Raw genomic sequence first — 56589 nt, forward strand, 5'->3', positions numbered from 1 at the left:
GGGTGGCGGGGCCCCGCCACCCGCCGCGGGCGCCATCGGTGCGGATGCCATCGGGGCGGGGGCGGGGGCGGGGGCGGGCACGGCGAAGCCTCCGCCGCCACCCGGCCTGCCTGCGGCCCGCGATCGGGCGGCCGGTGGCGCGGGGGAGGGTACGGCGGCGCCGAAGCCCTGGAGCGCGACGCCGTCGACGCCGCCGGGGACCGGGAGCGCGGCGGGCGGCGCGCCGTAACCCTGAGGTGCCGGCGGCGGTGCCGAGACCGGTACGGGTACGGGGGGCGGCGGTGGCGGCTGCGGCAGGGAACCGGGCGCGGAGCCGGCCCCGACGGCCGGACGCGCGCCGGCCGTGGGTACGGAGGCCGGGGCCGGCCGGGGGCCGGCCGCCTCGTAGCCGGCGAACAGGTCGGCGAGCCCTGCCGGGGGCTCGCGCCAGCCGGACGGTGCGGGGGCGGGCTGACGGCGTCCGATCCGGAGCGAGCGCAGCTTCGGCAGGTCGGTGCGGCGCCGGAGGTCGGCGGTGGCCAGGGCGATGCGCACGCCGGTCCAGTCCTCGCCGGTGCGCTGGGCGACTGAGGCGCGCAGGAGGAGACGGCCGGAGCCCTCGCCCCGCCGGTGCGTGAGACGGTAGGCCGGCGCCCAGACGGCCCCGGGCACCGCGTACTCCAGCTCCAGCTCCAGCTCCCATTCCAGTTCCGGCTCCCGCTCCGATTCCGGTGTCTCCGGATCAGCGGCGCGGTCGAGCGTCAGCACCGCGCACACCGTGGTCTCCACGTGCGCCGCAGGCGCATCGGTGGAGGCGCGGGCCAGCCTGTCCGCGGCGACGGAAAGCTCGTGCTCGACGAGGCGGCGGGCCTCCTCCAGTTCGGCGAGACGCGCGTGCAGTCGTGTCAGCCGGGCGTCGACGAACTCGGCGAGCTCCAGCCACGCGTCGACGGGCGTACGGCGGTGAGGGTCCCCGCGCCTGCGCTCCGGCGGCACCGGACGCAGACCCCTGACCTCCTCGATCAGAGCGAGTTGGCGCTCCAGGCGGCCCTGCGCCGCGGCGCACTCCTCGCGCAACCGCACGACCTCGCGGCGCAACGCGTCGGGTACGCCCGCGCCGAGGGGCTCGGCCTCGACCTCCACCCGGGCCTCCGTGACGCGCACTCCGGGAGCGTTCAGGACACGGGCCCGCAGGGAATCCGGGTCCAGGGAGCGGGGCAGTCCGCTCACCCGCAGCCGGGTGTCCAGTGGCACGGTGCCGCGAGCCAGGCGGCGGCAGACCGCCCCCTGCGCGTACACCACGACCGAGTCGAGGGTCGAAGCCCACGTCCGTGCCGTCTTGTTCGTCTGTGTCATGTGCTCCGCCCCCGTCGCGCCCGTGCTCGGCGAAGCCTACGCCCGCGGGCGCGCGGGTCGCTCCCCGGCCGTTCACGAGGGCGGTGTGGGGAGCCCCTTGCCGTCGAGCGCCACCAGGGTGAGCACGGTGATCGAGCCCGTCCATGCCAGCGGCGCCACCGATGACGGCCTGCCCGTCGCGTCCACCTTCTCGGGCAGTTCACCGAGCGGGTTCCTCTTGGAGAGGACCCAGTCCAGGACCTGCCGCGCCTTCGCCGGCCTGCCCGTACCGGCCCACGCGAGGGCGAAGAACGAGGTACTGGGCGTCCAGGCGTTCCCACCCCAGGGCGCGGTGCGGTCGTTCCCGGGCGTGAGACCCCCGTTGGGCAGCAGAAGTGCCTGGTAGGTGGCGACGAGCGCCCGGGGCAGGTCGGCCGGAGCCGTGTTGAACGGAGGCGCCATGAAGGCGGCCGCGCTGTCGCGGCCGTGCTGTCCGTCGACCGTGCGCTGATAGCCGAGGGGGGCGAACTTCTCGGCTATGCCCGCGGAGAGCCGCCGCGCGGCAGCGGCCCAGCGTGCCGCGTCGCCCGGCCGGTTCAGTTCCCGGGCCAGGTCCGCGGAGGAGTTGAGCCCCGCGAGCAGGGGCGCGGCCGTACCGATGTTCGTCGTGGCGGTCATCAGCTCCCAGTAGTCCGGGGAGGCCGGAGGCAGCCCGTCCGCCCGCAGGGAGGCCGCCGCGTGGTCGGCCGCCTTGCGGATCATCGGGTACAGGCCGGCCAGCCGCGCCCGGCGCGTGGTCCGCGGGGCCGTCTGGTACCACTGCCAGGCGGACCAGGGGACCCAGCCGTTGGCGTCGAGCTGCCAGCGCCTGCCGTCCGGCGGCCCCGAGCCGTCGAGCCTCGTGCGCGCCTCCCAGGTACCGTCCGCGCGCTGGGTCGCGGCGCTGTAGCGCAGGATCCGGTACGCCTCGGCCTCGTGGCCCGTGTGCGCGAACGCGGCGCAGGCGAAGCTGGAGTCGCGGGGCCAGGAGTACATCCAGCCGGGGGACCAGCCCGCCGCCATGGCGCCGTTCGGCCGGAGCAGGGCGCGCATGGTCAGCAGGGCCCGCTCGGCCGCCGCGCGCTGCGCGGGCGAGCCGCCCGGCACCCGGCCCGCGGCCAGCCAGGCACCGCTCTGCGCGATCTGCTGCCGGGCCGCCGGATCACCGGCGGCCACCACGACCGACGCCGTCCTGCCGTGGGGTACGTACTTCCACCGGCCGGACGCCAGTCGCAGTACGTTGCTCCGCCCCATGTACCCCGCGCCCTGGGCGGTGGCCGGTGTGATGCCCTCGGTGGCGGCCGTGTTGGAGAGGAGCCCGACGGTGGGGGCGCCGAGCACCGACAGGGGCGCGTAGCTGCCCACGGCGTCGACCGGACTCCGGTGGCCCACGGGCCTGACGAGGAACACCGGCCGCCGTGCGTCGGTGTGCCCGGCACCGGCGGGTCCCGCGGCCGACAAGGGGAAGGCGACGCACGCGGCGGCCGTCGTGACGGCCGCCCAGCGAACGAGCCGGACAGCAGGCATCACCGCTCCCTCCGTCCGGCTTCCGCGCGTGCGGAAGCCCGGAGTCCCCATCGTGGTCGAGGCTTGCGGGGCCCGCACGGCACGCCCGCCACCCGGGTGACCCCGGATGCCGGTCGGCGACACACCATGCACATTGGTGTGACCGGACCCGGCGAAGGAATGGTGAATGAGTACTGCGTCGAGCGAGGGCGAAGGCGAAGGCGAAGGCGAGGGAGAGGGCGAGGACAAGGGCGAAGGTGCGGGCGCGGGGCGGGCGAGCGGCCGCCGTCCGCTCGTCCGCCGTCCGCTCGTCCGCCGGCTCCTGCTGGGCGCGGGCGCGACCCTGGTGGCGGCTGCGGGAGCCCTCATCGCCGTCGGGTGCTTCCTGGGGCTCTACGTACGGCCCACGTCGGACGACTGGTGCGCCGCGTGGAAGTCCCGTGACCTCGGAGTCCTCGGGATCACGTCCGACTTCTACACGACCCAGAACGGGCGGATCACCAACGCCTTCCTGAGCGGCATCGTCTACGGCGACGGGCTCGCCGGAGTCAAGGTCCTGCCCACCGTCATCGCCGTCACCTTCACGGTCGGTCTCGTCCTGCTCGGCCGCGAGTTCCTCCGGCTCCTCGGCACGAGACCGGGGGTGGTGACGGTGATGGCGCTGACCGCCTGCTCCCTGGCCGTCCAGGCACTCGTCTACTACGCCGGCACCCGCAGCTACCAAGTACTGCTGTGGGCACCGGCCACCATTTCCCACACCATCCCCAGTGTCATCGGGGTGTGGGCGATCCTGCTGGCGGTCTGGACCGTGCGCCGGCCCCGGGCCCCCGCACGCGCCGCCGGATTCGCCGCCGCGTTCGTCATCGCGTTCGCGCTCGGCACCCTGAGCGAGCCGTTCGCCCTCGTCAGCGGCCTGCTCGCGGTCTGCGTCGGCCTGCTGGCCCTGCCCCGGGCGGGGCTCGCGCGGACCTGGCGCACCTTCACCTGGTGCGTGCTCTGGTGCGCGGGACTCCTGTGCGGTCTGATCGTGCTCTACACGTCCCCCGGCGCCCGGTGGCGCCGCGCCCAGCAGCCGGACCGGGAGTCGATGCTCTCCGCCGGCGAACTATCGGACACCTTCCAGGACTGGCTGCGCATGTGGGACGCCGTCACGGGCCAGTGGGCCTACCTCGGCGCCGTCGCCGTCGGCGTCCTCCTCGGCCTGGGGGCGGGGCTGCGCACCCCCGCGCTCGCGGCGTGGAGGAGGCACCGGTCCGTGTCGCGGCCGATGCTCGCCGCCGTGTTGCTGCTGCCCGTACCGGTGGTGGTGCTCGGCTCGTTCGCGGTGGTGCTGGGCCTGCGCAGCGGGTACGGGCCGACCGGATGGACGTACGCCCGTACGTGGACGAACTACCTCGTGCCGATGGAACTGGCGCTGTGCGGCTACGGCGCCCTGCTGGGGGAGCGGGCCGGACGGTCCCTCGCAGGCCGGCGGAACGCGCCGGCGGTCGTGTCGGCGGCCGTCACGGCCGCGGGTGCCCTGGCGCTCGCCGCGCTGGCCGCGCTCGTCCCGAACGTCCAGCAGCTCACCACCGCCACGGTCACCCGCGCGGTGGCCTGGGACGCCCAGAACGCCCGCATGCGCAGCGCGGCGGCGCAGGGCGCCACCGACCTCGGGTACCGGCCCCTGTACATCGGAAGCCTGGCCGAGCCCTTCTTCACCTCCGACTACGAGCGGGACTGGGTCGCCGGCTGTCTCTCGAAGTGGTACGGCATCGACCGCATCCACCGCCTCTGAGGGGTGCGGGCGACGGCGGCGCCCCGGCCGGGGCACCGCCGTCAGAGCGCCGGACTGCCGAACCAGCGGCCCGCGGCCCGTTCGAACCCTGCACGATCGGGGTGGCGTTCACCGGCCCAGGCGACCACGCCGTCGGGCCGGACCAGCACGGCACCCAGCCCGAGGTCGTCGGCGGCCGGACCGGCGGCATACCGTATCCGGCCCTCCCAGCGACGGGCCGAAGCGTGCAGGGGCCGGGCAGTGCCGAAATCGAGCGCGACGCCCCGTCCGTCCTGCATCAGCTCGCCGAGGCGAGTGCCGGCCTCCAGAAGGAAGTCCGGCGCGTCGCGGCCGACGAGCGGATGTTCGCCGCCGAGGTCGTGGCGGATCCACGATCCCGACAACTTCCCGAACACGTAGGTCGTCCCCTCAGTGGTCCCGATCAGATCGCGGACCACACCCTGGAGGGCCCGGCCGTGCGCGTCCGGCCGCATGATCGCCACCTGGGCGCGCGACCAGTCGAGCACCGCCGCGCCGATCGGATGGCGCTCGCCGGCATACGTGTCGAGAAGCCCGTCGGGCGCGTGCCCGTGGACGGTCGCCGCCAGCTTCCAGCCCAGGTTCACCGCATCGCCGATGCCGGTGTTGAGCCCCTGCCCGCCGAGGGGGGAGTGGATGTGAGCGGCATCGCCCGCGAGCAGGACGCGCCCTTGCCGGTACGTCGTCGACTGCATCGCCCGGTCGGTGAAGCTCGAGGCGGTGTGGACCTCGGTCAGCGTCACGTCGGTGCCGGACACACGGCGCAGTACGGCCTGGAGGTGCTCGCGCGTCGGCTGCTGCGAGCGGTCGAACGCGCCGCCGTCGAAGTCCATGACGCCGATGTGCCCGTCGATGGGCATCCGGATGTACATGCCGGTCGGCGTCAGGTTGAACCCGTGGCGCAGCTCCTGGAGGCCGGCGATCGTGGCATGCATGGTGTAGCCGGTGAACTGCGGCTCGGTGCCGACGAATTCGAAGCCCGCGAGCCTGCGCACCGTACTGCGTCCGCCGTCGCAGCCGACGAGCCAGCGCGCCTCGTACGCCTCCGCGCCGGCCTGCGCGACCACGCCCTCATCGTGCCGGGTGACGGCCGAGACCGTGACGCCGCGCCTGACGTCCACCCCGAGCTTGGCCGCCCGCTTGGACAGGACCGCCTCGACCTCCGCGAGGTTGGTCATCACGAGTCCCGGTGCCGGGCTCGGCAGCCGGTACGGCAGGGCGGCGCCGTCGAGCTTGGCCGGGTCGAGCATGATGCCGGCGAAATGGCCACCGCGGCGCGGGACGGACGGCCCGTTCGCGCCTTCCGTGAAGCCCGGAGCGATCGGCAGGGAGTCGAGCATCCCGCGCCGGTAGAACGCCTCGACCGATGCGGCGGACAGGCCCCGCATCCCGAGGGGGGCCGCCCTCATCGCGGAGCCGGGCTCCGGCTCCCGCTCGAGGACCAGGACGGAACAGCCCGCGAGTCCGAGCTCGCAGGCGAGGGTCAGACCCACCGGCCCGGCCCCCACGATCACTACGTCGTGCATGACGGATCCCCTTCCCGAAATCGCGGCCGGGGCGGACGCCCGGCCGGACCTCTCGAAAGGTGTCAGCCCCCACCGACGCGGGACCGACAGCCCCCGACACACCACCGACACCACGGAATCCCGTCGGACCCCGGGCGCAGGACAGCCCTTTACCCGGCGGGGTCCGACCCGGACCGGGCGCGGGTCCGGTCGTGGAACCAGGCGGCCGCCCCCCCACCAGCACCGCGACCCCCACCCCGTACAGGGGCAGCCACAGGGTCGTCGTGGCCGCCAGGCATTCGGCGACGGCCTTGCGGGCCTGGTCCTGCCGTACGAACTCCAGGGCCGCGGGGTCGTTGCCGGACAGGTTCCCCACAGCGGCCTCCACCTGAAGGGCCTCGTACCGGCCCTGGAGCGCGCACCGGCTGCGCGTCCCCGGCATCGGGAACACCCCCGGGGCGCCGTGCCGTGCGGACGCCGGCGCCCCGCCCGGATGGCCGCGCCCTGGGCTGGTGGCCGCGCTTCCCGGGCTGATGGCCGAGCGCCCCGGGACGTCCGTGCCTCGCGGTCACGCCGGTGTCCGCGCACGCTGGGGGGGGAAGGACCTTCCGGGCGCCGTCCGGCACCCCCCTTCCACCCGGCCCGGGCACAGCCGTGGCCGGGCCGGGTCACCATCCCGGAAAGCAGGTGCGTCCCATGCGTACGTCCACCCGCGTTGCCGGTGTCCTCGCCGGCCTCGCCCTGACCCTCACCCTCGGCGGCGCACTCGCCGCCCCCGCCGCCCAGGCGGACATCCCGGCCTGTGTGCAGATGGCAGGCCAGGCGAGTGCCGGTGGCAGCGCCGGCGACGCCGTCACAGCGGCGTGCACCCGAGGGGTGAGCGGGGACCTCCAGGGCTGCGTGAGCGGCCTGACCGCGGCCGGGGTGCCGGGCGGAGCTGCGAACGGCGCCTGCCGGCTGGCCGCCCAAGAACCCCGATGAGGGCCGGGCCGTCGACTACCAGGGCCTCCTCGATGGCCCCCCGAAGGGGTACGACCGATGACGTTCGGTGAGATCCGGGTGCCCCGGGGGTGACCCGCCCCATAGGGCCCACATCACATACGAATGGCGATAGTAGATTTCCGGGGGCCGGGTACCGCGTCCTCGTACCCGCTCCCACCTGGACGGATGCCTCGGTGCGCCCCCGCGGACGGCAGGGCCGCCACTGCGAAGGCCGCTAGTAGGGCGGGTCGTTGCCAGGGGGTCGGGGCGTCTGTAGAACTGGATGAGTCGCCGGGCGGCACGGGTGCTTCACCCCGCCGCCGACGAACCCCTCTCCACCGCGTGAGTGGCTCACGCATGCCTCAGGCATGCCGCGACCCCCTTGTCCCCTGTGGAAGGCTCATCCGTGTCGAACTCCGTCATCCGCCGCATCGCCGCTTCGAAGAAGACCCTCGCGGGCACCGTCGTCGCCCTGGGCGTCGCCGGTTCCATGCTCGCCACGGTCCCCGCCCAGGCGGCCCCGACGAGCGCCAAGGCGATCGCCCAGCAGATGATCAAGGACCCGGCGCAGTTCGCGGCCTTCGGCCGCGGCGGATCCGCGCGAGGAGCCGCTAACGCGCTGCCCGTCCCTCCTGGCAGCAACAACATCAGCGCTGCGATGGCACCTATCCAGGGGCCGCTCATCGCGGGGCGGCGGCCAGCCGGGCCGCCGCCGCGGCGATCTCCGCCGGGTTGATGCCGGCCAGCTCCAGCAACTGCCGCTCGTCGGCGACGTGGTCGAAGAACCGGTCCGGCACACCGATCCGGTGCACCCGGCACGGCGCCTCCTGCGTCACCACCTCGCAGACCGCGGCCCCCAGGCCCCCGGCCACCAGGTGGTCCTCCACCGTGACGATCCCGCCGGTCTCCCGCGCCGCCGCGAGCACGGCCTCCCGGTCCAGCGGCTTGATCGTGTGCATGTTGAGCACCCGGGCCGAGACTCCCCGCGCGGCCAGTTCCCGCGCCGCCTCCAGCGCCATCGACACCGGGTACGGGCCCGTCGCCACGATCGTGACGTCCGTACCCGCCCGCAGCTCGCGCGCCTTGCCGACCGTGAACTCGTACGGCTCCTCGTGCACCAGCGGCGTCGCCGCCCGGCCCAGCCGCAGGAAGAGCGGCCCCGGCAGGTCCGCCGTGGCGCGCACCGCGTACTCGGTCTCCACCGCGTCCGCCGGCACCACCACGGTCAGGTTCGGCAGCGTCCGCAGGATCGCCAGGTCCTCCACCGCGTGGTGCGTGGGCCCGTAGTGCCCGGCCGACAGCCCGGCGTGGGTCGCCACGATGCGCACCGGCAGGTTGTTCCCGGCGACGTCGATCTTCACCTGCTCGCAGGCGCGGGCCGCCGCGAACCCCGACAGGGTGTTCGCGTACGGCAGCAGCCCGGTCGCCGCCAGCCCCGCCGAGACCCCCATCAGGTTGGCCTCGGCGATGCCGACGTTGACGTACTGCGACGGCAGCTCCTCGCCGAACAGCGTCTCCAGGCCGCCCATGTCGGAGTCCACGCAGATGATCCGCGGGTCCGTCCGGGCCAGCTCCAGCAGCGTGCGGCGGTACACCTCGCGCGCGGCGACTCCGTACCGCTCCTGCCAGGTCGGCTCGGCGGCCTGAGCGGCTCCGGCGGCCCCGGGCAGCTGCGCGGCCGTCTCCGGCATCGTGGCGGTCATCGTGCCCTCCTCGCGTTCAGGCCGGTCAGGGCCCGCTGGAACAGCCGAGGCGTCAGCTGCACCGAATGGGACTTCTTCTTGCCCTCGAACAACGGCACCCCGCGGCCCTTGACCGTCCGCGCCAGCACCACGGTCGGCCGCCCGGCGCTGTCCGGCAGGGCCGCGAACACCTCGCGCAGCGCGCCCAGGTCGTGGCCGTCCACCTCCGCCACCGCCCAGCCGAAGCTGCGCCAGCGGTCGCCCAGCGGCTCCAGGCTCACGCACTCCTCGGTCGAGCCCGAGATCTGCAGCCCGTTGCGGTCGACCACCGCGACCAGGTTGTCGAGCCCGTGGTGGCCCGCGTTCATCGCGGCCTCCCACACCGAGCCCTCCTGGAGCTCGCCGTCGCCCAGCAGGGCGAAGGCCCGCCCCGGCCGGCCCGTGCGGCGCAGGCCCAGCGCGACCCCCGAGGCCAGCGACAGGCCGTGTCCGAGCGAGCCGGTGGGGAACTCCACTCCGGGCAGCCGGCGCAGCGGGTGCCCGGCGAGCCTGCTCCCCGGTGCGCCGTACGTGGCCAGCTCGGTCCGGTCGATGAACCCGCGCTGGGCCAGCACCGCGTACAGGGCGGCGCTCGCGTGTCCCTTGCTGAGCACGAACCAGTCGCGGTCGGCCCAGTCGGGCTGCTCCGGCCGCAGCCGCAGCACCTCGTGGTACAGGACGGTCAGGACGTCGGCCGCGGACAGGCTGCCGCCGACGTGGGTGCCGTGCGCGGTGGTGCCCATCCGCAGGACGAGCTCGCGCACCTCGTGCGCCAGGTCCGCCAGGTCCGCGGGACCGGCCGCCCCCGCCGGAGCGGCCCCCGCCGGAGCGGCCGTCGTCGGAGCGGCCGTCGTCGGAGCGGCCACCGTCGGAGCGGCCGTCGTCGCGGGCGGTTCGAGCAGGGTGCTCACGCGCTCTCCTCAGGGGTGTTGACCGCGGCGTGCCACGGCGGGCGGTACTCCATGGCCCGCGCCAGCGGCAGCAGGTCCTCGATCCGGTCCCAGACCTTCTCGAAGGCCTCCGCGCACCGGTCGAGGACCGGGCCCGCCGCCGGGTTGAGGTGGATCCGCTGGATCGTCAGCGAGTCCTCGATCACGGCCAGCGAGACCGGGAACTCGTGGATGTCGTGGCGCGGCCGCGCCGCGCCCTCGATCCGCCACGGGTAGCCGCCGAAGCCGGACAGCTCCCGGAAGGCCCGCTGCCCCGGCAGCGGCACCACCTGGTACGGGGCCACCGGCACGCCCTCCGCCTTCAGCGCCCGCTGCAGCACCGCGCGCAGCGCCCCGTCGCAGACCTCGGGGTGGCCGAGGCCCGCCGCGGAGAACCGCAGCCTCAGGATGTGCCAGGCGTGCGTACGGTCGGCGGGGACCTGCGGGGCGAGCAGCCCCGGCAGCCGGCCGATGCGGTCCAGGAAGGACTCCACGTTCTTGGCGCGCAGCGCGTGGTACTCGTCGAGGCGGGCCAACTGGCGCCGGGTGAAGGCGGCCTGCACCGCGCTGAGCTTCTCGTTGCCGGCCAGCACCCGCGAGATGTAGTCGCGGTCCTTGCCGGCCCGCAGGTCCTCGCCGAACTGGCGGCGCAGCACGATCCGCTCGTACAGCTCCTCGTCGTCGGTGGTGATCAGACCGCCCTCGCCGCAGGTCGGCAGGTTCTTGACCACGTTGAGGCTGGTGGCGTTCACATCGCCGATCGAGCCGGCCCGGCGGCCCTGGTACTCGGCGCCCTGGGCCTGCGCGGCGTCCTCGATCAGCTTCAGCCCGCGGCTGTCCGCGAGGGCCCGCAGCGCCGTCATGTCGGCGGGCAGGCCGTGCAGGTGCACCACGATGATCGCCCGGGTCCGCTCGGTGACCGCCGCGGCGGCCGCCTGCGGGTCCATCGTGAAGGTGACCGGGTCCACGTCGACGAAGACGGGCACCAGCAGCCGCTGCACCACCGGGATCGCGGTCCCGATGAAGGTCAGCGCGGGCACCAGCACCTCGGAGCCGGGCTCCAGGTCGAGCGCGGCCAGCGCCAGCTCCAGCGCCGCCGTCCCGTTGGAGACGGCCGCGCAGTAGCGGGTCCCGGTGTACGCGGCCCAGTCGCGCTGGAGCGCGGACACCTCGCCGCGTCCGGCGTCGTTGGAGGTGAACAGTCCACCGTCCAGCACGCCGCGGACCGCGGCGTGCTCCTCCTCGGTGATCACCGGCCAGCCGGTGAGCTCCTTGCCCATGTCCTGCCGGCGCAGCGTCTTGGCGCCGCCGAACATCGCCAGTGTGCCGCTCATGTCGTCACCAGACCGCTCTCGTGGGGATCGGGCAGACCGGCCGGAGCCGGTGCCACGGTGGTCAGCGCGAGGAGTACGAGCCCCTCCCGCTCGGGCAGCCGCACGCGCTCCAGCTCGTCGCGTCGGGTCACCGGCACGCGCAGCCGTACGGACGCACCCGCCGGGATCGCGGCGGTCTCGGGGTCGGTTCCCCCGGCGAAGTGCAGCCACAGCGTCACCTCGGCGGGCGCGGCGGCGCGCACCTCCAGGTGCAGCCAGTCGTAGCGGCCGCGGGGCAGTTCCAGCATCCGGCCGTCGAAGGGCACCGGGCCGGCCAGCGGGAGGGGGGCCAGCCGGCCGGTCGCGGGGCTCACTGCGCGTCCCAGACGGCGAGCCGGGCCATGACGTAGTCCACGTACGCGCCGACCAGGTCGGTGCCCAGCACCTCGATCGCCCCGTGGAACTCGGGCGTGTGGTTGACCTCGTTGACGACCATCCGGCCGTCCTTGTGCTCGATGACGTCGACGCCGAGGACGCCCTCGCCGATCGCCTCGGCGGTCGCGGTCAGCAGCTTGACCAGGTCGTCGGTGAGCGGGCACACCTCGGTACGGCCGCCGAGCGCCGTGTTGGTCCGCCAGTTCTCGGAGATCTTGTAGATCGCGCCGACCACCTCGCCGCCGAAGACGTACGCCTTGATGTCGCGGCCCGGCTTGTCGATGTACTCCTGGACGTACGTGATCTGGTGGTGCGGGCCGGGCAGGGCCGCCCGGTGCTCGAAGATCGCCTCGGCACCCTCGTGGTCGTGCAGCCGGGCGCCCATCCGGCCCCAGGAGCCGGTCAGCGGCTTGACCACGGCCGGGTAGCCGAAGTCGTCCAGGGCGTCCAGCGCCGCGTCCGGGACCAGCCCGACCATCGCGCGCGGGGTGGGCAGTCCGCCCTCCCGCAGGGCGAGGGTGGTCAGCAGCTTGTCCCCGCAGAGGTTGATGATCCGCGAGCTGTTGAGCACCGGCACGCCCAGGTGCTCCAGCAGCCGGCTCGCGTACGCGTTGCGGGTGTGCGAGATCTCCCGGCTGAGCGCGCCCCGGTAGGGCAGTGCGCCCGGTCCGTCGAGCTGGAACGTCAGGCGCCGGGTGTCGAGCTGTTCGAACTCGATGTCCCGCTTGCGCAGTTCGGCCAGGAGCAGGCGCTCCTCCAGCCGTACGCGCGAGGTCAGTACCGCCAGCGGTCGTCGTGTGTTCACGGCGTGCCGCCTCCCATTCCGTTGAGGGCACCGGTCGTGGTGCGCAGGGCCACCGACTGCGCCAGCCGCGGCAGCGCCGCCGTCAGGACGTCGATGGCAGTGAGGTATTCCGGCAGAGCGATGTGCTCGTCCTCGGTGTGGCAGTAGCGGGAGTCCCCGGGGCCGTACGCGGCCGTCGGCACCCCCCAGACCGGGCCCACCACGTTCCAGTCGGCGGTGCCCAGCTTCAGCTTCGCCGCGGGTCGGGCGCCGCTCTCGCGGATCGCGGCCGAAAGGGCCTTGACCACCGGGTCGGTGCGCGAGGACCGCACCGCCTCCACGTGTTCGACGACGGTGATCCGCCGCCCGCCCGCCAGCTCGTCGAGCGCGGCCCGGAAGGCGGCGGCGTCGAAGTGCACCGGCACCCGGCACGACACCTCGATCCAGGCCTCCTCCAGGCCGCCGCCCATGGCGACGACCGAGGGCAGCGCCTGGTCGAACAGGGCGCTCGCGGTCCCGGGCCCGTACCGCTGCAGCAGCCACTCCCGTACGCCGAACCAGAAGTCCGCGACGATCTCCGCGGCCGTCGCCTCGGGCGAACTGGTGTGCGCGGCCGGCTGCTCTGCGGTCATCCGGAACCGGAAGACGCCCTTGTAGCCGATGCCCACGCAGGTGGCCCCGCTCGGCTCGCCGATGACCACGGCGTCCGGGCGCATCAGGCCGGCCAGGTGGCGGGCGCCGACCGAGGTGCGCTCCTCGTCGACCGCGCCGACGACGGTGATCCGCGCGTCGGTACGGTCGGCGAGGCGGGCCGCAGCACAGACCATCGCGGCGAGCGGCCCCTTCGCGTCGACCGCGCCCCGCCCGTACAGGACGTCGCCCGACAGCCGGACCGGGACCTCGCCCGGCACGGTGTCCATGTGGCCCAGCAGCAGCAGGTGCGGCCCGTCCGCGGGGCCGACCGAGCCGTGCACGTTGCCCACGGCGTCGACGTGCGTGTCGAAGCCGAGCCGGTCCATCGACGCGGCGAGGAAGGCCCCGACCGCGGCCTCGGTGCCCGAGACGGACGGGACGTCGACGAGCGAGCGCAGCAGCGCGGTCTCGCCGGTACGGTCCATGGCGCTCACGCCCGCGTCACCCGCCGGCCGCGACGGCCGGGTTGAGGTCCACCAGCAGCATGTCGCGCACCGCCGTGCCGTCCAGCGGGCTGATCGGGGACACCTCGTGCGTCACCCGGGCGTCGTCGACGAACATCGAGTCCAGCGGGTCGAGCAGCGTCAGCCGGACCGGCTCGCCGCCCTCCGGGTGCACCGTCGAGAGCCCGCCGCCGCACCGGTCCCGGCGCAGCAGGTGCATCCCGACGTACGCGTGCCCGTCGCGGTGGCGGCCCTCCGGAGTCGGCTCGCCCTCGCCGCCCGGCTCGGCCAGGATGCGGATCAGGTGGACGCCGACCTCCCAGGAGGTGGTGCCGCTCAGCCGCGCGGCCGCCCGGGCGTCCAGCCCGACCAGCGCCAGCATGCCCTCGTGCAGGAGCACTTCGGGGGCGATCGGCGCGAACACCCGGTCCTGCCCCCGCCACATGTGGATCACGTCCTGGCGGAACGAGGCGTGCGGCAGCGGCGTGAACGAGGCCGTGCCGTCCGCCTCCACCTCCACCCGCAGCCGCCCGTAGCGGCGCAGCCGGAACAGCTTCCCGCCGGGGATGCCGGTGTCCAGCTCCAGGTCCTCCCAGGCCGCGCGGAAATCCTCCAGGGCGTCCGCCGCCAGCAGGTGCCGGATCCGGTCGCGGCGCAGGCAGGTGAAGCCGGCCCGGGCCGTCTCCCGGGCCAGGCCGTCGGCGCAGTCGCCGGCCGGCGGTCGGGTCCGGACTGCCTTGTCCGGCGCGGTCACTCCCGTACTTGTCACGATCGCCCCTTCAGAAATGATGCGTATGACCGGCGATCACGCTGCCGGTCCGGGCCGCGCCGAAGGAGTCCGGATTTCCCCCGACTCCACCGGCGCGCCCGTCCCGGGGAGGCTTCGGGCCAGACACACACGTCGACGAGGAGCCCCGGCATGCCGCGAAACGTCAACGACCGACTGGCACAGCTCACCCCGCAGCAGCGCGCCGCGCTGTTGGGGGAGCTGCGCGCCAACCGTGAGCCGCGGCAGGACAGCGACCGCATCGCCGCCGCCGGCCGCGAGGAGCCCCTGCCGCTGTCCTCCGTACAGCAGAGCCTGTGGTTCCTCGACCAGTGGTCCGACGGGCTGGCCTTCTACAACACCCCGCTCGCGCTGCGCCTGCGCGGCCCCCTCGACGTGCCCCTGCTGCGTTCCGCCCTGAGCACCGTCGTCGCCCGGCACGAGACCCTGCGCACGCGCTACCTCGCCACCCCCGACGGCCCCCGCCAGATCGTCGACGCGCCCGCGCCCGCCGCCCTGGAGCTGCTCGACCTCTCCGGCCTGCCCGCGGCCGAACGCGAGGCGCGCACCCGCGAGACCGCCTCCCGCGAGGCCCGCCGCCGCATCGACCTGTCGGCCGGCCCGATGCTGCGCGCCACCCTCGCCAAGCAGGGCCCCGACGAGCACGTCCTGGTGCTGTCCATGCACCACATCGCCACCGACGGCTGGTCCACCACCCGCATGGTGCAGGAGCTCACCGAGTGCTACCTGGCCGGGCGGGCCGGCCGCGCCCCCGTCCTGCCCGAACTGCCCATCCAGTACGCCGACTACGCCGTATGGCAGCGGGAGCGGCTGGCCGGCGAGGCCGGGGCCCGCTCGCTGGCGTACTGGCGCGAGCGCCTGGAGGGGCTGCCCGCCCTGCAGTTCCCCTCCGACCGGCCGCGCCCCGCCGACCCGAAGTGGACCGGCGCCGAGGTCGGCGCGTACCTGGAACCGGCGCTCCACCGCGACCTGGAGGCCCTCGCCCGCAGCGAGCGGACCCGGCTGCTGCCGGTGGCCGTCGCCGGACTCGCCGCCCTGATGTCCCGCTACACCGGCCAGGACGACATCGCGCTCGGCTCCGTCTTCTCCGGCCGCACCCGCACCGAGTTCGAGCCGCTCATCGGCTACTTCGCCAACACCGTCGTGCTGCGCACCTCGACCGCGGGCGACCCCACCTTCCGCGAGCTGCTGGCCCGTACGGGCGACGCCGTCTCCGACGCGCACAAGCACCAGGAACTCCCCTTCGACCAGCTCGTCGGCGAGCTGCGGCCCGAGCGCGACCAGAGCCGCAACCCGCTCTTCCAGCACGCGGTCTACCAGCTGGGCACCCCCGTGGAGACCGTCCGCATGGGGGACATCGAACTCACCGGCCTGCCCCTGCACATGGGCACCACCAAGTTCGACTGGACGATCGGCCTCTCCGAGCGCTCCACCGGCGGCGTCGACCTGATGACCGAGTACGCCACCGAACTCCACGACGGCGACCGCATCGAGCGGATGCTCGGCCACTACCGCCGGGTCCTGGAGAGCGCCGTCTCCCGCCCCGACGCGCGCCTGTCCGAGCTCGCCGTGCTCACCCCAGCCGAGCACGAGCGGATCCTGGTCCACTGGAACGACACCGCCGTCCCCGTCGAGACCGCCGGCGGAGTCCCCGCGGCCTTCGCCGCCCAGGTCGCCCGCACCCCCGCGGCCACCGCGGTCGTCCACCGGGGCGCCACCCTCGACTACGCGGCCCTGGACCGGCGCGCCAACCGGATCGCCCACCGCCTGCGCGCCCTCGGCGCCGGACCCGGCACCCTCGTGGGCGTCTGCCTCTCCCGCGGCCTCGACATGCCCGCCGGCCTCCTGGGCGTCCTCAAGTCCGGAGCCGCCTTCGTCCCCCTCGACCCCGACTACCCGGCGGCCCGCCTCGGCCACGTCCTCGGCGACGCCCGCCCCGCCGCCGTCCTCGTCGACGCGGACAGCACCGCCCGGCTGACCGCCGCGGCCGCCCTCGCCGAGGGCGCAGGTCCCGTCCTGCTCGACCTGTCGGCCGACGCCCTCGATGACGTCCCCGACACCGACCCGGGCGTCACCGTCGGCGCGCACGACCTCGCGTACGTCACGTACACCTCCGGCTCCACCGGAAAGCCCAAGGGCGTCATGGTCGAGCACGCCCAGCTCCTCAACCTCTTCCGCGGTCTCGACGACCGGGTCGGCGAGCACTCGCCGGGCACCTGGCTCGCGATCAGCAGCATCTCCTTCGACATGTCCGAGGTCGAGATGTTCTGGACGCTGACCCGCGGCTTCAAGGTGGTCGTGGCCTCCGGCCGCCCGCACGAGCTGCTGCGCTCCGCCCCCGCCCCGCGCACCCGCCCCATGGAGTTCGGCCTCTTCTACTTCGCCAGCGACGCAGGTGACGACGCCCCCGGCGGCAACCGCTACCGGCTGCTGCTGGAGGGCGCCAAGTTCGCCGACCGGCACGGCTTCTCCGCCGTGTGGACCCCCGAACGCCACTTCCACGCCTTCGGCGGCCTCTACCCGGCCCCCTCGGTGACCGCCGCCGCCCTGGCCATGGTCACGGAGAACATCGCGATCCGCTCCGGCAGCGTGGTCATGCCGCTGCACCACCCGGTGCGGGTGGCCGAGGAGTGGTCCGTCGTCGACAACCTCTCCGGCGGCCGCGTCGGCATGGCCTTCGCCTCCGGCTGGCTCCACGACGACTTCGTCTTCGCCCCCGAGAACTACGAGGACCGCAAGCAGGTCATGATCGACGGCGTGCAGACCGTACGGTCGCTGTGGCGCGGCGAGTCGGCCACGCTGACCGCCGGCAACGGCAAGGACGTCGAGGTCCGCATCCGGCCCCGCCCCGTCCAGGCCGAACTGCCCGTCTGGCTCTCCTCCGGCGGCACCCCCGCGACCTTCCAGGCCGCCGCCGAACAGGGCGCCAACATCCTCACCCACCTGCTGGGCCAGGACCTCGACCAGCTCGCCGCATCCATCCGGCTCTACCACGACACCTGGCGCGAGAAGTTCGGCACCGAGGGCGGCAAGGTCACCCTGATGCTGCACACCTTCCTCGACGAGGACCGCGACCGGGCCCTGGCCCTGGTCCGCGAGCCGTTCATCGACTACCTGCGCACCTCCCTGGACCTGGTCCGGGTGCTCGGCCAGCGCATGGGCGTGGACGTCGACCCCCGCAACATCGGCGAGGACGACCTCGACGCCCTCCTCGGTCACGCCTTCGACCGGTACGTGCACACCAGCGGCCTGTTCGGCACCCCCGAGGACTGCCTGGAGCTGATCGACAAGCTCTCCGCCATCGGCGTCGACGAACTCGCCTGCCTCGTCGACTTCGGCATCGACGCCGACGACGTACTGGGCGGCCTGGAACACCTCGACCGGCTGCGCGTCCTCGCCAATGCCCCGCTGGGGCAGGCCCGGCAGGCGACCGGGCCGTCCACGAGGTCCGGCCACAACGCCTCCCTCGCCGAGCTGATCGCCGAGCACGGGGTCACCCACCTGCAGTGCACGCCCTCCCTCGCCCAGCTGATGCTCGACGACCCCTCCGGCGCGGCCCGCGAGGCCCTCGGCGGCCTCGACGTCCTGCTCGTCGGCGGCGAGGCCGTGCCCACCGCGCTGGCCCTGCGGCTGCGCGAGGCCACCGGCGCCAGCTTCCACAACATGTACGGGCCGACCGAGACCACCGTCTGGTCCACCTCGTCACCCATCGACGGCGCCGACACCGAGGCCCCCACCGTCCCCGTCGGCACCCCCATCGCCAACACCGCCGTCTACGTCCTCGACGCGCACGGGGCCCCGCTGCCCGTCGGCGTGCCCGGCGAGCTCCACATCGGCGGCGACGGCGTCTCCCGCGGCTACCACAACCTGCCGGAGCTGACCCGCGAGCGGTTCCTGCCCGACCCGTTCCGCCAGGACCGGGCACCCGGCGCCCGCATGTACCGCACCGGCGACCTCGCCAAATGGCTGCCCGACGGCCGTCTGGAGTTCCTCGGCCGGGGCGACGACCAGGTCAAGGTCCGCGGCTACCGCGTCGAACTCGGCGAGGTCGAGACCGCCCTGCGCGACCACCCCGGCATCGGCTCCTGCGTGGTCGCCGCCCGCGGCCCGGCCGGCGCCCAGTACCTGGCCGCCTACCTGGTGGCCGCTCCCGGCCGAGGAGCCCCCGTCGCCGACGAACTCCGCGCCCACCTGCGCGAGCGGCTGCCCGAGTTCATGGTGCCCGCCCGCTACACCGTGCTGGACGCGCTCCCGCTCAACGCCAACGGGAAGGTGGACCGCTTCAAGCTGCCCGACCCGTCCGCCGCGGCCGCGGACGGCCCCGGCCAGGCGCCGGTCACGCCCACCCAGCAGATCCTCGCCGAGGTGTGGCAGCAGCTCCTGGAGGTCCCCTCGGTCGGCATCCACGACAACTTCTTCGACCTCGGCGGACACTCCATCACCGTCATCCGGGCCGTCGACTTCGCCACCAAGCGCGGCGTGCGCATCACCGCCCGCCAGCTCTTCCAGCACCAGACCGTGGCCGAACTGGCCGCCGTCGCCGACCAGGAGGCCGCCTCGGCGTCCACGGCGGGCGCCGTGCCCGCACCGGGCGGCACCCTGACCCTCCTCAAGTCCGGCTCCGGCTCCGCGCAGCTGCCCCCGCTGTTCTGCGTCCACTCCAGCACCGGAACCTCCGCCTCCTACTTCCCGCTGGCCCAGCACCTCGAAGAGGACCGGACCGTCTACGGGATCGACGCCGCGCCCATCGTCCCCGGTGCCCCCGAGGACTCCCTCGACGAGCTCGCGCACCGCTACCGCGACGCGATCCGCGAGGTGCAGCCGGAAGGCCCGTACCACCTGCTCGGCTGGTCGCTGGGCGGCGGCATCGCCTGGGCGCTGGCCTCGCTGCTCCAGGCCGAGGGCGCCGAGGTGGCCCTGCTGGCCCTGGTGGACACCCAGCCCCCGGCCCAGCTGCCGCAGCCGCTCGGCCACGCCGAGTCGGTGTGCGCCTTCGCCGACAGCTTCGCCCTCTCCATGGGCCGGCCTCCGCTGCACACCGACCCGGAGACGGTTCGCGCCCTGCCGCGGGAGGCCGCCTACGAGGCCGTCCTCGGCCGGCTCGCCGAGGCGGGCCTGGTCCGCGACGGGGAGGACGCGGAGATCCTGGCCCGGGCCCGCATGTTCACCGCCATGACCCGGGCGGCCTCCACCTGGCGGGCCACCCCCTACCGCGGGCCCGTGGAACTGCTCGTCGCCGACGACCCGGGCGACCTGGACTGGTTCCGCGAGGGCTGGGAGCGGCACGCCGACGGCCCGGTCCGCACCCGGCTCGTCCCCGGCACCCACTTCACCGTCATGCAGGGCACCGGCGCCAAGGACATCGCCGCCGCGCTCGGCGAACTGCTCCCGGAAAGCCGCCTCGGATGACCGTCATGGAGACCCCGCGGGCCACGCGGCCCGCACTCGACACCCTGCTGCGGTCGGTCTTCCGCCAGCACGCCGCCGGGGTCGCGGTGATCACCGCCCGCGGGGCGGACGGCCGCCCCCACGGGTTCACCGCCACCTCGCTGATCTCGGTCTCGGCCGACCCGCCCGCCCTGGCGTTCGCCGTCTCGAACGGGGCCTCCAGCTGGCCGGCGCTGGCCGCCGCCGAGCACGTCGCGGTGCACCTGCTGGGCGAGGACCAGGCCGCGCTGGCCTCCGTCTTCGCCCGCAGCGGCGCCGACCGGTTCGCCGCGGCCGACTGGTCCACCGGTCCCTGCGGGACCCCGGTGCTCTCCGGGGTCCTCGCCTGGCTGGTCTGCCGGGTGACCGCCCGCGTGCCGGCGGGCGACCACCGCATCGTGGTGGCCGAACTGGTCACGGGGGACCCGGGCCCGGCGGACCGGCTCCCCCTCCTCTACCGCGCGGGCGCCTTCACCTCGCTGCGCGAGCCCCGGGCGTAATCCGGGCGCCCCGGCTCCCGTACGGCCTACTCGTAGGGGAGCCAGCCGCAGCGGACCGCGCGGACGCCGGCCTCGAACCGGCTCCGCGCGCCGAGGCGTTCCATCAGGACCGTCGCGATCCGGCGGGCGGTACGGTGCGAGACCCCCAGCCGCTTGGCGATCCCCTCGTCGGTGTGCCCCTCGGCCAGCAGTCGCAGCGCGGCCTGCTCCTGCCGGCTGAGGCCGTCCTCGCTCCCCCGGGGCTGGACGGCCTCGCCGAAGGGCTGGGCCTGGTCCCACACGCCCTCGAAGAGCGTGCACAGCGCGGTCAGCGTCCCGTGGCCGGTCAGCACCACGGCCCCGGCCAGGCTGTCCTCGCTGTTGAGCGGGATGATCGCGGTCTTGCGGTCCAGGATCGTCATCCGGGTCGGGAGGGTGGCCACCGTACGCACCTGGCCGCCCTGGCCGGTCAGCCAGTTCGCGTGCTCCACCGTCGGCGGGCTGTTGCGGACCGCGTCGACGTAGATGGTGCGCATCACCACGCCGCGCTTGAGCAGGCGCTCGTTCAACGGCCTGGCGGCGGCCATGTTCTCCTCGCTCTGGCCCCCGTCGGGCACGAAGGCCATCACCTCCTGTTCCACCTCGTTGGTGAAACGGGCCAGCCGGGCCCGTATCTCCTCCACCCCGTTGAGGTGCTCCACCCCCGTCTGCGACGCGGCCGGCTGGAGGCCCGCGTACTCCGAGATGAGCTGGGACGCGGCCGCCCGGGAGGCGGCGATGCGCTGGCGGTGCGCCGCGAACTCCGCCTGCTGGCGGGCCAGCAGGTGCTCCAGCCCCAGCTCGGGGCTGACCGCGCGCGGGTGGTCCGGGAAGTCCGCCCGGTCCTGCACCACCAGACACAGCTCGGCCAGCCGCCCCCAGGCACGGCGGATGTCCTCTTCGGTCCAGCCCAGCCGTTTCGCCAACGCGGTCGCGTCGTCCCCCGGATGGGCCAGCATCGTGCGGTAGACGGATTCTGTGGGGCCGTCCAACCCCAATGACTCAAGCACTGGATCCCCCTGCTGAACAGAGCGGACTGGTCGCTCCGCCCTGATCATGCCAAACGACAACCTGCCGATCGAGGGGATGAAACCACCCAGCGAGGCCCCGCGCCACCGTCATGTCGCCCGGTGGACTGAAAGGGCCAGGGCCCAATCAGGCCACCCGGTTTCCCTTCACCTGCACCCACCGCTCGAAGGATGCTTGAGCCACGGCGGAAAACAGCCGCCGCCCAACTCGGCAGAAACCCCCCGAACCACGTCAACCGCGGGACGTGCGAGGGGAGTTCGAGTACCTCACCCCGACTCCTGGATGGGACCGCTCATGCTCCGCGCCCGCTTCGCCCCGATCGCCGCCACCGTCGCCCTCGCCGCCCTGTGCCTCCTGCCCGTCGGCGGCGCCGTGACCACCACGGTCCTCGCCGACGCCCCCGTCCCGACGGGGGTCACCCAGCCGGCCCCCGGCACGGGCACCGGCGGCACCGGCAGCGGCACGGGCGACGACATGGGCTGGGGCTGACCGGGCCGGACACCGAGGCAGCCGGCTCCGAACCCGCGGGAGACCACGTGGACATCCGACAGCTGACGACCTTCCACCGGGTGGCGACACTGCTCAGCTTCACGCGGGCCGCCACCGAGCTCAAGTACGCCCAGTCCAGCGTCACCGCGCAGATCAAGGGACTGGAGATCTCCCTCGGCGTCGAGCTCTTCGAACGCCTCCGCGGCAAGATCCAGCTCACCCCGGCCGGTGAGCGCCTGATGCCGTACGCGGAGCAGATCCTCTCCCTCGCCGACGAGGCGCGGGGCGTGACCGCCGGTCTGGGAGACCCCTCCGGGGTCCTGACCATCGGCACCATGGAGAGCCTGATCTCCTACCGGATGCCCCCGGTCCTGGAGTACTTCCACCACCGCTACCCGCTGCTGCAGCTGGTGCTCCGCCCCAGCCTGTGCGCCGAGACCTGCCACTCGCTGCGCCAGGGCTCCTTCGACCTGGGCTTCCTGATGGAGGCCGAGACGGAGCACTCCGGGGTGCAGACCGCCGTCCTGGGCTCCGAGCCGCTGTCCGTGGTGGCCGCTCCCGGCCACCCCCTCGCCCTGGCCCGTTCCCTCACGACGCAGGACCTGCGCACGGCCGCCGTCCTCGCCCCCGAGGCCGGCTGCGCCTACCGCGAGCTGTTCGAGGCCGAGCTGAACGACGGCTCGGGCGAGCCGGTGTCCTTCCTGGAGTTCGGCAACATCGAGTCCATCAAACGGGGCGTGGCCGCGGGCCTCGGCATCAGCCTGCTGCCGTCGATGACCGTCGCCGAGGCCGTGGAGAGCGGCCAGCTCGCCGTCCTCGACTGGGAGCCGCCCTTCGAGGTGTTCACCCAGCTCGCCTGGCGGCGCGGCAAGCAGCTGTCGCGGGAGATGCGCCTGTTCGTCGAGCAGACCGTCGCCTTCATGTCCGAGTACTACCGGCCGGCGGCCGCGGCCGCCGCGGCGGCCGCCTGAGGGGGCTCACAGGTGGACGCGGCGGGCGGTCGGCGAGGCGCGGTGGCGGATGGTCCACAGACTGCGCCGTACGTAGGTGCGCTGGACCCAGCGGTCCAGCCCGTCGTAGCGGGGCGTGAACACCGAACGGGCGTGCACCCCCTTGCGGTTGTTGACCAGCAGGGCCTGCCCGGGCCGCAGCCGCACCGGCTGCGCCACCGAACGGCAGACCTCCTGGAGCCGCAGCAGCGCCGTGCCGGCCGCTGTGGTCATCGGGCGGACCCCGTTGGCCGCCACGGTGATCTCCGGGAAGGCCGCCGCGCCGCCGATCAGCGGCACCGGATCGGAGAGCACCTCGCGGCCGCCGGCGTGGGCCCGGGTGTAGCCGCCCGGGGCGTTCAGCCGGAACAGCGGGCTCCGCAGCGTCGTCAGCAGGTCGTCGCCGAGGGAGGCCGCGATGTCGCGGGCGTCCGCGTAGTACGTCACGGCCTCGCCGTCGTGGTCGGCGCGCAGGCAGTTCAGCACCAGGAAGTCGGGATTGGCGAGGTCGTAGCGGCCCGCCGGGTCGTGGACGATGTCGCTGTGGAAGTTCAGGAAGGCGCGCGAGCCCTGGTTGGTCTGGGTGTGCTCCCCTCCCGGGACCGGCACCACGTCGTGGACGATCCGGCCGTCCTTCTCGGTGAGCATCCCCACCGGCTCGCCCAGCAGTCCGCTCAGCCCCAGCAGCACCCCCTCGGCGACGAACGTCCCCTTGGCGGGGCTCGGTCCGCCGTCGAGCGGGGTGGGCGGCAGCAGGGCGTCCTGCGGCAGGTTCCCGACCAGCGCCACCCCCGGCGTGTCGGGATGCCGGCCGAAGTCCAGCAGCCGGCGCAGCAGCTCGGTCGGCAACTGGGCGAAGACCTGGTGGCAGCGGGCCGTGGCCCAGTCGAGGTCCGCGGCCGGGTCGGACAGCCGCGCCAGATCCCGGCCCACCGCCTCGCGCACGGAATCGGGCAGGTCCCAGACGGCGAGCGTGGAGCCGCTGTCCGGCCGTGTGCCGAGGATGTCGGCGACGGTCATGGTCATGTGCGTCATCGGATTTCTCCCGGGAAGTCCCGGCCTTCGGGCCGGGGAGGAATGGGTTTCGGACCGGAGCTGCGCAGCAGCGGAGTTCTTCGCGGAAGCCGCTCTGACCTTGCCCACCCGCCGTTGTCAGTGGGGCCGGATGGTTTGATCGAAAGCACGATGGGAGTGATGGCATGAACGGGGCGGGGCACGTCCGGTACACATACCGGCTTCGCGTGTCGTCCACCGGGCTCTCCTGGCTCGGCGCTGAGTGGGCGCGGTGCCGATGGGTGTGGAACGAGTGCGTCGCGGTGTCCCGAAAGCTCAATGGCCTGAACCGGCCCGACGGGCAGAAGGCGGCGTGCGGTCCGGCGGAGCCGGACGAGATGCTGACCCAAGCCCGGCAGTCGATGGCCTGGCTGCGTGAAGGCGCGTCCGTGCCACAGCAGCAGACCATCCGGGATGTCGCGAAGTCCCGTGCGAAGGCGCTGAAGGACATCGGGGCGGGGCTGCCGATGCGGCAGCGGGCCGGTATGCCCCGCACCAAGCGGAAGCGGGAGGCGCTGCCCACGCTGAACTACACGCGGCGCGGGTTCCGCCTGAAAGACGGGCGTCTCCACCTGGCGGGCGGGCTGGTGCTGACAGTGGTGTGGTCCCGCGATCTGCCGTCCGCACCCACGAGTGTGCGGGCGTACCGAGACAGCCTCGGCCACTGGTATGCCTCCTTCGTCGTTGAAGCCGCGACCGAGCCCCTGCCGGCCACGGGCGCGGTGATCGGCATCGACTGGGGCGTTCGCGAGACGGCGACCACCACGTCCGACGAGCACGACCTCCCCCACGCCGAGCACGGGAGGACTGCCGCGAGCAAGCTGGCCCGTTACCACCGGATGATGGCCCGCCGGCGCACCCCGAAGTACACGCCCGACAGCGCCGGATACAAGAGGGCCGGCAGGGCCGCGGCCAAGGTGTCGAAGAAGATCGTCCGGCAGCGGCAGGACACCGCCCGGAAGTGGGCCAAGAGCATCGTCCGCGACTTCGACCACCTCGCGGTCGAGGACTTCCGCCCCCGCTTCCTGGCACGATCGACCATGGCCCGCAAGGCGGCCGACGCCGCGATCGCGGCCGCCAAGACGGCGCTGATCGAGATGGCCCGAAAGCACGGCCGGGCCGTCCACCTGGTCCATCCCGCGCACACCACCATGGACTGTGCACAGTGCGGAGCGAGAGCCAAGCACCGCATCCCCCTCTCCGAGCGAACGTATACGTGCACCGCATGCGGAACGGTGTCCCCCCGGGACAGGAATTCCGCGCGCGTGATGCTCGTCCGGGCTGGTCTCAACCCGGCTGGTGCTGATCTTGTAAGTCCCGGTGTCTGCTAGGCGCCAGGCGAAGTGAGCCAGAAATCCTCTCCCTCCAGGGCGGGGAGGACGTCAAACTCCTGCGAGTCTCAGGGGCCGGGCACGGGGGGCCGGGCCGTTCTCGAACGTGCCGTGCAGCCGCCGCGCGAGGGCCACGGCCCCGTCCGCGTCGGCCGCCAGATGCGTGGTCGCCACCGGGCCGCGCAGCACCGTCACCGGTACGCCCGCGCCCGATCCGGGGGCCAGGCCCCGGCGGCGGTGGAACTCCGCGAGGTCCAGGAACCCGCCGACGGCCACGACCAGCGGGCCCCCGCCCAGCCGGACGGCGTCCGCGTTCGCCGCGCGCAGCGCCGCGTACGCCCGGTCGGCCTCGGCCTCGCCGGAGTACCGCAGGGCGACGGAGCGCCGGTTCAGGACCACGGCGCGTACCGGTTCGCCCGCCGCGCCCACCCGGGTGCCGTGCGCGAACGGCGGCCGCCCGTGCCGCAGTACGAGCTCCACACCGCACTTGCGGGCCATCTCCACCGCCCGCCGGTGGATCACCTTCGCGCCGTGCAGCGACAGCAGCGAGGCCGTGTCGTAGGAGACCAGCGGCAGCAGCCGCGCCCCCGGCACCAGGTGCGGGTCCGCGCTGTAGATGCCGTCCACGTCCGAGTGGATCTCGCACGCGGGCGCGCCGACGGCCGCGGCCACCGCCACCGCCGACAGGTCCGAGCTGTTCTTGCCGAGCCAGGTCGGCCGGCCCTGCGCGTCCACGGCCTGCCCGCCCGGTACGACGACCACCTCGTGCCGGGCCAGGGCCGCGGTCAGCGCCCCCGGATCCGTGTGCACCAGCCGGGCCCGCGCGAACACCGAGTCCGAGACCAGGCCCAGCTGCTGCCCGGCCAGTACCGCCGACCCGACGCCCGCCCGGTGCAGGGCCGCGGCCAGCAGCTGCGCGCCCGCCGTGTCGGCCAGCGTCAGCAGCCCGGCCAGGGTCTCGTCCTCGGGGTGCGGGTCGATGCCCAGCAGCCGCTCCCGCAGGGCCTCCGTCTCGCCCGGACCCGCGCTCACCACCACGGCCAGCGGGCCGCGCCCCTCCCGCAGCCGGCGGCCGACCGCGTCCGCGACGCGCTCGTACCCGTCCGGCCCGGCGAAGCTCGACCCGCCGAACTTGAGGACCCGCGCCGCGCTCACAGCGTGCCCCGGGCGAGGAGTTCCTCCGCGATCTGCACCGCGTTCAGCGCCGCGCCCACCCGCAGGTTGTCGGCGACCAGCCACAGCCAGAAACCCCGCGGGTCGTTCGGCGAGACGCGGATGCGGCCCACGTGCACCCGGTCCGGGTCCTCCAGGGAGGCCGGCACCGGCGGCTGGGCCTGCGGCCCGTCGTACACGCTCACCTCGGGCAGTGCGCCGAGCAGCGCGACGAGTTCGCCGCGGTCGACTTCGCCGGCGCACTCCACCCACACCGACTCCGAGTGCCCGTTGACCACCGGCACCCGTACGCACGTCGCCGTCACGTCCAGTCCCGGCAGGCCCAGGATCCGCCGCGACTCGTGCAGCAGCTTCTCCTCCTCGCGGGTGAAGCCGCTCTCCAGCACCTCGTCGATCCGCGGCAGCACGTTGAAGGCCAGCGAGGGGGTGAACCGCTTCGACAGCGGCTCGGCGCCCGGGTCCTGGAGCGCGAGCGCGGTCGCCTCCTGGAGCTCCTCGATGCCCGAGTGCCCCAGCCCGGAAGCCGCCTGGTACGTGCTCACCACGACCCGGCGCAGCCCCCAGCGCCGGCCGACGGCGTCCAGCAGCCGCACCAGCGGGATGGTGGAGCAGTTCGGGTTGGCGACCGTACCGCTGTCCGGCCGCCGGTCCAGCTCCGCGGCGTTGACCTGCGGGACCACCAGGGGGGTCGCCGGGTCCATGCGGAAGGCGCGGGTGTTGTCGATGACGAGGGCGCCCGCGGCCGTGGCGACCGGCACCCACCGCTCGCTGACGGCCGTACCGGCCGAGAAGAACGCCAGGTCCACCGAGGTGAAGTCGAACTCCTCCAGGTCCCGCACGGTGTAGTAGCGGCCCGCCACGCACACCTCCCGGCCGGCGGAGCGCGGCGAGGCCACCAGGTACAGCTCGCGGTAGGGCAGCTTCCGCTCCTCGAACAGCTCGACGAGGGTGCCGCCGACCGCGCCGGTCGCCCCGATGATGGCGATGCGGGGCGCTGAGGGGTCGCTGACGAGGGTCACACGAATCTCCGATCTCGATCTTCAGTCGTTCAGTGCAGGGGAACCGGGTAGTGCAGACCACCACCGGTCCACAGCTCGTTGAGGCCGCGCGGCACGTCCAGCCCGGAGGCCGGGCCCAGCGCGCGCTCGTACACGTCCGCGTAGGTGCCGACGGCGGCCAGGACCCGGGCGGCCCACCGCGCATCCAGCCCGACGGCCGGCCCGTGCCGGCCCGCCGCCCCGGCCACCCGCTCCAGGGCGGCGGCGCGGTTCCCGTCCCCGGGGCCGGCCTGCGCCACCTCGTGCTCGGCGGCCAGCAGCAGGTTCACCACCCACCGGCACAGCCGCAGCCAGCCCGGGTCGTCCTCGCGGACGGCGGCGGCCATCGGCTCGCGCGAGACGGTCTCCGGGAGGACCGTGTGCCCGCCGGGTACGGGGAGCAGCGCCCGCTGCCCGGCCAGCGCGACCCGGTCCAGCACGAGCGCGGCGCACCCGCCGCCGGCGTAGCCGGCCAGCGCGGCCGCGGGCGTCGGATACTCGCGTACGCGGACGGCAAGACCCCTCGGCCCGTACCAGGCGGCGAGGTTGGCGGCGCTGGTCGTACCCGCCTGCACCGCGACCTCGCGCCCGGCGAGAGCGGCCGGGCCGGTGATCCCGTCCGCCGTTCGAACGAGGAAGCCCTCACCGTCGTAGCAGGTCACGGCGGCGAACAGGACCGGCCAGGCGGCTTCGCGGCCCATCGCCCAGGTGGTGTTGGCCACCGTCAGCTCCGCCCCGCCCGCCGCCAGCACGCGGAGCCGGTCCGCCGGATCGGCGGGCACCCACTCCACGGCCTCGCCGTCGCCCAGCGCGGCCGCCGCCACGGCCCGGGCCACGTCGGTGTCCAGCCCCGACCACACCCCGCGTGCCGAGCACGCCGACAAGCCGGGCACACCCCGGCTGACGACGGCGCGCAGTGCCCCGCGGGCCCGTACGGCGGCGAGGGTGCTCCCGCCCCGGGCGGCGTTCATGCCGCCGCCCCGTCGGCGAGGCGGCGGCCCAGTACGTCCTCCACGTCGAACCGGCGCTCGTTGAAGCCGAGCATGTCCAGCAGCTGCCGGGAGCCGACCGCCGCGTCCGCGGACACGGCGCGCCGGGTCCGCGGGGGGAGCGGGACCCGGCCCGGGTCCGCCCAGCGCAGCACGCCCCAGGGGTCGAGGACGGCCCGCGCCCGGTTCGCGTTGTCCGGGTGCAGGCAGTACGGCACGTCCAGCAGCCCCGTCGCGAAGGCCCGCAGCAGTGCTTCGCCCACCGTCGGCGCCTGTTCCAGCACGCAGTCCACCAGCAGCGCGGCTTCCTCGTACACGCCGTAGGGGCCCCCGGCGGGTGCCGGCCGCAGACCCGCACGCGTACGGGCACGGATCCGCTCCCGCTCGTCGGAGGCCACGGCCGCGGCGAACTCCAGTGCGGCCACGTTCTCGTCCAGGGTCGGGATCCGGTGCGCCTCCGCGGGCGTCTTGACCACCAGCCGGGCCGCCCCGCCGCGCACCGCGAGGCGCGCGCTCTCCTCCAGGAGCCGCAGGGCGCCCGCCGCCGAGCGGGGGAAGACCCCCATGAACGTGTACAGCACGACGTGCCAGTCCGGGCCGCCGTCCGGGCCGCCCTCCAGCCGCTCCGCGGCGAGCCGGTGCAGCGCGGCGAGCGCCTCCAGGTCCTGCCCGGGGTGGGTCTGCTGCGCGTAGCTGAGCGAGAGGGAGCGCACCCCGTGCTCGCGGAAGAACAAGGCCTCCAGCACGCTCAGCGCGACGAGCATCGACGGCGGGCACAACTGCCCCAGCATGCCGCCACCGAAGGTCTCCAGGTGCATCGGCTCCGCGCGCGCCGCGATCAGCTCGCAGCACCGCGCCCAGGCCCTGACCGAGTCCCGCAGCGGCACCCGCCCGTACGGCAGGCAGTACGAGACCGGGCCGCCCTCGGTGGCGTCCGCCCCGGCCGCGCACGCCGTCGCCACCAGCCGCCCGGCCAGCGCCGAGCCGTGCCGCACCTGGACCGGGAAGTCCTGCGAAGCCACCCCGTCCAGTACCTCACGCGTACGCCGCGCCCCATGGGCCACGAGGGGGAAACCGTTCAACTCCGCCCCGGAGCGCAGCGCCTCCAGCGCCCGCGCGTACTCCCCGACCCGGGTGTAGCTGTCCACCGTGACGGTGCCCGCCGTCGGCGCCGCGACATCGCGGACCGCGCGCAGCCCCTCACGCATCCGGCGCGCGCCGGCGAAGCCCATCCGCGGCTGCACGACCAGCGACCCGGACTGCCGGGCCCTTCGCACGTGCGCCGCGAACCGGCCCGCGCCGGCGGTGCCGGGCCCGCTCATGCGACCGGCTCCGCGGGCGCGCGGCGGCGCGGGCGCAGCTCCCGCAGGAAGTCCGCGAACTCCTCCAGCCCGTGCTCGGAGGCGAAGACGGCGTCGTAGCCCGCCGCCACCAGCGCGTCCACGTGGCGGTCGGCCGCGCCGTCCACGCCGAGCTTGCCGCCGATGACGGCGCGCAGCTCCGCCAGGTCCGGGTGCGCCCGCAGGGTCCGCACGAGCCGTTCGCCGTCCATGTGGCCGTGGCCGTTGACGGTGCTGACCACCAGGGCGTCCGGTCGCTCGTGCACGCAGGCCGCGACGACCTCGTCGTCGGGCGGGCAGGCGCCGAGGTTGACCACCTCGTGGCCGCGCTCCTCCAGCATCAGCTGGAGGAAGACCAGGTTCCAGGTGTGCGCGTCGGAAGAGACCCCGGAGACGACGAACTTCCCCGAGCGGCTTCGGTACTTCGGCATGGGACACCCCCGGGTGGCGGATCGGCGCAGGCGGTACACCGATCCTCATGGCGCTGCCCGCTCCGATTCAACGCGCCGCCGATGGAGAACCGCTATCGCCGGCATCGAACAATTCGATGTTCCGAGGTCAGGTGCCGGGCCGTGTCCTTCGGATCGGGGCGGGCCCCGCCGGGCAGACCGCCGGCCGGACGGGCGATCGAAGGAGGCGATGGCCCGCATCGTCATTCCCGCACGCCCCGCGTTGACCGGGCCCCGGCGGCTGAACAAGGGTTTTTCCCGCCGCCCCCGCGCCGCGGACGGCAGTCACCTTGGAGCGTCAGGCATGAAGATCCTCGTCCTTCACCAGCTGCCGTACCGCAAGGCCGGCTACGACCGGGCCATCGACCACCGGCGCCACGACGTGACCTACGCGGGACACGCCGACCGGCTGGCCGACCTGCCCGAGGCGCTGCCAGCCCGGCGGCTGCCCGTCCCGGCCGACGAGGACTTCGCGGCGGGCGTCATCGCGCGCACCTCACCCGCCGACGGCTACGAAGCGGTGCTGTCCCTCTCCGAGTTCGGCGTCCTCGCCGTCTGCCGGGTCCGCGGCCACCTCGGCCTGCCGGGACCCACCCCCGAGCAGGCCGAACTCTCCCACGACAAGGTCCGCATGAAGCAGGCGCTCGCCGGCTCCGGCATCCGCACCCCCCGCTTCTCGGCCGCGCCGGCGCGCGATGCCCTGCTGCCCTGGTCCGGGGCCACCGTCCTCAAACCGCGCCGCGGTACGTGCAGCGAGGGCGTCTCCGTCTTCCCCAGTGCCCGCCGCGCCCTGGCCGCGCACCGCGCGCTGGCCGAGCCGCAGGCGTACGAGCTGGAGGAGTACGTCGACGGCGACATCCTGCACACGGACGGCCTCGTCCAAGGCGGGGTACTCGTCCACAGCGTCACCAGCCGGTACGTGGGCAAGCCCGCCGACTACGCCGCGGGCATCCCGCTCGGCTCCCACCAACTGCCGCCCGACGAGCGGTACGAGGACCTCGCCCGCCGCACCGTCGCCGCGCTCGGCATCGACTGGGGCACGGTCCACCTCGAGTTCTTCGAGACCGCGGGGAACGAGCTCGTCTTCCTGGAGGTGGCCAACCGGATGGGTGGCGCCGGGGTGGTCGACGCCCACCTGCGGCACACCGGAGTCCACCTGCCCTCGCACGAGATCGCCCTGCGGCTCGGCCTGCCGAGGCCCGTCCCGGACACCCCCAGCGGCCGCTACCACGGCTGGCTCGTCGTCCCCGGACACCATCTGCCCGCCGACCGCCCGCACACCGCGGCACTCCCCGCGCACCTGATGGACCACCCGTGCGCCGACCGGATCCACATCCTCCCGCCCGGCACCCCGGCAGCCCGTCACATCACCTACCAGGAGTGGCTCGTCCCGCTGGCGGTCGAAGCCTCCCACCCCGACCCGGCGGCCCTGCGCGCCTACCTCCACGCCTGCGCCGAAGCCGCCGCCATCCCCTGCGAGGAAGCCGCATGACCGCCCCCGCCCCCGCGCGACCGGCCACCCCGGCGGCCCCCACTGCGGCCTCCGCACCGGCGCCCGCGCTGCCCTCCGCACCGGCGCCCGTGCCGCCCTCCGCACCGGCGCCCGCGCCCTCGGCGGCCGCCGCCGCGCCCCGAGCCGGGCGGGTGGTGCGGTACTACCCGACCGACCTGCTGCTCGCGATGGAGGAGGCCGACCGGCCCGGGTCCGGGCTCGACGAGCTGCTCGACGCGCACCGACTGGCCGCCCTGCGACCGCTCTTCGGGGCCGGCGAGGAGTTCGCCGACGGGCTCGACGAGCTCCTCGGCGGCCTCGCCCAGTACCCCTGGCAGCCGCTCACCGACACCAACGACGTGGACGAGCTGCGCCCCGTCGGCGCCCTCGTCCTCGACGACGACCGCCCCGGCACCACCCTGCGCGGCCTCCTGCTCGCCTGGGCCACCGGCAACCACGTCACCGTGCGCACCGCCGACCCCGGCTTCTGGCAGGCGCTCACCGCCCTCCTCCACTGCCCCGGCCTGCCGCTGCCCACCGCCCGCGCCGTCCCCCGGGACACCCCCGCGGCCGCGTACGGCACCCCGCTGCGCGTACCCGACCTGCTGCCCCTCGCCGCGCGGGCCGGGGCCCCGTACGACGCAGCCGCCCGGACCCCGGCCCGGAGCACGGCTCGGCACGCGGCTCCCGCCGGGGACGCGGCCCCGTACGGAAGCCCCGGCTGGGACCCCGCGCTCTACGCCACCCCCGGCAGCGCCGGGCCCGAGCCGCTGGTGACGCGGTTCCGGGCCGGGCGGGAGCTGCCCGGGCAGGACGCGTTCACCACCGGGGTGCTGCGCAGCGACTGCCGCGCCGCCTGGACCGCGGCCCTCAGCCGGCGCACGCGCCTCCACGGCACCACCCTGGCCGCCGCCCGGGCCGCCGAGGACCCCCGCCGCACCGGCCGCCTCGATGCCCGGCTGCGCCACACCGCGGCCCGCGCCCGCAGGTCCCCGTACTACCGGGACCTGCCCCCCGTACGCACCCTGGACGACCTGCCCGGCCTTCCCGTGCTCGACAAGGCGGCCCTCGCCGCGCACTCGCTGCCCGCCGGCCGCGGCTTCGCCAGCGGCGCCCGCCCCACCGGCGAGGTGCTGCGCAGCGGCTCCACCACCGGCACGCCGCGCTACATCGTCTACGCCCGCACCGACTGGGACAACATGGTCCGCGAGGCCGTCCCGCTCTTCTACGCCATGGGACTGGAACCGGGCGACCGCCTGGTCAACACCCTCTTCGGCGGCGACCTCTACGGCGGACTGACCACGACGGTCACCGAGTTCAGCCGGATGCCGCTCGAATGCTGCACCACCGCCCAGGCCGCCACACCCGAGTCCCTCCTGATGCTGGCCCGCAGCTTCGGCGCCAACGCCGTCATCGGCGTACCGACCATGATCGTCCCGCTGCTGCGCGAGGCGTACCGGCGGGACCCCCTCCTGCGCGTCGAGAAGGTCCTCTACCTCGGCACGGCCATGGGCCGCGCCGACCGCGCCTGGCTGCGCGAGCACCTCGGCACGCGCATCGTCTCCAGCGTCCTCGCCGCCAACGACGGGGCCCAGCTCGGCTACCAGTGCGCCGCCCTCGACGGGATGCTCCACCACGTCAACGACGACTACAACTACCTCGAGGTCGTCGACGACCACGGCAGCCCCGTCCCCGACGGCACCGCGGGGGAGCTGCTGACCACCACGTTCCAGAAGGGCGAGGGCCCGCTGATCCGCTACCGCATCGGCGACCGCGGCCGCTTCGTCCACCACGACTGCCCCTGCGGGATCTCCGGCCGCACCCTGGAGTACCACGGGCGCTCCGACGGCGTCGTCCGCCTCATGGGCGCCGCCCTGCTGCACGCCGAACTCCTCGACGCCGTATCCGGGTTCGGGGTCTCCGAGCTCCAGGCCGAGATCACCTCGCAGGACGGCCGCGACACCCTCACCGTCCGCACCGAGTCCCCCCGCCCGCTGCGCCCCGAAGAGCTGCGCGCCCACCTGGCCGACCGCTTCCCGCTCCTCGCCGGCAGCCGGATCTACGAAGACGGCGCCGCCCCCGCGGGCCCCGCCGACTTCCGCGTCGAATGCCACGCTCCGGGCGCCCTCGCCCGCAACCCGGCCAGCGGCAAGATCCGCCCCGTCGTGGACCGCCGGGTGGAAGCCTGATGCCGGGCGACCGCGCCCCGGGCCCCGTCCGGGACCGCACCGTCCCCACCCTGCTGACCTCCATCGCCCTCCTGGGCATCGGCATGGGGGTCTACCTGCTCGCCCTCGGCCAGCTCCTGTACCAGCTCACGGGCAGCCCGCAGGCCTTCGCGCTCGCCCTGACCCTGCAGGGCGCCGCGGCCGTCTGCGTCCTGCCCTTCTCCGGGCCCCTCGTCGACGCCCTCGACTCGCGGCAGGTGCACACCGCGTGCAGCCTCGCGCGCGCCGTCACCGTCGCCGGGCTCGCCCTGACCGGGCTGACCCGGCCGCCGGGCGCGGTGGCGCTGATCGCCGCCGGCGTCGTGCTGCTGGCGTTCGTGGACAACGTCCAGCGCGCCGCCCTGTTCAAATACACCGCCTGGCACGTCGGGCCCGCCCGCCGGGCCAGGCTCAACGCCCTGATCAACGTGGCCGTCCAGGTGGGGGCGCTGACCGGCATGGCCCTGCTCGGCCTGCTGCTGCTCCGGACCTCCCTGGCCGGGGCCCTGCTGGCCGACACCGTCGTGGCGCTGGCCGTCGCCGCGCTCGTACGCGGCCTGCCGGCAACGGCCCCCGAGCCGCGCGGCCCGGCCGCCGGGGTGCTGCGTACGGCGCTGCCGCTGGCCCTGCACGACTGGCGGGCCATGTTCCACCGCTACCGCGGCGACCTCGCGGTCCTCGGCGTGATCGTGCTGTGCGCCGCCGACTTCGTCTTCCAGTCCTGCGTGAGCACCCTCGTCGTCCCGCTGGTCGCGGAGTACTACGGCGGCCGCGGCCAGTACGTCTCCCTGCTGGAGGCGGTCTTCGCCCTCGGCATGATCGCCTCCTCCTTCTTCACCCGGCACACGCAGCGGGCCGCGCTGCTGCCGCTGTGGTGCGCACTCCAGGCCGCGGCGGCCCTCGCCCTCGGTCTGTCGGCCGCACCGGTGGTCCACCTGGCGGCCCTGCTCGCGGCCGGCTTCGCCAACCTCTCGGCGCTCACCTGGCTCCTGACGAGCCTCCAGAGCCGGGCGGGCGACGGGGAGAAGGCGAAGATGGCCAGCCTGCGGATGCTGTCCATCGGCGTGGCCACCACCGCGCTGATGCCGCTGGTGGGCCACTTCGCCGGGGTCTCCCTCGCGGCGGGCTTCCTGGCCACGGCCGCCGTCATGCTGGCCTTCACGGTGCTGGCGGCCGCCACGACGGCGATGCCCCGCCGAGCCCCCGGGCCCACCGAAGCGGCGACCCCCGAACCGGTCCGTTGACGGGTCCAGCCCCCGCCTGAGCGTTCACTCTTCTTCCATTGCAACGATCTGGCTGGCTGACGTTGCGTTATCTCCGCATCCATTGCAATGAAATTCATGCTCTGACCTGCATTGATGGATCAAGCGTGCAACGAACCCGTTGCACGTTCTCTGAACGCTACGTAGCTTTTCCTTCATCGGAAACAGCGGGTGAGTCAACGGGAGACTGTCATGCAGAAGTTCGAGACCACTGGCCCGGTCGCCGTCGTTCTGGACGTCGCCGCGGGGCGTGTTCAGTTGATCGCGGCGGATCGGGGGGATGTCGTGGTCGAGGTCCGGCCGGTGGATGTTTCGAAGGGCCGTGATGTGAAGGCGGCGGAGGAGACCGCGGTGGACTTCGCCGGTGGTGTGCTGCGGATCGCGTCGGCGGCGGCGAAGCGTCAGGTGCTGGGTGCTTCGGGGTCGGTCGAGGTGACGGTCCGGGTGCCGGCCGGTTCGCGGGTGGAGGCGAGGACGGCGGCGGTGGAGTTCCGCGGGGTGGGGCGGCTTGGCGAGGTCGTGTTCGAGGGTGCGCAGGGCGCGGTGCGCCTCGATGAGACGGCCTCTGTCCGGCTGGCTGTTCAGGCCGGTGACGTCTGGGTGGGCCGTCTGGCGGGTGATGCGGAGATCGGTACGCAGAAGGGTGATCTGCGGGTCGACGAGGCGGTGGGCGGGTCGGTGGTGCTGCGGACCGGGTCCGGTGACATTTCGGTGGGCGCGGCCCGCGGGGTGTCGGCGTCGCTGGACGCCGGTACTTCCTACGGCCGGATCTCCAACTCGCTCCACAACACCGGCGGGGCCTCGGCCGCTCTGAACATCCGGGCGACCACCGCCCACGGCGACATCACCGCCCGCAGCCTCTGACCCCCCACAACCCTCGGAAAGGAAGAACATCGTCATGACGAACGACAACCGCACTTCCCCGACCGATGCCGTCCAGGCCTGGACGGGCATGGTGCCGGTCGACGACACGGCCCTGGCCGTCACCGACACCGGCGGTCCCGGCATCCCCGTGGTCTACCTGAACGGCCAGTTCGCCACCCAGGGGTACTGGCGGCGGGTCATCGACGAACTGGGCCCGGGCCGACGGCACATCACGTACGACGAGCGGGCCCGCGGCAAGAAGTCGAAGCGTTCCGCGGACTACTCCTTCGAGGCCGCCGTACGCGACGTCGACGCCGTCCTCGCGGCCAGGGGTGTCGACCGGGCGCTGGTGGTGGGCTGGTCCTACGGGGCGGTCGTCGGCGCGCACTGGGCCCAGCGGAATCCGGAGCGTGCCGTCGGCGCGGTCCTGGTCGACGGCGCGGCCCCGTACGACTGGCTCGACGACGCCATGGAGGTGCGGATCCGGAAGCTGTTCCGGCGGATCGGCTGGCTCGCGCCGCTGCTGCGCCCGACGGGCTTGACCCCGCGGATGTCCGCCGAGGAGCAGGCGGACAGCAACATCGAGCTCGGCAAGCTCTCCCGGGAGCGCGAGCTGGGCCCCGTCCTGGACGGCATCACCGTCCCGGTGCGGTACGTGCTCGCCTCGGGAACGTCCTTCGGGAGCAAGGGCGATGAGCAGGAGAAGATCCGCGCGGGCCTCGACCAGGTATTCGAGCGCAACTCGAACATCCGGCTCGGCGCGAAGGTCCCCAGCAACCACGGCGCCATCCTGAAGAAGGACTTCCGGGCCATCGCCGATTCCGTGCGCGAGGTCGCCGCCCTGGGGTCCCCGTCGGCCTGACCCCGCCTCAGGTGGCGCTGCCGGACACCGTTTCGGGCTTCGTGTGGAGGATCTCGCGGGCCTGGTCCGCGGCGCGGGCGATGCTCTCGGAGACGAAGTCGATGAAGCGGGCGATGTTCTCCAGACGGGCGGCGGCCGGGGAGTCGGCGCCGAGGACGGTGACGCCCTGGCGGGCGACCTCGCCGAGGTGGGCGGTGGCGCGGGCGCTGGCCATCGTCGACTGGTACAGGACGTCGTCGTCGACGACGTAGCGCTCGCGGCGGCGTTCGTCGCGTTCCCGGCGGATGAGGCCCTGGCTTTCGAGGAACGTGATCGCCTTGGAGATCGACGCCGGGCTGACCTGGAGGCTCGCGGAGAGTTCGGACGCGGTGAGGCTGCCGGCATCGGTGGTGTAGAGGCCGGCCAGCACCCGGGCCGTCATCCTGGGCAGCCCCGACTGCATGAAGACGGTGGCGAACACCTCCTCGTACTCGCGCACCGCCTCGGCATCGCGACCGTGGGCGTGCGCGGACGTGTCCGCCCCCCGGGGCACGGCCTTTCGGCGGCGGTGGGTGCGGAGCTCGGTGGCGCGGTGGGCCAGATCGGCGCGGTAGCCGGTGGGGCCGCCGTTGCGCATGACCTCGCGCGTGACCGTTGAGGTGGGGCGGTCGAGACGTCTGGCGATCTCCGCGTAGGCGAGCCCGTCGGCCACCCCCAGCGCGATCTGCTGGCGCTCCTGTTGGGTGAGCCTGCCTCCTGGCATCGCGATCTCCTTTCACGTTCCTTCGTGTGCTTCCAGCATAGCGTTCACTCTCCATCCAATGCAACGATCGAGGAAGTTGACGTTGCGTTAAAAGTAGAGCTGTTGCAACGATGTGAAGCATCTGACCTGCGAGAACATCAATCAAACGCAACATGCACGTTGCGTATTCTATAAACGCTACGTAGCTTTTCCTTCATCGGAAACAGCGGGTGAGTCAACGGGAGACTGTCATGCAGAAGTTCGAGACCACTGGCCCGGTCGCCGTCGTTCTGGACGTCGCCGCGGGGCGTGTTCAGTTGATCGCGGCGGATCGGGGGGATGTCGTGGTCGAGGTCCGGCCGGTGGATGTTTCGAAGGGCCGTGATGTGAAGGCGGCGGAGGAGACCGCGGTGGACTTCGCCGGTGGTGTGCTGCGGATCGCGTCGGCGGCGGCGAAGCGTCAGGTGCTGGGTGCTTCGGGGTCGGTCGAGGTGACGGTCCGGGTGCCGGCCGGTTCGCGGGTGGAGGCGAGGACGGCGGCGGTGGAGTTCCGCGGGGTGGGGCGGCTTGGCGAGGTCGTGTTCGAGGGTGCGCAGGGCGCGGTGCGCCTCGATGAGACGGCCTCTGTCCGGCTGGCTGTTCAGGCCGGTGACGTCTGGGTGGGCCGTCTGGCGGGTGATGCGGAGATCGGTACGCAGAAGGGTGATCTGCGGGTCGACGAGGCGGTGGGCGGGTCGGTGGTGCTGCGGACCGGGTCCGGTGACATTTCGGTGGGCGCGGCCCGCGGGGTGTCGGCGTCGCTGGACGCCGGTACTTCCTACGGCCGGATCTCCAACTCGCTCCACAACACCGGCGGGGCCTCGGCCGCTCTGAACATCCGGGCGACCACCGCCCACGGCGACATCACCGCCCGCAGCCTCTGACCCCCCACAACCCTCGAAGGAGCACACGATCATGAGCAACCCGACCACGAACACGAACACGAACACGACCACGACGGACCGCCCGGAACTCCGGAAGGCCATCGAGGCGTTCGTGGACGCCGGCTTCGGCGGAATACAGATGCGCGTGCACGACGAGCGGGGCGAGTGGGTCGGCAGCGCCGGGGTGAGCGAGCTGGGCGTCGGCGCCGAGCCGCCGACGGACGGCCACTTCTGGGCGGGCAGCGTCGCCAAGCCGTTCACCGCGACCGCGGTGCTGCAGCTGGTGGCCGAGGAGAGGACCGGGCTGGACGTCCCGGTCGCCGACCACCTGCCCGAACTCGGGCTGGACCGGCGGATCACGGTGCGGATGCTGCTCCAGCACACCAGCGGGCTGTTCAACTACACCGGCGAATACCACGAGGACGGCACCTTCGTGGCGGGGATCCCCGCCACGGGCAAGGAGTGGGTGGACAACCGGCTGCACGCGTACCGCCCGCAGGAACTCGTGGCCCTGGCATTGTCCGAGCCGGCCCGCTTCGAACCGGGGACGGGCTTCGGCTACTCCAACACCAACTACACCCTCGCGGCCCTGCTGATCGAGCGGGTCGCCGGCCGCTCGTACGCCGAGGAGATGGAGCGTCGCATCGTGCGGCCGCTCGGACTGCGGAACACCGTACTCGGCGGCAGCGACCCGCAGCTCCCGGAGCCGCACGCCCACGGCTACTACCGCTACCAGGACGCCGGCGCATGGAAGGTGGCCGACGTCTCCCGCCAGAACCCCTCCATGCTGTTCGCCGCCGGCGACACGATGACGACCACCCGGGACCTGCACACCTTCTTCGCCGCACTGAACGGCGGCAAGCTCCTGCCGGCCCCGCTGCTGGCCGAGATGCGCAAGCCGTACGGGGAACTCGGCTACGGCCTCGGCCTGTTCGTCCAGGACCTCGGCCCGGAGCACGGCGGCACCGTCTACCACCACAACGGCGGCGCCCCCGGCGGCTACGGAGCCCTGATGTACAGCACGCCCGACGGCAGCAGGACCCTGACCGCGGGCCTGACCACCGGCGACGCCCCGACCGACCCGGCCCGGACCTTCCCCGAGGCCCTGGACGCCCTGGTCAAGCAGGTCTTCACCGCCGACCCGGCCACGGCCTGACGCCCGGTGCGGGGCACGCCCGCCGATTCGATCAACGCGGCCGGAGGCCGTCGAAGACCACCTCGAAGATGCGCTCCCGGGGCGCCGGGTCCGGCCCGAGCTGTTCGAGCATCGCGCCGGTGCCGACCAGCACGGCGAGCAGCTCCGGCAGGCACAGTTCCGGGCGGACCGCCCCGGCCTGCTGGGCCGCGGACAGCAGGGCGGCCAGCCGGGTCTGGATCTCCTCGGTCGGCGCCCGCAGCGCCGCGTGCACGTCGACACCGGCGGCCGCGAGCGCCTGGGCGAACTCGTTCTTGCCCGACGAGCGTTCCACGACGAGGCGGAAGCAGGCGAAGAAGGCCTCGGCCCGATCCGCCCCCGCCGCCAGCCGCGCGGTCATGGCCGCCATCTCCTCCAGCCTGCGCACCATCACCGCCTCGAGCAGCGCCTCCTTGGTCGGGAAGTGCCGGAAGAGCGTGCCGACCCCGACGCCGGCGGCCCGGGCGATCTCCTCGGTCGGCACGCCGACGCCGCGGCTGGTGAACACCTCCGTGGCGACGTCGAGCACCCTGGCCCGGTTCCGGGCCGCGTCCGCCCGCAGCGGGCGCTCCTGAGTGCCACTCATCCCTCTTCTGCCTTCCGTGCGTCGGTGGCGGCGTCGACACCTGGACAACCGGAGTGTCCAGTCCGTATCGTTGAAAACGGAGCCGCTAGTCCGATTCTAGGGGCTGATCCCGCCGGAGGTTGATCATGCCCAAAACGCTGTCACCGCGAGAGGTGTCCCAGGAACTCCTGGCGCGCATCGGCCAGGGGCGGTACGCGGAGCTGGCCGAGCTCTACGCGCAGGACGCCGTCGTGGAGACCGTCTTCGAACCGGTCGGGCCGCGCCGGTTCGAGGGCCGCGCGGTGCTCGAGGAGCGCCTCGCGGCGGTCGCCGCCGCCTCTCCCGTGGAACTGACCCCGGCGAACGTCGTGATACGGGAGACCGACGACCCGGAGGTGGTCGTCGCCGAATGGGACTACCGGGTTCACCACCGGGTGACGGGCCGGACCTTCGAGACCGCCAACATCCAGGTACTGCGCGTCCGCGACGGCCTGATCGTCACCAGCCGGGACTTCCACGACCACCTGGCCCTCGTCATGGCGGGCGACGGCCTGCCGCAGCTGGTGCGGGCGCTGGAGGCCGGGCAGCGCGGGTAGCGGCCCGCCCGTTCCTACGTCGCGCGGGTGAAGGCGCGGCGGTACGCCCGGGGCGGGACTCCGCGGCGGCGTACGAACTGCTCGCGCAGCACCGCGGCGCTCCCGTAGCCGACCCGTCGGGCGATCTCCTCGACCGGCAGGTCCGTCGTCTCCAGGAGCTCCTCGGCCCGGCTCAGGCGCAGGCTGCGCAGCCAGGCGTGCGGGGTGGTGCCGGTCGCGGCGGTGAAGCGGCGGGCGAAGGAGCGCCTGCTCATCATCGCGCGGCGGGCCAGTTCCGTGACGGGCAGCGGCTCGTGGAGGTGTTCGCGGGCCCAGCCCAGCACGGCCGCGAGCCGCTCGTCCCGCCCGTTCTCCGGGACGGGCGCGGCCAGGTACTGGGCCTGCCCGCCGTCGCGGTGGGACGGGAGCACCATGTCCCGGGCGATGCCGTTGGCCAGCGCGGCGCCGTGCTCCCGCCGGAGCAGGTGCAGGCACAGGTCGAAGCCCGCGGCGGCACCCGCACCCGTGACGATGTTCCCTTCGTCGACGTAGAGGGCGTCGGGTTCCACGGTGACCCGCGGGTGGCGGCCGGCGAGGAGCGGCGCGAACCGCCAGTGGGTGGTCGCCCGCCGCCCGTCGAGGAGTCCGGCGGCGGCGAGCGCGAACGTGCCGACGCAGTGCGCCGCGACGACCGCGCCGCGCCCGTGCGCGGCCCTCAGCGCGTCGAGCACGGCGGGACCGGGCGGGGTCCGGAAATCCGCTCCGGGCAGCGCGATCAGCAGATCGGCTTCGGCGAACCGGTCCAGGCCGTGCGCGACGGAGAGCGGCACCCCGCAGTCCGTGGGCACCGGTCCGGGCCGCTCGGCGCACAGGGCGAAGTCGAAACCGGGCGACGCGGCTCCGTGGGGGCCGAACACCTCGGTGACGATGCCGACGGCGAGCATGCCGACGCCGGGAGGGGCGTACGCGGCAACGGTCTTGAAAGGCGGCACGACGGCAGTCTGGCACGGGGCTGGCACAAATCCTGCGATCAGAGGCATCCGTGCCACTCGTGAACTCCCCCCGGGCGCGCCAGCATTGAGGCCATGACAGACGCACCGCTCGGCCGCAGCGCCGCATACAAGGTCCTGACCACCGGCTACGTCGGCTCCACGGGCCCCGGAGTCGCCGCCACCGTCTCCTACGTGCACGACGCGGGACGGCACGTGATCTTCGACCCGGGCATGGTGGCGAGCCACGACGACATCCTCGTCCCGCTCGCGGAGCTGGGACTGGGTCCCGAGGACATCACGGACGTGGTGCTCAGCCACCACCACCCGGACAACACCATGAACGCGGGCCTCTTCGGGCGCGCCCGGATACACGACCACAAGGTGGAGTACCAGGGCGACCAGTGGACGAACCGCGACGCCGAGGGCCACGAACTCACCCCCTCGCTACGGCTGATCCGCACCCCGGGCCACAGCGCCGAGGACATCACGCTGCTGGCGGGCACGGACTCCGGCGTGGTGGCCTTCGCCGGCGACCTGTGGTGGCACGCGAACGGCCCGGCGGACGACCCGGTGGCCCCGGACCGCGAGGTGCACCGCGCCTCCCGCCTGCGGGTCCTGGCCGCGGCCGACCTGATCGTGCCCGGCCACGGCGCCCCGTTCCACCCCGCCACCACCACCCCGCGCTAGGGGGTGCCTCGGCGGTGCCTTCACCGGTCGAGTCGGGACCGACCTCCGTTCCCGGGCCGCGGGACACTCCCGCGCGGTGTCAGCGGCGGCGTGCCAGGGCGGTCATCGCGGCCGGTCCGCTTCCGACCGCGGGATCGGGGCCCTGGGCCAGAGCAGTCCGTGTCGAACCCGGACCGTTAGGTGCAGGTCGCCGGCGCCCTCGCCGAGCCAGCAGCCGGCCCGCGGCTGTTGCCAGGCGGTGACGCCGCCGGCATGGACGTGAGACCTGCGCGGCGGGATGCTCGTCTCGGCGCCGGGTCGATGTAAACCCGCTGTAAAGAGCGGGGGGCCGGCCTGCGATGATCGTGACGCAATACATGGGCCAGAGGAGAACAAGCAAGTGACCAGTCGCTGGATCGTCCGTGCCATACCCGCACTCGTTCTGGCGGGACTGCTGCTGAGCCCGCAGGCCCAGGCCCAGGCCCAGGCCGCCCAGGCCCACGCCCAGACCGCACCGGCGGCCGCGGTGCGGCTCGCGCCCCAGGGCGCACCGGCACCGGCCCGTGCGCCGTCCGCGCAGGTCCGGCACTCGGCCGCCGGCTCCGCCACCCTCGTCCAGGGCGACAGGAAGAAGGACAAGGGCAAGACCAAGAGCAAGAGCAAGAAGAAGGGCTTCTTCAAGAAGCTGGGCGCCGCCGCCCTCATCGGCACCGTGCTCGTCGTCCTGCTCGTCATCGCCATCGTCGTCGCGATCGTCCTCGCCGCCAGGCGCCGCCGCCGGGCGGCGTGACCGCGGCCACGCCGGCGCAGAACAGATGGCGATTGCTCCCCGTGGGGTGCACATGGGGAGAGGTGACGGGCATGTTCGCGATGGACGTGCGGGACGAGGAGAAGGCCGTCGGCGAAGGGGCGGCCGGACCGGTCGTGTCCCCGCGCGGGCTGGTGGACCTTCGGGGGCAGGACGGGGGACCCGTCCTGATGTCGTACCCGGCAGGTGCCGTGGTGGTGGTGTCCGGACTGCCCGGCAGCGGCAAGAGCACCCTGCTGCGCCGCTGGTCGGGCGCGGCGACCGTGATCGATCCCCGGGTCTCCCACGTCGCCTGCGAGGCGGTGATGCCCGCCTGGCTGCCCTACGCGGTGTACCGCCCGTGGGCGAGGCTCCGGCACTTCCGCCGGCTGTACGCCGAAGTCCGCTCCGGGGGACCGCTGCTGGTCCACGACTGCGGCAGCCGGAGCTGGATGCGGCGGTGGCTGTCCTGGACGGCCGGGCGCGGCGGCCGTGAGCTGCACGTCGTCCTGTTGGACGTCGGAGCCGCCGAGGCCCTGGCCGGGCAGGAGGCGCGGGCCCGCCGAGCCCCGCGCCGCGTGTTCGCACGCCACCGGCAGGGCCTGGGCCGGCTGCTCGAAACCCTCCGTCTGCACGGCCCGACCGCGGTGCGCGAGTCGGTCTCGGTGGTCCTGCTCGACCGGGTTTCCCGCGAACGCCTGACGGCCGTGGAATTCACCCCGCCCCCGGCGCCCCATCCCACCGCCGGGCCCTTGCCCGGTCCCGGGGCGGAGCGAGCAGAAACGGAGCCGCGCCTACCGGCGTAAGCGGAGCGATTGCCGCAGCCCCAAGGGGAGTTGGGTGATCGAAAAGGGGGGGGCACGCGCCGGCGGGCGGAGCGGGCGTACCAGAATCGGCAACACACCCATGTCCTCTCACCCACTGCCCTGAGGTGCCATGCCCACGCTGACGCTGCCATCCCCCCGGTCCCCGGAAGCCCTCCCGGACGGCTTCGCCGCCACCGGAACCGGGGAGACCGGCGAGGAGCTCGACCGGTTCGCCCACACCTGTACGCGGCTGCTGCTCGGCACCGACGGGATGACCACGCCCCTGCTGGAGGCATGGGTCGGCTCCGCCGTCTCGGTCCGCCGGATGAGCCACCGCCTCGTCAACGCGTCCGAGGCTCCCGCGGGCGTGGCGCAGCTGCTGGAGGCCGGGTCCGAGGAGGTCCTGCTGGAGCGGCGCTCCGTACTGGCGTCCGCGAACGGGACGGAACTCTCCCGGAACGTGGTCGTGGCCCGGCCCGGCCTGTCGGCGGCCGCCGAACGGTGCCTCATCGACCCGTCGGCGCCGATCGGCCGGATGCTCCAGGCGGCCGGAACGGGACGGCGCCGCACCATAGTCGAGGTCGGCCTGCACACGTGGGGAGGTGTGCCCGCGGCGTACAAGGCGTACCTCCTGTGGCACGGCGAGCAGCCGCTGGCCACCGTCACGGAGCTGTTCAACCCGGACGTCGTCCCCGCCACCCTGCGCGCCCCCCTGGCCCCGGCGGGCCGGTCGTGACCGCCCCCCGGCGCCACGTACAGGTGGCGATCGTCGGCGCCGGACCCGCCGGACTGGTACTGGCCAACGTGCTGCACAGGGCCGGCGTCCCGGTCGAGATCCGGGAACGGTCGAGCCGCGCGGAGGTCGAGCAGCAGGCCCGGGCGGGCCTGATCGAGCACCGGGTCGTCGAGTACCTGCGCGGGCACGGGCTCGCCGACCGGCTGCTGGCCGAGGGCGGCCGGCACGACTGGTGCGAGTTCACGTGCCTCGGGGAGCGGATCCGCGTCCCGTACGGGGACCTCTCCGGCGGAGCCGGGCACTGGGTGTATCCGCAACAGTTCCTGGTGCGCGATCTGATCGCCTCGTTCGAACAGAGCGGCGGCATGGTGCGGTTCGACTGCCCCGTCCTCGAAGTGGACACCTCGGGACCCCGCCCGCTCGTCCGCTGCCCGCAGGACGTCCTGGAGGCCGAGTACGTCGTGGGCTGCGACGGCCCGCGCAGTACGGTCGCGCAGGCGTTCCCCGCCGACGCGGACGCAGCCGTCGAACGGCGTTACCCGTACGACTGGCTCACGGTGCTCGCCGAGGTGGACCGTCCCGTGGACGGCATCCGGTACGCCCTCCACGAGGCGGGTTTCGCCGGGATGATGCCCCGTACGCCCCGCCTGGCACGCTTCTACCTCCAGGTCCCGCCCGAGGCGGAGCTCACGGACTGGACCGAGTCGCGCATCCGCGAGCAGCTGTCGGTGCGGCTGCAGCTGGATTCGGGGGACCCGGAGCCGGGCGCGGTGACCGAGGTCGGCATGCTGCGGCTGCGCGGCCGGGTCCGGGAGCACGTACGGGCCGGCCGGCTGCTGCTGGCCGGGGACGCGGCGCACGTGCTGACGCCTTCGGGGGCGAAGGGGCTCAACCTGGCCGTGGCCGACGTCGCCGACCTCGCGGACACCCTGCTGGCCGTCCACCACGACGGCGAGGGCGCCGAGGAGGCCCTGGCCGGCTACGACCGGCGCCGCCGCCAAGCCGCCTGGACGACGCAGGAGTTCTCCGACCGGCTGCTGGACCTGCTGCACCTGCCCCCGGGCGGCGATGCGGCGGAGTCGGCCTTCGGCCTGCGGCTGCGCCGGGAACGGGTCGCCGTGCTGGCCGCTCCGGGGCCGGAGGGCGAGGCCTTCGCCCGCGCGTACGGCGGCGCGGGCCACCTGCGTCCCGCACCGCTGCGCGCCCCCTAGGGGGCGTCCGCCCTGCGCGCCCGGTTCAGTACGCGCCGATGGACCAGAACACTCCGACCTCGTCCCCCAAGACGGCGATCAGCCCCGGTCCGCCGAACAGGTCCAGCCGTTGACGTACGCGCCGGTGAGGAACGAGTGGGCCGAGTGTCCGCGCAGGCCGTCGCGAGGGAGTCGGCGCCGGGTCCGCGGCGGCGGCCACCGCGTTCGTCCAGAACCGCGCGCCGGGGCCGTGGCGGGCGAGCAGGGTCCGGGCGTCCGCCGTCAGTCCGTCGGCGTCCGGTCGGTCGCGGACGGGCCGGGGTTCGTGCGTCCACTCCTCCGCCATGACGGTGAGGGCGGCGACCGCCGCGTGCGGCTCCAGCCGGTGGACCCGGCGCGGGAGTTCCGCCGCGGAGGTCCGCCGGCTCCCGGGGCATCCGTGCCGGTCCTCGCGCGGGAGGCGTCGGGCGGACCGCCTACGATGTCCGGCATGTCCGGTCCGGTCGCCATCGCGTACGCTGCCCACCCCGGTGTGCGGCTGCGGTCCGCCGCGCGACTGGCCCTGTGCGCCGCGGTGTCCTGGTACCTGTGCCTGTGGTGGGGTACGAGCACGCTTCCGGTGCCCGCCGTGCTTCCGGCGGTGCTGATCATGCGCGAGGACGTGTACGCCTGGCCGCGTCTGGGCCGGCAGCGGCTGGCCGGGGTGGTCGTGGGCGTGCTGCTGAGCACGGTCGTCCTGCACTGGGCGGCGGACCCGGCGTGGTCCTTCCCCGCCGTGCTGGTCTGCGGCTGCGCGGGCATGTACCTGATGGGGCGGCCCGGCGCGCCCAACCAGCAGGTCCTCATCACGGCGCTCATGGTCTACGCGACCGCCGTTCCCGGATATCCGCTGGCGCGCCTGGAGGAGACCCTGGTCGGCATCGCCGTGGTCGTGCTCCTCGGGCCGCTGCTGTGGCCGCCGGACCCGTACCGGTCGGCCGCGGCGGGGCTCGACGGCTACCGGGCCGACGTACGGGAACTGCTCGGCGGGATCGCCGGCCGGCTGGAGCGGGGCCTGGCGGCGCCGGGGCCCGCGGAGCAGGAGGAGTCGGCGCTGCCCGAGCAAGCGCGGGTGTGGCTGCGGCCGCAGGCCGCGCGGGACGCGTTCGGGCGGGCGGCCGCCCGACGGCTGCTGCCGGGCCGCCGGGCGCGCGGGCTGCCGCCGGACGGGCTCGAAGGGCGGCTGGCGCTCGGGATCCGCACCGCCCTCACCCTCCAGTACTTCGGCCAGGAACTGCGCGAACGGGCCGCCACCGACACCCCCGGCCCGCCCGCGTCCGGCGCGCCGACCACCCCAGGCCCCACCCCCGACCCCGCCCTGCGGGATCTCGCGCCGCTCGTCCGCGCGACCGCCGCCGCCCTGGACGCCGCCCTGCTCGGCGAGGAGTTCACGGCGGACCTCGACCGGGCCCGGGCCCTCGACCTCGCCCACCGCGAGGCCCACCCCGGCCGGCACGACGCCGTACTGCGGGCCGGCCTCCACCTGACCCACGAGGCCCTCGCGGACCACGTCCCGCGCCCGGGAGGTGGCTCTGCCGCGACCGGGGGGACACCGCCGTCGGCGTGAACCGTACGGGGACACCCGCGCGGTCGGCGCCCGTCGCCCGTACCAGGGCCGCCGCGACGGACACAGTCGTACCGGGACGGCCTGGGACGTGTCCGGAGCCGGAGTATGACCGGACTGTCACAGGATCGGGTTACAGGAACGGACCGGTCCCGGTGAACATCTAGCCGGTCGGCGAGGTTCCCGCGGGAGCCGCGCTCGACGTATCGGCAAGAACCGGCCGGCAGCGGCCGGGGGTGAGTGGCAAGGCGGGGCACGAATGAAGGCGGTAGCGGTGGCGGGCGGTTCCCCGGAGTCTCCGGACGGCCCGGAGACCCGGGAGACGGAGAGGACCGAGGCCGAGGTCGAGGCCGCGGAGACGGATCCCGAAACCGGCGGCTCGGACGCCCCGGAGCGGGTGGGGGCCGAGGCCGACGACGTCACGGAGACCGGCCCCGAGGAGACCGCGTCGGCCGACCGCGACGCGCAGTCGGAAGCCGGGCAGGAGCCGGAAGCGGAACCCGCCGCGGAAGCCGGGGCCGGGCGCGCCTCCGAGGCGCTGGCCCAGGAGGACCCCGAGGCCGGGCCGGAGCCGGGCGAGCCCGCTCCCGAGGCCGGAGAGCAGTCCGAAGCACGGCCCGACGCGCAGGACACGGGCAGGGCCGCGCCCGAGGCTGAGGCCGGTGAGGGGGTTGCGCCCGGGGTGGAGGCCGAGGGCGGGGACGTGACCGGGCCCGCGGCCGAGGCCGACGGCCGTGCCCTGCCCGAGCCTGAAGCGGAGGCCGCCGGCGGAGCCGACCCGCAGCCCGAGACCGAAGACGGGACCGGATCCGAGGAGGACGTACCGGGCGCGCCCGCGGCGGGGGCGGAGGCCGAGGGGACCGCTCCTGCGGCCGGTGCACGGCCGGAGGCGCAGACCACCACCGGTGGCGTGGACGTGCCCGAGGCGGAGCCGGAGGCGGACGGCGGGGTCGAACCGGAACCGGAGCTCGACGATAAGGCGGAGGGCGGGGACGTACCCGAGACCGGGGCGGCAGCCGACGCCGAGGTCGCACCCGAGTCCGCCGCGAAGGCCGGGGGCGGGGACGTAACCGGGCCCGCGGCCGAGGCCGACGGCGCCGGCCAGGACGAGGACGCGCCCGACGAGGACGCGCCCGACGAGGACGCCGACGAGTCCGCCGAGAGCGGTCCGGACGGGGACGGGGACGGGGACGAGGACGGGGACGGGGACGGGGAGGAGGGGGACGCGGGACCGGAGGCCCGGTCGTTGCCGTCCTGGGCCCGGGACGACGAGACCGACGCCGAGCGGACGAGCCAGTTCGTCGCCCTGAAGGACCCGGACGCCCCGGCGTCGAAGACCCCTTGGCCGGGAGTCGTACCGCAGGACCGGGCCCCGGGCCGAGCCGCGCCCGCGCCCGCGGCCGCGACCCCGATCCGGGCAGCGGCCCCCGTGCCCGCCCGGCCCACGCCCCCCGACGTCGTCGAGCCCACCCGCGAGGTGCCGCTGCCCCCGCAGCCCCCGCTGGACCTGCTCGCCGAGCTCACCAACACCACGCCCCCGCCCGAGACCCCGCGCCGCACCGCCGTCCGGCGCGTGAAGATCTGGACCCCGATCCTGCTGCTCCTGGCCGGCGCGGCCACCGGCGCGCAGCTGCTGCGCCCGCTGCCCGCCCCCCAGCTCGTCGCGGCCGGCGAAGGGCACACCATCGCCGGGCAGTTCTCCGTACCGTGGCCCGCCAAGGGCCAGGGCGCCGTACGCGTCCCCGGGTCCGGCGACATCGGCAGCTTCGGCGAGCAGAAGCCCGTCCCCACCGCGAGCGTCGCCAAGGTGATGACGGCCTACGTGATCCTCAAGGGCCATCCGCTCCGCAAGGGCGAGGCCGGCCCCCAGATCGAGATCGACGCCAAGGCAGTGGCGGACGGCACCTCGGCGCACGAGTCCCGGGTCGAGGGGCTCGTCGCCGGTACGAAGTTCAGCCAGCAGGACATGCTGAAGATGCTCATGATCCCGTCGGGCAACAACGTGGCCCGGCTGCTGGCGCGCTGGGACGCCGGCACCGACTCCGAGGCGGCCTTCGTCGCGAAGATGAACGCCGCGGCCAAGGAGCTCGGCATGGAGAACACCACGTACACGGACCCCAGCGGTCTGGACGCCGCAACCGTCAGCACGGCCGCCGACCAGCTGAAGCTGGCCGAGGCCGTGATGAAGGACGAGGCGTTCCGTGCGGTGGTCGCACTGCCGAGCGCCGAGATCAAGGGGCTGTCCACGCCGCTCATCAACAACAACACCCTGCTCTCGGCCAACGGCCTGAGCATCCGCGGCATCAAGACCGGGTCCAGCACCCCCGCGGGCGGCACGCTGATGTGGGCGGCGTACAAGTCGGTCGGTGACGAGACCCCGCTGATCCTCGGCACGCTCATGGACCAGCACGCGGACGGCCCGGACCTCAATGGCGAGAACAGCCTGAAGCTCGTGCTGGCCAACAGCAGGAAGATCATCGAGGCGGTGCGGCAGGCGCTCGACTCGGCTCCGGTGGTCCGCAAGGGGCAGACGGTCGGCCACGTGGACGACGGGCTCGGCGGCCGTACCCCGGTGGTGGCCACGAAGGACCTGAACGTCATGGGCGTACCGGGGCAGCAGCTGAAGCTCACCCTCCGGCCGGGGGCCTCCGGCACCCCGCACGCCGGGAAGGCGGGAACGGAGGTCGGCGTCCTCACGGTCGGTGCCGGGGAGGGCGCCAAGAGCGTCCCCGTGGCGCTCGGCACCCCCCTGGCCGAGCCCTCCTTCACGACGAGGATCACCCGCATCCGCTAGGAGTGCCCGCGGCCGCCGCCGCCGACAACGCCCGGTGCCCGGTGCCCGGTACGGACCTTCCGTACCGGGCACCGGCGCGACGCACCGCGCCCGGAACCGGTGGACAGGAGCGGGCAGTGCTGGACAGTCACCGTCCCCGCGGGGCCTGGAGAGTGGACACCGTCCGGTACGAGGCTGTGGTCCACGGGCGCCGCCACCCCCTGCGGCGCCCGTGCCCGCACCCGCACCCGCACTCGAAGGAGCGTCCACCATGGCGTACCGAGCCATTCGCAGCCTGATCGTCCTGACCGCCGCCGTGGCCCTCTCCGCCACCGCCGCCACCGCCTACGCCGCCCAGGACGGCGGCCGGCACGCGTCGCCGGGGATCGTCACCGACTGGGCCCGCGCCTGGAACGGCACCGAACCCCAGGCGCTCGGCGCCCTGTTCACCGCCGACGGCACCTACACGGACGAAGCCGTGGGGGTCACCTTCCGCGGCCGGAAGGAGATCTCGGGGTGGAAGGCCCGCGCCGACGCCCTGATCGCGGGCGTCCACGTCACCGTCCGCTCCACCCGCGTCGACGGCGACCGGATCACCGTCCAGGCCGTCTACGCCGGCCACCTCAAGGGCGCGCCCAAGCCCTTCGCCGTGCCGATGACCACCGTGCTCGACCTCGATGAGCACCACTGCCGCATCGCCTCCGACCAGGACCACTACAGCCTGGCCACCGTCCTCGCCCAGTCCGGCCTGCCCGCCGACTGGACCCCGCCGACCACCTGACGGCGGGGTCCGGTCGGCGGGCCACGGCGCTGCCCGGCCTGTCGCGCCCGCAGCCCGTCGCCCGCCGCCGGACACCTGCCCCGGCACCGGGTCACCCGGGCACGGCGGACGAACGTGAGCGCCCGAACCGGGGTCCCCGGGACCGACCTGCGACAGTGGTCGCCATGGATCGTCTTCCCGCGGACCCGACCGTCCTCCACCCGTTCCCGGACCAGCCGCGCGTGGTGCTGCTGAAGCCGCTGGTGACCTCGCCGCTGATCGAGGTGGGCGAGTACTCGTACTACGACGACCCGGACGACCCGACGGCGTTCGAGACCCGCAACGTCCTGTACCACTACGGGCCGGAGAAGCTGGTCATCGGGAAGTTCTGCGCGCTGGGCACCGGGGTGCGGTTCATCATGAACGGCGCCAACCACCGCATGGACGGCCCCTCGACGTTCCCCTTCCCCATCATGGGAGGCTCCTGGGCCGACCACTTCGACCTGCTCACCGGCCTGCCGGGCAAGGGCGACACCGTCGTCGGCAACGACGTCTGGTTCGGCCACGGCACCATGGTCATGCCCGGGGTGCGCATCGGACACGGCGCGATCATCGCCTCCGGTTCCGTGGTCGTCGACGACGTGCCCGACTACGGCATCGTCGGCGGCAACCCGGCCGGACTCATCCGCACCCGCTACGACGACGCCGACATCGCCCGCCTGCTCGCCATCGCCTGGTGGGACTGGCCCGCGGAACACCTCACCGCACACATCCGGACCGTCATGTCCGCCACCGTGGACGACCTCGAAGAGGCCGCCCCCCGAACCGTCTGACCTGGTGCGCCCCGCCCGGGGTCAGCGCCCGCGCACCGATCGGTACGCCACGGGGAAGTCGAAGTACGTGTCGGGATGCGCCTCCGGCCGGTACGTGAAGTGCCACCACTCCTCCGGCAGGTTGACGAAGCCCTCGGCGGCCAGGGTGCCCTTCAGGAGCTGCCGGTTCGTCCGCTGCACGCCCTGGACCCGCGGGTCGTCGGTGTGTGCCAGGGTGTCGAAGCAGTCGAACCCGGTCCCCATGTCCACCGAGTCGTCGGGACGCCGTTCGTCCTGGGGCGCATGGCAGGGGCCGGCGGGCCGCGCCGATCCGCCGGCGGCCGTCGACGAGCCCGGCCTGACGATCGTCAGATCCACCGTACTGCCCCTGCTGTGGCCCGACTTCTGCGCGATGTAGCCGTCCGCGAACAGCCGGTCCTTGGCCACCCGCGGGTAGAACTCCGCCTTCGTCCGCTCGTCCCCGAGGTCCTTCGCCCACCGCGAGAAGTGGTCGACGGCCCGCTGCGGCCGGTAGCAGTCGTACACCTTCAGCGCGTACCCCTGCCGCAGCAGCCTCTGCTGCGCCCGGTGCAGTGCCTCGGCGGCCGGCCTGGTGAGGATGCACAGGGGATCCCGGTAGCCGTCGATGCGCCGTCCCGTGAAGTTGACCTCCGTGGCGTAGCGCATGTCCTGGACGATCGAGGGATCGACGGAGCGCAGCGCGACGAAGTCCCCGGGTGCCCTCGCCCCGGGCGCGGCCTGGGCGGGAGGAGCGAGGCACCCCAGGGTCAGCGCCGCACCCGCGGCGAGGAGCAGTGGCGTTCGCAGCTTCATGGTGTCCCTTCCCGCCGGGCCGTCATGCCCGCGCGCGCGTGCCGGTCGGTGCCGAGCCGGGGCCGGTGCCGGAGCCGGGGCCCAGGACGTTGTCCACGTGCGCCGCGAGTGCGGAGCGCAGGCCCTCGGGGGTCATCTTCTGCTCGTCGATCAGGTGGGCCACGAGATCGGCGCGGATGGCGGCCAGCAGGGCGTGGGCGGTGAAGTCCGCGTCGTGGACGCCGTCCACCTGGTCCAGCGCCGCGCGCAGCATCCCGTGCCACCAGCCGTAGTGCTCGGCCTGGTAGGGGCTGCTGAGCCCGGCGTCCTCCGCGGCCGCCATCAGGTTCCGGTTCTCGATCTTGAAGGTCAGCGAGGCGTCGAGGAGCGTCAGCACCCGCCGGCGCGGCGAGGACCCCGCCGCCTCCTGTGCCTCCCGTACGGCCTGGTGCAGGGGTTCGAGGCGGGAGGCGATCACGGCGCCGATCAGGCCGGCGCGGTCGCCGAAGCGGCGGAAGAGGGTGCCCTTGCCCACGCCCGCCGCCGCCGCGATGTCGTCCATCGACACGGTACGGGGGCTGCCGCTGGCGGCGAAGAGGGCGTCGGCGGCAGCCAGTACGGCCTCTCGGTTGCGCTGGGCGTCGGCGCGCTCCGGGCGCTGGGCCACGGGTCCTCCTCGGTCTTCGGCCCGTCCGGGCCCCGGGAATCATATGCGGCCGCTCCGGACGGGCTGCGGCCCTCACGGCGTGGCGGATCCCGTCCCCTCCGGCCGCCCGAGCGGCAGCAGGTACTGGATCGGCTCGTCGAGATCGTCCAGGCCCAGCAGCTCGTGCGCCAAATCGTCCTGCAGCCCGCCGAGCGGGATCGTGGCCAGCCCGAACGCGCCGGCCGTGAGCTGCAGGGTCTGGGCCAGGTGCCCGGCCTCCAGCAGCCCCAGCCGCAGCGCCCGCAACCCGTAGCGGCGGCGGAGCAGCCCGAGGTCCAGGTGGACCGCCAGCACGGCCGGTGCCTCGTCGATCCCGACGGCGTCCGGGTCCCCGGCCGGCCGCGAGAGGTACGAGGACAGCGCCTTGAGCGCGCCGAGTTCAGGGGCCGGTCCGAGGGCGACCAGCGAGCGCCGCTCCGGCATGCAGTGGTACGTACCGGGGGCGAGCCCGGCCACGGAGAGGGCCAGCAGCCGTACCCGGACGCTGTAGAGGGCGCCCGCGCTCGGGTACGGGCGGTGGTGGACGGCGCGCTCCGTGCCGTCGGCCAGAGCCTGCCGGGAGACGTGGCTCGGCGCGTGCGCGTGCCACAGCACCCCGCCCAGCTCCTGCGCGGTGAGCGGCCCCCGCAGCGACCCGCGCGCCGAGCTGCGGGTGCGCAGCGCCGCGGCGAGCGACAGCTCCGGCAACGGGGCCGCGGGAAGCGCCCGTTCGGCCTCGGGCCGGTGCCCGGACGCCGCGCCGGGCCGGGCGACGGTCCGCACGGCGGTGTCCTGCGCACGGCCGATCTGGAACTTGCTCTGCTCCAGGTACTGGTAGTCGGCCGCGCGCGGGCCGGCGCCGAAGAAGCCGCCCCCGTCGCCCGTCTCCAGCAGGGCGCGCCCCGCGAGCCGGCAGACGGCCCGCTCCTCGTCGGGGGCGACCCCCAGCCGGTTGAACAGCATGTGGAGCTGCGAGGCCCACACCCACAGCCGGCGCTGCGTGCGCACCTGCGCGTCCGGCCGGTCCGCCTCGGGCACGGCGGTACGCAGCCGGGCGTCGGCCGCCCGCACCTGGCGGGACCACTGCGCGAGCCAGGGATCGGCACAGCCGTCGGCCAGCCCGGCGCGGACGGCCCGGGCCCGCCGCGCCAGGCCCGTGCGCTGGGCCGCGAACACCGTGTTGACCCGGGTGTGGACGGCGGCTCCGGGCAGCGGCCGCACCTCGGTGGCCCAGCGCCAGGAGGCGGCGTGCCGGCGCAGCCAGCCCGCCGCCTCCAGTTCGTCCAGGCCCAGGGCGTACGCCGTGGTGTGGGCGAGGTCCAGGGCGAGCCGCAGCCGATCGGCCCGCCCGGGCACGGCGCGCAGGGCGGCTACGGCCGCGCGCGTCGAGTGCACGAACACCTCCTCGGCCACCGGGAGCGCGGCCGGGCCGCCGTAGCGCTCGGTCTCCGGCTCGTACGGAGTCACGCGCACCTCCCCGTGCCGGCCGGGCCACGAACCGGCGGGGGCGGTCGCGGCAGCCGACAGGGCCAGTTCCGAGGCGAGTCCGGCCGCGTCCGCGGCCGCGTCCTCGGCGGACCCCGCGAGGCTGCGGAACCTGATCCGCAGATGGGGTCCGCCCTCGTGGTAGCGGATGAAGAACCAGGCGCCGCCGTCGGGCCCCGCCCCGTACCGGCCGTCCATCAGGGGCGCGAGCGCCCCGGTCACGAAGGCATCGGTGTCCGCGCCGTCGGTGTGCAGGGTCAGGTGCAGGCTCTGCCAGCCTGCCACCGGAGCCGGTGCGAGGGCTGCCGCCCCGGCGGGGGACGCGGTCGCGTACGGGACTTCGGTCATCGGATCGTCCTCACGGGAACGGGTGCGGGTACAAGGGGAGTTCGTCGTGCCGCAGCGGACGGGCGGTGCGCCCCAGACGGTGGGGCACCTCCAGCAGCCGGGGCAGTCCGAGCGTGCGGCGGTTGACGTGGCCGAACGTCATCGGGAGGGTGCCGGGCACGATCACCTTGGCGCAGTGCAACCCCAGCCGGTCCCGGATCCCCGGCTCGTCCTGCGTGACGACGACCACCTCCAGCCCCTCGGCCGCCAGCCGGGCGACCGTCTGCGCCAGCAGCCGGGTGAGGTCGGCCACCGGGGTCGGAGCGCCGGGCCAGCGCTCCTGCCAGGGGACCTCCCGGACGTCGCCCCGGACGCCTGGGAACAGGAACTCCAGCCGGGGCTGGGCCTCGGGCAGGGTGTTCAGGCCCACGTGGTCGTCGAGGCCGACCACCAGCTCGGGCCGCCGGAGCATGGGGCGCAGCCGCTCCGGGTCGCGCGCCCCGCCCGGACCGGCCGGCCGGTGCACCGAGTCCTGCACGTTCGTGACGACCTCCGCCACCGCCGAGCGGATCGCGGCCCGCGGATCGTGATGGGCGCCGGCGGCCAGGAAGGCGCGCGGAGCGCCGGGGTGACCCCCCTCGTAGCGGCAGAGCGAGACCACCGCCGGGATGCCGAGGTCGTTGGTGGCGTCCAGCAGGCTCAGCCGGTAGCCCATCAGCGCGGCGCGCGAGGCCAGGGCGGTCACCAGGGGGTCGTCGGCGGGCAGGGCGATGCCGGGCAGCGGCGTCCGCGCGTACCACGCCATCAGGAAGGCGTCCCGTTCCGCCACCTCGAACAGCCCGTAGAGCGCGGCCTCCTGGGGGCTGTTCCCGAGCCCGCAGCCGTTCGAGGACTCGTAGACCACCCGGGCCCGGCCGGGACCCCGCCCCAGGTCCCAGTACGCCACGTGCTCGGGCACCGCCCGGGCCCGGCCATGGGTGAGCGACCAGCCGTACACCCAGTCCAGCTCCAGGTCGGCGTGGTACGGGACGGTGTGGGAGGCGGGGTCGCCCCGGTGGGCCGGGTCGGGCAGACCGAGCCGGGCGGGGTCCACGGCGGCCTCCGGGCCCAGCTCGGCGAACGACGCGCGCAGGACGGTACGCCGGCCCAGCGGGCGCATTCCGGCCAGCCGCTCCACTCCCTCGAACAGCGCCACCCGCTCGCTGGAGCGGAAGTCGGCGGAGCGCCCGTACCCGCCGTCGTCGACCAGACGGCCGTCCGTCACCCACGCGGTGGTGAGGGCGAAGGCGGAGTCCTCGGTGCGGAACAGGCGGCGCACCGGGCCGAACCGCTCGTCGTACAGCTCGGCCCGCAACCGGTCCGCTTCCGTACGGTCGTTGGAGCCGCGCAGCACGGCGGGGTCGGGCAGCGGCAGCGGCGCGTCCGGGAACCGGGCCGCCG

General features: G+C 74.3%; 50 protein-coding genes (1 of these 50 only partly in view). 25 read left to right on the forward strand and 25 right to left on the reverse strand.

The annotated features are described in order from the left end of the window. Together K7B10_RS36075 and K7B10_RS36080 are read right to left on the reverse strand one after the other, a co-directional pair. A partial coding sequence (locus tag K7B10_RS36075; RefSeq protein WP_229343243.1) for a DUF4139 domain-containing protein occupies positions 1 to 1335 on the reverse strand: 1335 nt, incomplete at its 3' end. Between the two features lie 72 nt (positions 1336 to 1407). After that, positions 1408 to 2880, reverse strand: coding sequence for a glycoside hydrolase family 15 protein (locus tag K7B10_RS36080; protein WP_229343244.1), 1473 nt, complete (start codon positions 2878 to 2880; stop codon positions 1408 to 1410). Positions 2881 to 3046: 166 nt separating this feature from the next. On the opposite strand from K7B10_RS36080, the gene K7B10_RS36085 reads away from it, so the two are divergent. After that, complete coding sequence (locus K7B10_RS36085) at positions 3047 to 4636, forward strand: DUF6056 family protein (RefSeq protein WP_229343246.1); 1590 nt, start codon at positions 3047 to 3049, stop codon at positions 4634 to 4636. 41 nt (positions 4637 to 4677) lie between these two features. On the opposite strand, the gene K7B10_RS36090 is transcribed toward K7B10_RS36085, so the two are convergent. After that, complete coding sequence (locus K7B10_RS36090) at positions 4678 to 6180, reverse strand: FAD-dependent oxidoreductase (protein ID WP_229343248.1); 1503 nt, start codon at positions 6178 to 6180, stop codon at positions 4678 to 4680. Positions 6181 to 6855: 675 nt separating this feature from the next. Here K7B10_RS36090 and K7B10_RS36095 point away from each other — a divergent pair. Together K7B10_RS36095 and K7B10_RS36100 are read left to right on the forward strand one after the other, a co-directional pair. Then, positions 6856 to 7140 carry a hypothetical protein gene (locus K7B10_RS36095; RefSeq protein ID WP_229343250.1) on the forward strand — a complete coding sequence of 95 codons (285 nt, stop codon included), beginning with the start codon at positions 6856 to 6858 and terminating at the stop codon, positions 7138 to 7140. 406 nt (positions 7141 to 7546) lie between these two features. After that, entirely contained in the window at positions 7547 to 7876 is a 330-nt protein-coding gene (locus tag K7B10_RS36100) for a lytic transglycosylase domain-containing protein (protein ID WP_229343252.1), read from the forward strand. Here the strand turns inward: K7B10_RS36100 and K7B10_RS36105 are convergent. From K7B10_RS36105 to K7B10_RS36135, 7 genes are read right to left on the reverse strand one after another with little or no spacing between them, the layout of a single operon-like run. After that, complete coding sequence (locus K7B10_RS36105) at positions 7821 to 8843, reverse strand: transketolase family protein (protein WP_229343254.1); 1023 nt, start codon at positions 8841 to 8843, stop codon at positions 7821 to 7823. The genes K7B10_RS36100 and K7B10_RS36105 overlap by 56 nt on opposite strands. Then, positions 8840 to 9772 (reverse strand): transketolase, encoded by a 933-nt coding sequence (locus K7B10_RS36110; RefSeq protein WP_229343255.1) that lies wholly within the window; start codon positions 9770 to 9772, stop codon positions 8840 to 8842. The genes K7B10_RS36105 and K7B10_RS36110 overlap by 4 nt, the downstream gene beginning before the upstream one ends. Further along, on the reverse strand, positions 9769 to 11124 hold the full coding sequence (locus K7B10_RS36115) for a DegT/DnrJ/EryC1/StrS family aminotransferase (protein WP_229343257.1): 1356 nt from the start codon (positions 11122 to 11124) through the stop codon (positions 9769 to 9771). Before K7B10_RS36115 ends, K7B10_RS36110 begins: the two co-directional genes overlap by 4 nt. After that, positions 11121 to 11477: a hypothetical protein gene (locus tag K7B10_RS36120; protein WP_229343259.1), complete on the reverse strand. Its 357-nt coding sequence runs from the start codon at positions 11475 to 11477 to the stop codon at positions 11121 to 11123. The genes K7B10_RS36115 and K7B10_RS36120 overlap by 4 nt, the downstream gene beginning before the upstream one ends. Continuing rightward, entirely contained in the window at positions 11474 to 12343 is an 870-nt protein-coding gene (lysX, locus tag K7B10_RS36125; RefSeq protein WP_229343261.1) for a lysine biosynthesis protein LysX, read from the reverse strand. The genes K7B10_RS36120 and lysX overlap by 4 nt, the downstream gene beginning before the upstream one ends. Continuing rightward, on the reverse strand, positions 12340 to 13440 hold the full coding sequence (locus K7B10_RS36130; RefSeq protein WP_229345685.1) for a M20/M25/M40 family metallo-hydrolase: 1101 nt from the start codon (positions 13438 to 13440) through the stop codon (positions 12340 to 12342). The genes lysX and K7B10_RS36130 overlap by 4 nt, the downstream gene beginning before the upstream one ends. Positions 13441 to 13456: 16 nt before the next feature. Further along, positions 13457 to 14227, reverse strand: a complete 771-nt coding sequence (locus tag K7B10_RS36135) for a 2OG-Fe dioxygenase family protein (protein ID WP_229343263.1) — start codon at positions 14225 to 14227, stop codon at positions 13457 to 13459. 150 nt (positions 14228 to 14377) lie between these two features. Between K7B10_RS36135 and K7B10_RS41050 the strand changes: the two genes are divergently transcribed. Next, positions 14378 to 19654 carry a MupA/Atu3671 family FMN-dependent luciferase-like monooxygenase gene (locus K7B10_RS41050; protein ID WP_267501543.1) on the forward strand — a complete coding sequence of 1759 codons (5277 nt, stop codon included), beginning with the start codon at positions 14378 to 14380 and terminating at the stop codon, positions 19652 to 19654. After that, a complete protein-coding gene (locus K7B10_RS36155) occupies positions 19651 to 20172 on the forward strand; it encodes a flavin reductase family protein (RefSeq protein WP_229343265.1) in 522 nt (173 codons plus the stop codon). Before K7B10_RS41050 ends, K7B10_RS36155 begins: the two co-directional genes overlap by 4 nt. Positions 20173 to 20198: 26 nt before the next feature. On the opposite strand, the gene K7B10_RS36160 is transcribed toward K7B10_RS36155, so the two are convergent. Further along, the gene (locus K7B10_RS36160) at positions 20199 to 21200 is read right to left on the reverse strand and encodes a helix-turn-helix domain-containing protein (protein WP_229343267.1); all 1002 of its coding nucleotides are present in this window, start codon (positions 21198 to 21200) and stop codon (positions 20199 to 20201) included. 313 nt (positions 21201 to 21513) lie between these two features. On the opposite strand from K7B10_RS36160, the gene K7B10_RS36165 reads away from it, so the two are divergent. Both K7B10_RS36165 and K7B10_RS36170 read left to right on the forward strand, forming a co-directional pair. Beyond that, entirely contained in the window at positions 21514 to 21708 is a 195-nt protein-coding gene (locus tag K7B10_RS36165) for a hypothetical protein (RefSeq protein WP_229343269.1), read from the forward strand. 47 nt (positions 21709 to 21755) lie between these two features. Next, complete coding sequence (locus K7B10_RS36170; protein WP_229343271.1) at positions 21756 to 22679, forward strand: LysR family transcriptional regulator; 924 nt, start codon at positions 21756 to 21758, stop codon at positions 22677 to 22679. 6 nt (positions 22680 to 22685) lie between these two features. Here the strand turns inward: K7B10_RS36170 and K7B10_RS36175 are convergent, their stop codons facing one another. Beyond that, the gene (locus tag K7B10_RS36175) at positions 22686 to 23732 is read right to left on the reverse strand and encodes a Fe(II)-2OG oxygenase family protein (protein WP_229343273.1); all 1047 of its coding nucleotides are present in this window, start codon (positions 23730 to 23732) and stop codon (positions 22686 to 22688) included. Positions 23733 to 23896: 164 nt separating this feature from the next. Between K7B10_RS36175 and K7B10_RS36180 the strand changes: the two genes are divergently transcribed. Then, entirely contained in the window at positions 23897 to 25081 is a 1185-nt protein-coding gene (locus K7B10_RS36180) for an RNA-guided endonuclease InsQ/TnpB family protein (RefSeq protein ID WP_229343275.1), read from the forward strand. A gap of 51 nt (positions 25082 to 25132) precedes the next feature. On the opposite strand, the gene K7B10_RS36185 is transcribed toward K7B10_RS36180, so the two are convergent. From K7B10_RS36185 to K7B10_RS36205, 5 genes are read right to left on the reverse strand one after another with little or no spacing between them, the layout of a single operon-like run. Next, positions 25133 to 26236 (reverse strand): amino acid kinase family protein, encoded by a 1104-nt coding sequence (locus tag K7B10_RS36185; protein WP_229343277.1) that lies wholly within the window; start codon positions 26234 to 26236, stop codon positions 25133 to 25135. Next, positions 26233 to 27273, reverse strand: coding sequence for an aspartate-semialdehyde dehydrogenase (locus tag K7B10_RS36190; protein WP_229343280.1), 1041 nt, complete (start codon positions 27271 to 27273; stop codon positions 26233 to 26235). The genes K7B10_RS36185 and K7B10_RS36190 overlap by 4 nt, the downstream gene beginning before the upstream one ends. A 29-nt stretch (positions 27274 to 27302) precedes the next feature. Continuing rightward, entirely contained in the window at positions 27303 to 28262 is a 960-nt protein-coding gene (locus K7B10_RS36195) for a type 2 periplasmic-binding domain-containing protein (RefSeq protein WP_229343281.1), read from the reverse strand. Further along, entirely contained in the window at positions 28259 to 29602 is a 1344-nt protein-coding gene (locus tag K7B10_RS36200) for a methylaspartate mutase (RefSeq protein WP_229343284.1), read from the reverse strand. Before K7B10_RS36200 ends, K7B10_RS36195 begins: the two co-directional genes overlap by 4 nt. Then, positions 29599 to 30051 carry a cobalamin B12-binding domain-containing protein gene (locus K7B10_RS36205; RefSeq protein WP_229343286.1) on the reverse strand — a complete coding sequence of 151 codons (453 nt, stop codon included), beginning with the start codon at positions 30049 to 30051 and terminating at the stop codon, positions 29599 to 29601. The genes K7B10_RS36200 and K7B10_RS36205 overlap by 4 nt, the downstream gene beginning before the upstream one ends. 322 nt (positions 30052 to 30373) lie before the next feature. On the opposite strand from K7B10_RS36205, the gene K7B10_RS36210 reads away from it, so the two are divergent. The 5 genes from K7B10_RS36210 to K7B10_RS36230 all read left to right on the forward strand — a co-directional run bounded on the left by K7B10_RS36210 (position 30374) and on the right by K7B10_RS36230 (position 36756). Beyond that, positions 30374 to 31561 carry an ATP-grasp domain-containing protein gene (locus K7B10_RS36210; protein ID WP_229343288.1) on the forward strand — a complete coding sequence of 396 codons (1188 nt, stop codon included), beginning with the start codon at positions 30374 to 30376 and terminating at the stop codon, positions 31559 to 31561. Continuing rightward, positions 31558 to 33750: a phenylacetate--CoA ligase family protein gene (locus K7B10_RS36215; RefSeq protein WP_229343290.1), complete on the forward strand. Its 2193-nt coding sequence runs from the start codon at positions 31558 to 31560 to the stop codon at positions 33748 to 33750. The genes K7B10_RS36210 and K7B10_RS36215 overlap by 4 nt, the downstream gene beginning before the upstream one ends. Then, entirely contained in the window at positions 33750 to 35012 is a 1263-nt protein-coding gene (locus tag K7B10_RS36220; protein ID WP_229343292.1) for an MFS transporter, read from the forward strand. Before K7B10_RS36215 ends, K7B10_RS36220 begins: the two co-directional genes overlap by 1 nt. A gap of 210 nt (positions 35013 to 35222) precedes the next feature. Next, a complete protein-coding gene (locus K7B10_RS36225; RefSeq protein ID WP_229343294.1) occupies positions 35223 to 35894 on the forward strand; it encodes a DUF4097 family beta strand repeat-containing protein in 672 nt (223 codons plus the stop codon). 34 nt (positions 35895 to 35928) lie between these two features. Beyond that, a complete protein-coding gene (locus tag K7B10_RS36230; protein ID WP_229343296.1) occupies positions 35929 to 36756 on the forward strand; it encodes an alpha/beta hydrolase in 828 nt (275 codons plus the stop codon). Positions 36757 to 36763: 7 nt separating this feature from the next. Here the strand turns inward: K7B10_RS36230 and K7B10_RS36235 are convergent, their stop codons facing one another. Further along, positions 36764 to 37498 (reverse strand): GbsR/MarR family transcriptional regulator, encoded by a 735-nt coding sequence (locus K7B10_RS36235; protein ID WP_229343298.1) that lies wholly within the window; start codon positions 37496 to 37498, stop codon positions 36764 to 36766. Positions 37499 to 37728: 230 nt separating this feature from the next. Here K7B10_RS36235 and K7B10_RS36240 point away from each other — a divergent pair, with 230 nt between their 5' ends. Both K7B10_RS36240 and K7B10_RS36245 read left to right on the forward strand, forming a co-directional pair. Next, positions 37729 to 38400: a DUF4097 family beta strand repeat-containing protein gene (locus tag K7B10_RS36240; protein WP_229343294.1), complete on the forward strand. Its 672-nt coding sequence runs from the start codon at positions 37729 to 37731 to the stop codon at positions 38398 to 38400. 31 nt (positions 38401 to 38431) lie between these two features. After that, positions 38432 to 39556: a serine hydrolase domain-containing protein gene (locus K7B10_RS36245; RefSeq protein ID WP_229343300.1), complete on the forward strand. Its 1125-nt coding sequence runs from the start codon at positions 38432 to 38434 to the stop codon at positions 39554 to 39556. 31 nt (positions 39557 to 39587) lie between these two features. On the opposite strand, the gene K7B10_RS36250 is transcribed toward K7B10_RS36245, so the two are convergent. Then, a complete protein-coding gene (locus K7B10_RS36250) occupies positions 39588 to 40160 on the reverse strand; it encodes a TetR/AcrR family transcriptional regulator (RefSeq protein ID WP_229343302.1) in 573 nt (190 codons plus the stop codon). Between the two features lie 125 nt (positions 40161 to 40285). On the opposite strand from K7B10_RS36250, the gene K7B10_RS36255 reads away from it, so the two are divergent. Beyond that, complete coding sequence (locus tag K7B10_RS36255) at positions 40286 to 40735, forward strand: nuclear transport factor 2 family protein (protein ID WP_229343304.1); 450 nt, start codon at positions 40286 to 40288, stop codon at positions 40733 to 40735. A gap of 14 nt (positions 40736 to 40749) precedes the next feature. Here K7B10_RS36255 and K7B10_RS36260 read toward each other — a convergent pair whose 3' ends face one another. Continuing rightward, complete coding sequence (locus tag K7B10_RS36260) at positions 40750 to 41658, reverse strand: GlxA family transcriptional regulator (protein ID WP_229345687.1); 909 nt, start codon at positions 41656 to 41658, stop codon at positions 40750 to 40752. Between the two features lie 141 nt (positions 41659 to 41799). Here K7B10_RS36260 and K7B10_RS36265 point away from each other — a divergent pair, with 141 nt between their 5' ends. The 5 genes from K7B10_RS36265 to K7B10_RS36285 all read left to right on the forward strand — a co-directional run bounded on the left by K7B10_RS36265 (position 41800) and on the right by K7B10_RS36285 (position 45912). Then, positions 41800 to 42393 carry an MBL fold metallo-hydrolase gene (locus tag K7B10_RS36265; RefSeq protein WP_229343307.1) on the forward strand — a complete coding sequence of 198 codons (594 nt, stop codon included), beginning with the start codon at positions 41800 to 41802 and terminating at the stop codon, positions 42391 to 42393. A 379-nt stretch (positions 42394 to 42772) separates the two neighbouring features. After that, positions 42773 to 43162 carry a hypothetical protein gene (locus K7B10_RS36270; RefSeq protein WP_229343308.1) on the forward strand — a complete coding sequence of 130 codons (390 nt, stop codon included), beginning with the start codon at positions 42773 to 42775 and terminating at the stop codon, positions 43160 to 43162. A gap of 71 nt (positions 43163 to 43233) precedes the next feature. Then, positions 43234 to 43965, forward strand: coding sequence for an AAA family ATPase (locus K7B10_RS36275; RefSeq protein WP_229343310.1), 732 nt, complete (start codon positions 43234 to 43236; stop codon positions 43963 to 43965). Between the two features lie 130 nt (positions 43966 to 44095). Then, positions 44096 to 44701 carry a chorismate pyruvate-lyase family protein gene (locus K7B10_RS36280; protein WP_229343312.1) on the forward strand — a complete coding sequence of 202 codons (606 nt, stop codon included), beginning with the start codon at positions 44096 to 44098 and terminating at the stop codon, positions 44699 to 44701. Beyond that, on the forward strand, positions 44698 to 45912 hold the full coding sequence (locus tag K7B10_RS36285; RefSeq protein WP_229343314.1) for an FAD-dependent monooxygenase: 1215 nt from the start codon (positions 44698 to 44700) through the stop codon (positions 45910 to 45912). Before K7B10_RS36280 ends, K7B10_RS36285 begins: the two co-directional genes overlap by 4 nt. Positions 45913 to 45937: 25 nt before the next feature. Here K7B10_RS36285 and K7B10_RS36290 read toward each other — a convergent pair whose 3' ends face one another. Continuing rightward, complete coding sequence (locus K7B10_RS36290; protein WP_229343316.1) at positions 45938 to 46237, reverse strand: hypothetical protein; 300 nt, start codon at positions 46235 to 46237, stop codon at positions 45938 to 45940. A 144-nt stretch (positions 46238 to 46381) separates the two neighbouring features. Here K7B10_RS36290 and K7B10_RS36295 point away from each other — a divergent pair, with 144 nt between their 5' ends. The 4 genes from K7B10_RS36295 to K7B10_RS36310 all read left to right on the forward strand — a co-directional run bounded on the left by K7B10_RS36295 (position 46382) and on the right by K7B10_RS36310 (position 51860). Beyond that, positions 46382 to 47497, forward strand: coding sequence for an FUSC family protein (locus K7B10_RS36295; RefSeq protein WP_229343319.1), 1116 nt, complete (start codon positions 46382 to 46384; stop codon positions 47495 to 47497). 256 nt (positions 47498 to 47753) lie between these two features. Continuing rightward, positions 47754 to 50288, forward strand: a complete 2535-nt coding sequence (locus K7B10_RS36300; protein ID WP_229343321.1) for a D-alanyl-D-alanine carboxypeptidase — start codon at positions 47754 to 47756, stop codon at positions 50286 to 50288. Positions 50289 to 50538: 250 nt separating this feature from the next. After that, positions 50539 to 51048, forward strand: a complete 510-nt coding sequence (locus K7B10_RS36305; RefSeq protein ID WP_229343323.1) for a nuclear transport factor 2 family protein — start codon at positions 50539 to 50541, stop codon at positions 51046 to 51048. 164 nt (positions 51049 to 51212) lie between these two features. After that, positions 51213 to 51860 carry a CatB-related O-acetyltransferase gene (locus K7B10_RS36310; RefSeq protein WP_229343325.1) on the forward strand — a complete coding sequence of 216 codons (648 nt, stop codon included), beginning with the start codon at positions 51213 to 51215 and terminating at the stop codon, positions 51858 to 51860. Between the two features lie 21 nt (positions 51861 to 51881). Here the strand turns inward: K7B10_RS36310 and K7B10_RS36315 are convergent, their stop codons facing one another. The 4 genes from K7B10_RS36315 to K7B10_RS36330 all read right to left on the reverse strand — a co-directional run. Then, positions 51882 to 52673, reverse strand: coding sequence for a M15 family metallopeptidase (locus tag K7B10_RS36315; protein WP_229343327.1), 792 nt, complete (start codon positions 52671 to 52673; stop codon positions 51882 to 51884). A gap of 22 nt (positions 52674 to 52695) precedes the next feature. Then, positions 52696 to 53319, reverse strand: coding sequence for a TetR/AcrR family transcriptional regulator (locus tag K7B10_RS36320; RefSeq protein ID WP_229343328.1), 624 nt, complete (start codon positions 53317 to 53319; stop codon positions 52696 to 52698). A gap of 72 nt (positions 53320 to 53391) precedes the next feature. Further along, on the reverse strand, positions 53392 to 55170 hold the full coding sequence (locus K7B10_RS36325) for a thiopeptide-type bacteriocin biosynthesis protein (protein WP_229343330.1): 1779 nt from the start codon (positions 55168 to 55170) through the stop codon (positions 53392 to 53394). A 10-nt stretch (positions 55171 to 55180) separates the two neighbouring features. Further along, on the reverse strand, positions 55181 to 56589 hold the 3' portion of the coding sequence (locus tag K7B10_RS36330; RefSeq protein WP_229343332.1) for a TOMM precursor leader peptide-binding protein. It continues 598 nt past the right edge of the window; the window shows 1409 of its 2007 coding nt (coding positions 599-2007); its start codon lies beyond the right edge, outside the window; it ends in the stop codon at positions 55181 to 55183.

Origin of the sequence: Streptomyces flavotricini (assembly GCF_020639365.1) — a bacterium.
GTDB lineage: Bacteria > Actinomycetota > Actinomycetes > Streptomycetales > Streptomycetaceae > Streptomyces > Streptomyces flavotricini.

Bases quoted from the DNA above. Each gene is read 5' to 3' on its own strand.
- K7B10_RS36080 (WP_229343244.1), bottom strand. From the start codon at position 2,880: ATGCCTGCTGTCCGGCTCGTTCGCTGGGCGGCCGTCACGACGGCCGCC.
- K7B10_RS36085 (WP_229343246.1), top strand. From the start codon at position 3,047: ATGAGTACTGCGTCGAGCGAGGGCGAAGGCGAAGGCGAAGGCGAGGGA.
- K7B10_RS36090 (WP_229343248.1), bottom strand. From the start codon at position 6,180: ATGCACGACGTAGTGATCGTGGGGGCCGGGCCGGTGGGTCTGACCCTC.
- K7B10_RS36095 (WP_229343250.1), top strand. From the start codon at position 6,856: ATGCGTACGTCCACCCGCGTTGCCGGTGTCCTCGCCGGCCTCGCCCTG.
- K7B10_RS36105 (WP_229343254.1), bottom strand. From the start codon at position 8,843: ATGACCGCCACGATGCCGGAGACGGCCGCGCAGCTGCCCGGGGCCGCC.
- K7B10_RS36115 (WP_229343257.1), bottom strand. From the start codon at position 11,124: ATGAGCGGCACACTGGCGATGTTCGGCGGCGCCAAGACGCTGCGCCGG.
- K7B10_RS36130 (WP_229345685.1), bottom strand. From the start codon at position 13,440: ATGGACCGTACCGGCGAGACCGCGCTGCTGCGCTCGCTCGTCGACGTC.
- K7B10_RS41050 (WP_267501543.1), top strand. From the start codon at position 14,378: ATGCCGCGAAACGTCAACGACCGACTGGCACAGCTCACCCCGCAGCAG.
- K7B10_RS36155 (WP_229343265.1), top strand. From the start codon at position 19,651: ATGACCGTCATGGAGACCCCGCGGGCCACGCGGCCCGCACTCGACACC.
- K7B10_RS36165 (WP_229343269.1), top strand. From the start codon at position 21,514: ATGCTCCGCGCCCGCTTCGCCCCGATCGCCGCCACCGTCGCCCTCGCC.
- K7B10_RS36175 (WP_229343273.1), bottom strand. From the start codon at position 23,732: ATGACGCACATGACCATGACCGTCGCCGACATCCTCGGCACACGGCCG.
- K7B10_RS36180 (WP_229343275.1), top strand. From the start codon at position 23,897: ATGAACGGGGCGGGGCACGTCCGGTACACATACCGGCTTCGCGTGTCG.
- K7B10_RS36195 (WP_229343281.1), bottom strand. From the start codon at position 28,262: ATGAACGCCGCCCGGGGCGGGAGCACCCTCGCCGCCGTACGGGCCCGC.
- K7B10_RS36200 (WP_229343284.1), bottom strand. From the start codon at position 29,602: ATGAGCGGGCCCGGCACCGCCGGCGCGGGCCGGTTCGCGGCGCACGTG.
- K7B10_RS36205 (WP_229343286.1), bottom strand. From the start codon at position 30,051: ATGCCGAAGTACCGAAGCCGCTCGGGGAAGTTCGTCGTCTCCGGGGTC.
- K7B10_RS36210 (WP_229343288.1), top strand. From the start codon at position 30,374: ATGAAGATCCTCGTCCTTCACCAGCTGCCGTACCGCAAGGCCGGCTAC.
- K7B10_RS36215 (WP_229343290.1), top strand. From the start codon at position 31,558: ATGACCGCCCCCGCCCCCGCGCGACCGGCCACCCCGGCGGCCCCCACT.
- K7B10_RS36220 (WP_229343292.1), top strand. From the start codon at position 33,750: ATGCCGGGCGACCGCGCCCCGGGCCCCGTCCGGGACCGCACCGTCCCC.
- K7B10_RS36225 (WP_229343294.1), top strand. From the start codon at position 35,223: ATGCAGAAGTTCGAGACCACTGGCCCGGTCGCCGTCGTTCTGGACGTC.
- K7B10_RS36230 (WP_229343296.1), top strand. From the start codon at position 35,929: ATGACGAACGACAACCGCACTTCCCCGACCGATGCCGTCCAGGCCTGG.
- K7B10_RS36235 (WP_229343298.1), bottom strand. From the start codon at position 37,498: ATGCCAGGAGGCAGGCTCACCCAACAGGAGCGCCAGCAGATCGCGCTG.
- K7B10_RS36240 (WP_229343294.1), top strand. From the start codon at position 37,729: ATGCAGAAGTTCGAGACCACTGGCCCGGTCGCCGTCGTTCTGGACGTC.
- K7B10_RS36245 (WP_229343300.1), top strand. From the start codon at position 38,432: ATGAGCAACCCGACCACGAACACGAACACGAACACGACCACGACGGAC.
- K7B10_RS36250 (WP_229343302.1), bottom strand. From the start codon at position 40,160: ATGAGTGGCACTCAGGAGCGCCCGCTGCGGGCGGACGCGGCCCGGAAC.
- K7B10_RS36255 (WP_229343304.1), top strand. From the start codon at position 40,286: ATGCCCAAAACGCTGTCACCGCGAGAGGTGTCCCAGGAACTCCTGGCG.
- K7B10_RS36260 (WP_229345687.1), bottom strand. From the start codon at position 41,658: ATGCTCGCCGTCGGCATCGTCACCGAGGTGTTCGGCCCCCACGGAGCC.
- K7B10_RS36265 (WP_229343307.1), top strand. From the start codon at position 41,800: ATGACAGACGCACCGCTCGGCCGCAGCGCCGCATACAAGGTCCTGACC.
- K7B10_RS36275 (WP_229343310.1), top strand. From the start codon at position 43,234: ATGTTCGCGATGGACGTGCGGGACGAGGAGAAGGCCGTCGGCGAAGGG.
- K7B10_RS36280 (WP_229343312.1), top strand. From the start codon at position 44,096: ATGCCCACGCTGACGCTGCCATCCCCCCGGTCCCCGGAAGCCCTCCCG.
- K7B10_RS36290 (WP_229343316.1), bottom strand. From the start codon at position 46,237: ATGGCGGAGGAGTGGACGCACGAACCCCGGCCCGTCCGCGACCGACCG.
- K7B10_RS36295 (WP_229343319.1), top strand. From the start codon at position 46,382: ATGTCCGGTCCGGTCGCCATCGCGTACGCTGCCCACCCCGGTGTGCGG.
- K7B10_RS36300 (WP_229343321.1), top strand. From the start codon at position 47,754: ATGAAGGCGGTAGCGGTGGCGGGCGGTTCCCCGGAGTCTCCGGACGGC.
- K7B10_RS36305 (WP_229343323.1), top strand. From the start codon at position 50,539: ATGGCGTACCGAGCCATTCGCAGCCTGATCGTCCTGACCGCCGCCGTG.
- K7B10_RS36310 (WP_229343325.1), top strand. From the start codon at position 51,213: ATGGATCGTCTTCCCGCGGACCCGACCGTCCTCCACCCGTTCCCGGAC.
- K7B10_RS36315 (WP_229343327.1), bottom strand. From the start codon at position 52,673: ATGAAGCTGCGAACGCCACTGCTCCTCGCCGCGGGTGCGGCGCTGACC.
- K7B10_RS36325 (WP_229343330.1), bottom strand. From the start codon at position 55,170: ATGACCGAAGTCCCGTACGCGACCGCGTCCCCCGCCGGGGCGGCAGCC.